Origin of the sequence: Pantoea sp. S62 (assembly GCF_016658625.1) — a bacterium.
Taxonomy (GTDB): Bacteria; Pseudomonadota; Gammaproteobacteria; order Enterobacterales; family Enterobacteriaceae; genus Pantoea; species Pantoea vagans.
Genome location: NZ_JACVVI010000014.1, coordinates 113,657 through 159,398, shown reverse-complemented (window position 1 = coordinate 159,398; position 45,742 = coordinate 113,657). Strand labels below are relative to the sequence as shown.

Here is a 45,742-nt window from a genome sequence, read left to right as displayed (position 1 = left end):
CAGCAGTCAGCAGTCAGCAGTCAGCAGTCAGCAGTCAGCAGTCAGCAGTCAGATGCCATCGTCCCTGAATCACAGGTTTCAGGCAAAGGGGCAGGCACACAGACAAACAGGGAATCTTAAAAGTTTACGCCGAAGCGGGCATAGGCAGGCTGTCAGCTAGCTGAAACTCTCTCACGCAGAGGCATTAAAGAGTCAAATAGCGGCGTTCAAAATCGCTGGCTAATTCTGCCAGGGTGACGCTTTCGAGTCGTCTTAACAGCAGCGCCTGCGCCGCGTCGAACGCCTCGGTTAACGCTGCGTTCACCGCCTGCTCTACCAGGCATTCCGGGTGGTCGGTAGACAAGCCGATCGCGAACAGTGAAGAGGAGCCCAGCGCCTTATGAATGTCCAGCAAGGTGATATCCGCCAGCGGTTTCGCTAACGACCAGCCACCCCGATGGCCTTTTTCTGAACGCACATAGCCCTTTTCTTTTAGCAGGGCCATGGTGCGCCGCACCACCACTGGATTGGTGTTAAGCATCTCTGCGATGGTATCCGACGTGGCGGGCCGGTCATGCCGGGACATGTGGATCAATACGTGCAGCATGCGGGAGAGACGGGTGTCATTTCTCATGTCGATCGCTTCCTGAAGAACTAATGATGAGCATAACTCGAAACAGCATAAGTTACGATAATATTGACTCTTCATTATCAAGTAACTTATGTTGTATCGAAACCTATTCAGCCGTTATAGATGTCAGGAGAACAAGATGATTTATGACACGATTATTGTTGGCGGGAGCTACGCCGGTATTTCCGCAGGCCTGCAGCTAGCACGGGCGCGCCGGCAGATTTTGATCATAGATGCAGGGCAACGCCGTAATCGCTTTGCTGACCATTCGCACGGTTTTCTGGGACATGATGGATATCATCCTGGCGCGATAGCCAGCAAGGCGCGCGAGCAGCTGATGGCCTATCCCACGGTAGAGTGGATTACGAACACTGCAATCCATGCAAAGGCGGAAAAAATTGGATACAGGATCACTGCCGGGTCCGGGCAATCATTCACGGCGCGCCGCTTAATCCTGGCAACGGGAATTAAGGATGAACTGCCAGACCTCCCCGGGCTGTCAGCGCTGTGGGGAAAGAAGGTTTTTCACTGTCCCTATTGCCACGGGTATGAACTGAATGGCGGAATGACTGGCGTGCTGGCGACATCGCCGCTGGCTATTCATCAGACGTTAATGCTACCGGACTGGGGACCAACCACGCTGTTTCTCAATGAGGTATTCGAACCTGATGCCGCGCAACTCGCCCAGCTGGCCCGGCGTGGCGTGACGGTAGAAGCTGAGCCGGTTTCGTCTGTCGGGAAAGAACAGGCCGATATCACCCTCGCCAGCGGCCGTATAATTAGACTTGCCGGGCTGTTTATTCAGCCCCGGACACGCCTGAGTTCTCCTTTGGCCGCTCAGCTCGGATGTGAGCTGGAAGCCGGGCCGACTGGAGAGTTTATTAAGATTGATACGATGCGCGAAACCTCCGTCCCCGGAGTATACGCCTGCGGAGATGCAGCAGTTGCCGCAGGCAGCGTGGCCATTGCCGTTGGCGACGGCGCGCGCGCAGGCACCGCCGCTCATCAGTCTCTGATATTTCGCTGAAAATGAAGGCGGCTACTCTTTAAGCAGACAGGGATAGGACATCCCGATTTGATCCTTTCCCGGCGTCTGGCTCCACATAAGGAGATATTCAACGTCGATACCGGCTTTGCCGGTCAGCGAATTGAGGCTCAACGATCCGGTAACGCCAGGGAGCCGGAGGGGCCATCAGGATACAGATATCAATGTACGCTATGTGCTATAAACTGACATGTAAAAATTGACACATGTTTGCCAGTAAAGAACAGGATAATGATTTTCAAATTATAGCCAAAGACGGTATGACCTCTAGATCATGAATCAACAGAAAACCAATTTGATTTCTGAACATGACATTTTTCATGCTTAACCATCAAGAATAATAAAAAATTAGTCAAATTGAAGTAAAGGGAAAATCAATAAGACTCAATAGATCAAGAATGCGCATTAACCGAGCAACCCGATCTTAAATTAATTTTTAAACATAGTCATTAAAAAATTTGACGCTTTACCTTCAAAGTAAAAAACCTTACTAAAGATACTTATTACTCATTAACTTATTGATATTTTTGTTAAATAATTTCTGAATCCAGCTTTTTTCTGACCAAGCTCAAAAATATAAAAAATTAATCAAACCTCAGCTTAAAGAATGGTTATTCTATTTGATTACGAGATGAAGTTATTTATTTCAAAACTACACATACCCTCCAGACATGTTTTTATGAAACTTATTCACAGGTGATTCAATGAAAGCCAGAAGTAAGCATAACACGTCGTATATTTTACTCATTTGCGGAATTGCAGCACTCGGAGGAATACTTTTTGGTTATGATACGGCAGTCATATCAGGTGCCATTGAGCCGCTACAGAAACATTTTAACCTCAGCGCAGCGGAAACCGGCTGGGCCGTGTCAAACGTCGTTATTGGCTGCGTTGCTGGCGCGTTCAGTGCAGGTGTGATTGCAGGAAAATACGGGCGTAAAAAAGCCCTCATCCTGGCGGCTTTGCTGTTTACCGTTTCGGCCATCGGTACCGCCGTAGCGACAACATTTTCCCTGTTTGTTGTTTTCCGGCTTATCGGCGGCCTGGCAGTCGGACTGGCAGCGACTGTTTCCCCGATGTATATGTCTGAAGTAGCACCTAAAGATATGCGCGGCCGCGCGCTGAGTATGCAGCAGTTCGCCATTGTGTCGGGTCAGATTGTCATTTTTCTGGTGAATTATCTTATTGCAAGGGATGCTTCTGACGCCTGGCTGACAGAGACCGGCTGGCGCTGGATGTTTGGTTCTGGCGTGCTCCCCTGTACCCTGTTCTGCGCGCTGGTCTTTATTATTCCTGAATCGCCGCGCTGGAGCGTTATGGCCGGACGTGATGATGACGCGCTTGCCATGCTGACAAAAGTTTCCAACCCGCAGCACGCACAGAATGTTCTCGCTGAAATCAAGAGTTCACTCAGAAATGAGCAGGCGCAAAACAGCAGTAAAATCCGGTTCGGAAACAGCACAACGCGATTCATTCTTTTACTGGGCTGTACTCTGGCGGTAATGCAGCTGATTACCGGTGTTAACGTCATGATGTATTACGCGCCTGTTGTGCTCCAGACGGTGACCGGCAGTGCACAGGAAGCTCTGTTTCAGACCATCTGGATCGGTGTGTTCCAGCTTATCGGTGTCATTACCGGCGCAATGTTACTTGATCGTACAGGCCGTCTTCCGCTGATGCGCTTCGGCACACTCGGCGTTATTATCGGGCTTTTGCTTCTTTCTTATGCGCTATTCAGCGGGACAACCGGCTATATGGCTCTCTTCGGCATGCTGGTTTTTATGTTTTTTTATGCCCTTTCATGGGGTGTGGTCGGCTGGACGCTGGTGTCTGAAATTTTTCCTAACCGGATGCGTGCATCAGGTATGAGCATCGCTATTGGATGTCAGTGGGCGGCAAATTTTGTCGTTTCCCAGCTCTTTCCGATAATAAATGATAACGCATGGCTTTCAGCCACCTTTAACGGTGCTTTTCCAATGCTGTTTTTTGCTGTCTGCGCTGTATGGTGTTACTGGTTCATTGGCCGTTACGTCCCTGAAACGCGGGGCGTGGCGCTTGAATCAATGGAAGAAGTCATACTGGCCAGGCGCGAAGGCAACCCGGTGCCGGAAACAGCCTACAGAGAGCCGGAAATGCGCCAGGAATGACAAAGGATGTATGTGAAAAAATAAAAACGGACGCCAGGCGTCCGTGTTTGCTGTGTCAGGGGCTGCTTTTGCCTCAGCGGACATTACGTTTGGCAAAGTCCTGATAGTTGTCTTTGGTAATCATCTGATAGGGAATTAACACGTTTTGTTCTACTTTCTGCCCTTTAACCAGCGCGATAGCAGACTGCACGGCACCGTCACCCTGCCCTTTGGCATCCTGGAATATCGTAACGTTCAGCTCTCCCTGCTTAACAAACTGCAGCGCATCTGGAGTGCCGTCTATGCCGGCAACCAGAATATCTTTCTGACCTGCCTGCTTCAGTGCAAGGATGGCCCCGATCGCCATTTCGTCATTATTTGCTACTATTGCATTAATATCCTGACCAGAAAGAAGCCAGTTGGTTGTCACATCATTTGCTTCTTTACGAAAAAATAATGCTGTCTGCTTATCAAGAATTTTAATCCCGGGATGAGCAGCTGCCACTTCTTCCACGCCTTTAGTGCGCTCACGCGTATCTTCGCCGGACAGATTACCCATCAGAATCATAATGTTGCCTTTATTGTTCATCAGCTTCGCCATAGCTTCCATCTGCATTTTTCCGGCCAGTCTGGGGTCAGAGCCAACATAAGCCATACGCTCGGCAAGCGCTGCTTCCGGACGCCGGTTAACAAAGACCAGAGGAATTTTCGCGTTTTCAGCCAGCCTGATGATGGGTTTCATGGCCTGCGTATCGGTTGGCGTCACGATGATGGCATCGGCACCCTGACCAATAAAAGATTCAACCTGCTGCAACTGCTGGGCTGAATCACCTTTGGCATCTTCAAACTGGCCATTCACATCACCCAGCGCTTTCATTTTTTTTTGCATCGCCTGACGCAAAATAGTCTGAAAGTTATCGTCAAAGTGATCCATGCTCACACCAATTGTGATGTCGCGGGCGAGAACGCTGGCCGGTAACATGCACAACAGAGCGAGAGTGGTAAGATGTTTTGTCATTTTCATGTTCTGAACCTTTTATGATTGTGTAGGGTAAATCCGGGTACAGAATCGGGCTGCCGGTTTATTCCGGGTAGGCTCCGGCTACATTCTGGTCATAGTCGATCAGGGCGCCGGTCATTACGCCGGCTTCGTCACTGAGCAGATAGCTTGCCAGCGCCGCAAGCTGATGTGGCTTACAGAGTTGCCCCATCGGCTGTGTCGCTTCCGCACGCGCCAGCCAGCCGTCTGTGGCACCGTGATAGCGTCGCTGCGTGGCATCTTCTCCCGGCGTGTCCATCCAGCCCGGCAGAATGGCGTTACAGCGGATGCGGTCAAAGCGGTAGGCATTCGCCACGTTTTTAGTGAGTGTGGCCAGTGCCCCTTTTGACGCTGAATAGGGAGACAGGTAGGACTGCCCGCAGTGAGCACACTGAGAGAGAATATTGACAATCGACCCCTGCCCGCCCTGCGACAGTCGGTACTTAACAAAGCCCTGCATAAGAAAAAACGGCGCGCGGGCATTGGTATTGAACATGGCATCCCAGAGTTCTTCAGACGTGTCTGTTAATGTTCCACGCGCACCGAGTGCGGCTGCGTTCACGAGTGTGTTTACCGTGCAGAACTGTGAAACCGCCTGCTCCGTTAATGCCAGACAGGCAGCCACATCCTGTAAATCCAGAGAAATGAATTTTGCCGTCGCGCCCAGACTGCCCAGTTCATCGACCGCACGCGCACCTTTCTCCGTATCGCGCCCGGCCAGTAGCAGACGCGTGCAGCCCTCCATCACCAGCTGCCGGGCAATAGCAAAACCCACGCCCTGAGCACCACCTGTGACAATGGCAACGGTATTTTCATGTTTTTTTGCTGATTCACGCATCTTCAAACTCCTGATCGGGGCTGGTCAGATAAATAGTTTTTCCCTGCTTGAGGGACCAGGTTGCAGCTTCGGCCAGCCAGGCGGCCTTGAGGCCATCCAGCGCGTTTACCGGCATCTCTCTACCTTCGCGGGCGCAGTCCAGGAAAAGACGCATCTCTTCCGTATAACTCGGCCCGTAACGCTCCATAAAAAATTCCAGTATGGGAGCCTGACAGCCGGGAGCTGCGGCTGAATAGCGTGTAAAACCGGACTGACGTGGATTATCAGACATCACCATGCCGTCTGAGCCAAACGCTTCAATACGCTGATCGAAGCCAAAACTGCAGCGGCGGGAGTTGAGAATGGTAATAAGGGTGCCGTCTTCGGCTACCATTGTTACGCTTGCCGTGTCCACATCACCGAGACGGCCGATTTCAGGATCGATAATGGATGAACCGTGCGCGGTCACGCTGACAATTTCTTTTCCCACAATGCCGCGAGCCATATCAAAATCATGGATCATCATGTCGCGAAACAGGCCACCGGAACGTGGCACATACTCCAGCGGCGGCGGTGAAGGATCACGGCTGGTTATGGTGAGCTGCTCCAGACGGCCGATCTCTCCGGCATGGACCGCCTCACGTACAGAGGCATGCCCCCGGTCAAAACGGCGGTTAAATCCGAGAAAAACTTTTTTTGCCGCCTCCTCGCCAATAAGTGCAATGCAGCGCCGGGCCTCAGCAAGGCTGCTGGCAATGGGTTTTTCACACAGTACGGGTTTGCCGGCCTGCACAGCAGCCAGGATCAGTTCAACATGAGTATCGGATGAGGTGGCAATCACCACCGCGCCCACTTCCGGATGTGTCATGGCGGCTTCCGCCGTTGAGGCAACAGCCGCACCGGTTTGTGTGGCGAGCGCATCAGCGGCCTGGGTAACCGGGTCAAAAACCGTCACGATCCGTCCGCCAGCGGCTGCAATGGCCGCCGCGTGAACTTTCGCCATCCGTCCTGCCCCGAGTAAAGCAATGCCTGTCATTGTTTTCATACTTCCTGGCTCCTGATATCTACGCGCGTGCCGCTGGATGAAGAACGCACCATGGCGTCAATAATTTCCTGATTTTCCAGACCAAAACGGAAATCAGGGAAGCAGCCCGTCTCACCACTCAGGCCTTTTATCAGATCGTAAATTTCAATAACCTTTACATCGAAATAACCGAGGCCGCCGCCAGCAAAGTCAAAACCGAAGAAGCCCCCGAACTGTTCGACCTGTGAACCTGCATAGATCGTTTTGAAGCCGCGGTCGTGTTTTGCATCGCTGTAACGGGCAATTTTCAGTTCGTTAAATCGCTCGCCGTCCATCATGATGGTGCCTTCCGTGCCTGAGACTTCCCAGGCGATACCAAAGACTTTGCCGGCAGAAATACGGGATGATTCGATGACGCCACCCGCCCGATTTTCGAAAGTGACCAGCGACTGAAACTGATCGTCATTCTCAACCCCGATTCGGTCAGCCTTTTTGTCAGCACTTGCACCGTAACCGGAGCCAGCACCGGGAGCCGGGCGGGATTCAATAAAAATCTGCTCCTGACCCATGACGCTTTTTACCGGGCCCATCAGATACTGCGCGACGCTGACAACGTGTGAACCGAGGTCACCCAGTGAGCCGGAACCGGCCTGTTCGCGTGAGCATCGCCAGCTCCATGGCAGGTCAGGATCGTTGAAAAAGCCCTGATCAAACCAGCCGCGAAAGCGCGTTGGCGTGCCGATATCACCGCGATCAATCAGCTGCTTTGCCAGCTGTGCGGCAGGTGTTTTGATGTTGTTAAACGCCACCATGGTTTTTACCCCGGCGCGTTCGGCTTCCTGAACCAGCATCTGTGCATCTGACAGGGTAACGGTAAGCGGCTTTTCACAGTAAACGTGTTTCCCGGCGCGGATGGCGGCAAGCGCCATCTCCACATGCATGCTGTTAGGCGTAGTGATGTCCACTACATCAATATCCGGATTGTCAATCATGGCGCGCCAGTCCGCGGTGCCCTGATGAAAGCCAAAGCGACGTGCTGCTTCTGCCGCCAGTTCAGGGGTGGCGTCGGCCAGCGTGTGCAATACGGGCTCCATCGGCAGGTTACGGTAGAGCAGCCCGGCGCGCCGCCACGCATCAGCATGCGCCTGCCCCATAAAACCGGAGCCAATCAGGCCAACGTTAAGCTTTTTACGTGTCATACAGAGGCTTCCTTTTGCGCAATATTCAGAATGTTTGCTGAGACAAACTGCCGGGCACGGCTGACGGTTTCAGCCGGCAGCGCGACGGCGGGATCCTGCTCGGCTTCAACCACCAGCCAGCCGCAGTAACCTGCTGAAGCAATAAAATCTGCCAGCGGCGCATAGTCCGTCATGCCGTCACCCGGTACGGTGAACAGCCCGGCGCGAACGGCATTATTGAAGCTGATCCCTTCAGCACGTACCCGCTGAAGCATTTCAGCCCGGACATCTTTGAGATGGATGTGGCCGATACGGGAGCCAAACTCATTAAGAAGAACTGAATAGTCAAAGCCTGCTGCCGTGGCGTGGCCGGTATCCAGCAGTAATCCCACAGATGCTCCGCAGGACGTTATGAGTGAACGAACCTCATCAAGGGTTTCCGCGACCATCATCAGGTGATGGTGATAGGCGAGCCGCAGCCCGTATTCGCTGTAAAGCGCATCGGCAAAGCGGGTCAGACGATCGGCATAAGCCTTCATCTGTTCAGGTGGAAAAATTTTACGCGCGGAAAGGGGTACATCCAGTGCGTTTTCTGTCATCCAGCCGCATTCGCCGTACACCATAACTTTTGCGCCACAGTCACGTAACAGCGAAGCATGTGCATGAACTGCCTCAAGCTCCGCTTCAACGTCGCGCTCAGTCAGGAAGCCATCATGCCAGCCAGAAATCAGCTGCAGATGGTGCTTTCCAAGCAGTGCTTTTAGATCAGTGGCATTGCGCGGAAAAATACGGCTCAGCTCCACGCCGGTAAAGCCTGCTTTTGCGGCTTCTGAAAGACATTGCTCAGCGGTTGTTCCTTCACCGAGATCGTGTAATACCTCATTGATCCATGAAAGCGGACTAACGCCCAACTGAGGCGTTCCTCCTGTACGGTAAAATTCATTTCCAATCATTTCCTGCTCCATAAGTAGTATGAAAACAGGAAAAAAATAAATGATGCTATTTTGTTAATCTAACGGTAATTTGACGTTAAAACGTCACTTTATGAATGGTTCCCTTCAACAGGAAAATACCGTGATGAAGAACAAAAAAACAACGCTCGATCAGATAGCTGAAGCTGCCGGAGTAAGTCTGAGCACAGTTGATCGGGTCATGAACCGGCGTGGTAGCGTCTCGCCGGCAAAGGAAGCGAAAGTTCTGGAATGGGCCAGCCGGCTGAACGTTGATCGTGTTCTTTACCGGGGGTATATGCGTGTCTTACGCATTGCTGTGCTGATGCAGTCACCCAAAAATCCGTTTTATAAAGGCCTGCGCAACGCCTTTGCGGAAACAGGAGCAGCAATGTCAGAAATGCGTATTAACTGTTTTGTACATTATCTGAATCTGGCGAATATCAGGGCAACGGTAAAGCAGCTCCATGAGATTGCTGATTCTTACGATGCCCTGATCGTGGTGTGCCCTGATGACCCCGATTTGTCCGATGCATTGCGGCAGATTTCGGGCAAAAAACCGGTTGTGACGCTGGTAACAGACATTCCGGCAAGTGGACGTCTTACTTATGTCGGTCCAGATAACCGGCAGATGGGCCGTGCAGCCGGAGAGCTGATGGGCCGTTTTACCGGGCCGGAAGGCGGGGACATACTGATTGTGCTGGGTATGCAGAATATGACCGGACATGAAGAGCGTGAAATGGGATTCCGGTCCGTCATCCGGGAACATTTTTCGCACTGCCATATCAGCGCATCACTTGAAAGCGGAGAAGACCAGGCGCGTGCAGGCGAAGTCGTCAGACGAGCCCTGCAGGAAAACAAGAATGTTCGCGGTATTTATAATGTTTCGGCTGGAAATTCCAATATTGCACAGACCATCATGGCTATGGGGCTTGAAAAACATGTTGTTTTAATCACCCATGAACTGACACCCGAAAGGAGACGCATGCTGAGGGACGGCATTATTGACGCCATCATTGACCAAAACCCACAAGAGGAAGCCAGGAGAGCCCTGGAAGTACTGGCCAGGCACTTCAATCGCATTCAGGATGCCGTGCCTTATGGCAGCCATACACCCTTCAATATTTATATCCGGGAGAACTGCCCTAAAGAAATCGATATGTTATGAGCTTAAAAAAGCTTTCAGAAGGATAAGGCCCGCTATATGCCAACAGCAGACGTTGCTAATACATTACTATGATTATTTTTAGGGAGCAGTTCATATGCATTACGAAGCTCAACCCTGTAGATACATTGAAAAACCTAAATGTATTACGAGCAACCAGGGTTGATCTCTTTTTCTGGTTTGTCTCTCGTACCCAGCCCTCTGTTCACATCTGGATGATAATTCAACCCGCCGGGAAGTAATACTAAAGCAGGCTTCACATAGATCAGCCTACAATAAAACAGCGTCGCTTCGTCTGCGGCACCTGAGATATATCGTTTTAACCACGACCTGCCGTATAAAACTCCGCGCAATTATGGCTGAGGCCTTATCGTTTTCTGCATGTGTGTGCGGATGGTTCGCATGTCCCAATCCAGCTGGATACGCAGCGCGCGCATAAATTCCCTGGCATTTTCTGACAATGGCTTGCCAGGCCGGAATATCATCAGTCCGGCAAAATTAATCGCGCTGCTGAAAGGTCGGATCACTAGATCGGTGTCCATAAAGTCATAGGCCACAATCGGATTCACGAGGCCAACACCGAGCCCCAGGCGCGCCATTTCGCAGATGGTCAGTGAATAAGGTGTTTCAACCCGGACCTGTAGCGAAAGTCCATGGTGTTCCATCAACCGATTGAGCTGCTGCTGACTGCTGTCCTCCGGGCTGAGCGCCAGAAACTCTGTGCGGGCAAGATCGCCTGGATGGATAATGTCCCTGCCCGCCAAAGGATGATGCTTCGCCATCACCACGACCCCCTCTGCCTGAAGGAAGGGGGAATGTTCCAGACCGCCGGGCGGGATTTCATCAGCCATCAGGCCAAAATCAACCTGCCCCGCCATCACCTGCTGATAGACCTCTCGTGAACTGAGCACCTTGAGCGAGATCTGGATGTTTCTCTTTTCCACATCAAAGCTGGCGATGGCACGGGGCAAAAAAAGATTTCCGACCGCCGGATAGGCGGCCACGGTCAGTCTGCCGAGCCCCAGCTCACTTAACGAGCGCAGGCGATGGGCGATAGCCTCCATGCCGGTAAAGTGCTGATCAACATCGACCATCAGCGCCGTCGCTTCCTGAGTGGGCAGCAGTCGTCCCCGCATGCGCGCAAATAATTTAAGTCCGGCATTTTCCTCCAGCTTACGGATCGCCTGACTCACTGCAGGCTGAGAGATATCGAGTTTCTCAGCGGCACGGCTAGTGCTGCCCGTCAGCATCACCGCACGGAAGATTTCAATTTCACGATACATGGCAACCTATAACCTGTGCTTATAAGGTAAATAAATTCTGCTATTGCTGTAATCATACCCATCACACAGAATCGATGTCAGCACTAACACCAGTGGAAATTAAAAATATGCAATTTATCGACCCAGCTAACCAGAAATTCGCCAGCCTTTCTCCCGCCATATGGCGCGCCTCAACCGTGGTGTTTGACACCTTTGAAGAGTTTGCTGCCCGTAAAGAACGCCAGCCTGATGGCTATAGCTACGGCATTACCGGCACACCCACCGCGCGTGAACTTGAAAGGCGCGTGGCGGCGCTGGAAAATGCACAGCACTGCGTGGTGGTTCCCTCGGGACAGGCCGCGCTGATGGTTTCTGTAATGGCCTTTGTACGTGGCGGCGATCACCTGCTGATCTCTGACTCCTGCTACGGCGCGCTGAAGACCTTTGCTCGCAACTGGCTCAGTCAGATGGCTGTTGAGGTGGAATTTTATCCTCCCACCATTGATGGCGGCATTGAAGCCCTCATCCGGCCTAACACCCGTATGATCTGCATGGAAGCGCCCGGTACTGTGACGATGGAGATGCAGGATGTGGCGGCAGTCGTCAGTGTGGCCAAAAAGTATGGTGTGAAAACGATGCTGGATAACACCTGGGCCAGCCCACTCTATTTCCGTCCGCTCGATCACGGCGTGGATCTGTCTGTTGAAGCTGCCACCAAAATGTTTGGGGGGCATTCCGATTTGCTGATGGGCACCATCAGTCTCAATAACGCGGATGACTATGCCGTACTGCGTGAAACGCAGAGCATCATGGGGCTCAATACCAGCCCGGAAGACTGCTTCCTGGTCATGCGCGGGCTGGAAACTTTTGCCCTGCGACTGCAACACCAGAGTGCATCAACTCGAAAAGTCGCCGCCTGGCTTGCCGGGCAGCCGCAGATTCACAGCGTTTTGTTCCCGGTGCTTGAAAACGATCCTGGCCATGACGTATGGAAAAAGCAGTTTACCGGCAGCGGTTGCCTGTTCTCCTTTATTTTCCGTCCGGGTAAAGACGAAGCAATCAGTGCGTTCTTTAATGCACTCAATCACTTCCCGATCGGAGCCAGCTGGGGGGGCACACACAGCCTGATTGCTTATTACCCGGCCAGCCAGCAGCAGGCCAGAGCCTTCTCGCCCACCCAGGAAGCCATCATTCGTATCTCAATCGGGCTTGAAGACCCAGACTTACTCATTGCGGACCTTGAGCAGGCACTCCTTGCCTGGGAAAAGGCAGCCGGTTAGTTCTCTCACACAAGACGACAGACAAGGGTATAACAATGAAAACGCAACTCCGTTTGATGGTATTTGCGCTGGGTGCCGTACTTTCACTGAGCAATTTTTCCGCTTCTGCAGCTGACAACACGCTGGCTGAGCTACGTGCAAAAGGTGACATTCGCATTGCCAATACCCAGGCAAGCCCGCCCTGGAGCTTTATCAACGATCAGAACCAGCCTGATGGTTATGACGTGGCAATGGCAAAGGAGATTGCGAAGCGTATTGGTGTTCCACACATTACCTTTGTAGCGGACACCTTCAAGAACTTCGTCGAAGGACTAAAGACCGGAAAGTATGACCTTGTCATGAACGATCTGACGCCCACGCCGGAACGCGAGAAGCAGGTCGATTTCTCTGAACCCTACGGTGTAGAGGAGTTCCGTATCTTTGTTCTGGACAGCAACAAAGATATTCATGAGCAGGCTGATCTGGCCGGGAAAAAGGTAGGCGCCACAACGGGCACGACCAATGAATCCTGGTCACGCGAACATCTGACGAAATCAGATATTCTTGGCTATGAAAATGGCGGGCTGGTATTCAACGATCTCGTGACGGGCCGCATTGATGTTGTTATTTCCTCCTTCTTCGGCGGAGAAAAGTACCGCAAGGCTAATAACCTGCCGATTAAGGCAGTCGGCCAGCCACTGACCTTCCAGCTGTCTGCCGCTGCTATGCCCAAAGGCCACAGCAGCCTGAAAGAAGCCGTTGATAAAGCCATAAAAGATATGATTGCTGACGGCACCGTAATGAAATTGTCGCAAAAGTACATTGGCCCAGATTACCCGATGACGGCGGACATTGTAAAAGCTAAAGCAGAGGTTAAGTGATGTATGAGCTTTTCCTGCGTTCGTTGCCTCTGCTAAAACAGGCGATCCTCATGACGCTGGGGCTGGGCATTAGCGCCTTTGTACTTGGCAGCCTGCTGGGAATGGGCGTTGCGCTGATGCGCAACTCCGCACTCAGGGTGCTGAGAATTCTGGCATTTACCTACGTTTCGATTTTTCGCGGCACCCCGCTGCTGGTCCAGATTCTCCTGGTTTATTTTGGCCTGCCACGACTCGGTATCACGCTAGATCCGGTTCCTGCCGCGCTGACATCACTGACACTGTTCTCAGCGTCATATCTGAGCGAAAACTTTCGTTCAGGTATTAACAGCGTGGACAAAGGCCAGTGGGAAGCATGCAACTCTATGGGCATGGGGTACTGGACCAGCCTCCGACGTATTATCCTGCCTCAGGCATTTCGTATCGCCCTACCGCCATTAGGCAGTCGGTTGATAGCGCTGATGAAGGACACGTCACTGGCTTCAACCGTCACGGTCATGGAACTGACACGCGTGGCAGAACAGGTGGGGGCAACGACCTTCCGCTATATGGAAATGTTCCTGATGGTTGGATTTATTTACTGGGTCATCAACCAGATCCTGACCATTCTGCAAACCTGGCTTGAAGGCCGTCTGACGAGGCATATGCGATGAGTACATCTACGGTAAAAGTTTCCGTCAGAGCGCTGGCAAAGTCCTTCGACAAGCTTGAAGTGCTGCGCGATGTCAATCTGGAAGTCAGCAGTGGTGAGGTAGTGGTGATCCTGGGCCCTTCAGGTTCAGGCAAGACTACATTGCTTCGCTCGCTTAATTTTCTCGAGCAGCCTGACAGCGGCTCGATCAGGGTCTGCGATCAGCAAATTAATGTCAGAAGAGGCGTGGCACTGTCACGCCAGGATAAAACGGCTATTACCCAGCTGCGGCAGAAAACAGCGATGGTGTTTCAGTCATTTAATTTGTTCCCGCATAAAACGGCGCTGGAAAATGTGATTGAGGGTTTGATCAGCGTAAGAAAGATTGCCAAAGCAAAAGCGGAGGAACGCGGCATAGCGTTACTTAAACAAGTAGGGCTGCAGGAAAAAGCCGGAAGTTATCCGACGAAGCTTTCGGGCGGTCAGAAACAACGTGTCGCCATTGCACGGGGTCTTGCTATGGATCCCGAGGTGATCTTTTTTGACGAACCGACCTCAGCTCTCGACCCAGAACTCAGAGACGAGGTGTTGACCGTGATGCGGGATCTGGCTAAAGCCGGTATGACGATGATCGTCGTCACTCATGAACTGAGATTCGCACGCGAAGTCGCTGACCGGGTTGTTTTCATGGAAGGCGGTGTCGTGGTGGCAAATGAGACGCCGGCCGTTTTTTTCAGTGCAACATCAAATCCAAGAGTTCAGCAGTTTCTTTGTAAATACTAATAAAATTTATGTTGTTATTTTGGCCAGTTCATCTGGCCTCATTATTTTATAGCCAATGTGACACAAAGCTCCTTCACCCATTTCACTACGCACTTTTGTACACATCCACATCTTAAAAATTTAATTTAAAAAAGCCTTAATTCTTCTTTAGATTCTATTCTACATAAACCACTCAATAAGCATGCGGGTAATGTCCTGCTTTGAGGAGATAGCGCCCCGCCTTGAGGTATATTACGCGGATGAGGGGTTTTGTGATTACCGATGCATGTAGTTTGCGATCTCCTATGAAGATATTAGCCGCCAGATCCACGCCCACGTTCTCCAGTGTACCGGCCAGACAGTGGGATGTGGCTTGGCGTCTATCAAGACGCTTGTCAAATCAGCCCAGTGGGTCAGCAAAAAGTGGTCGCAGTTTCGTGGTGTGCTTGTACTCACGCCCGATAATCTTGGCCCGGATCCAGGTGATGCTATTCCGCCAGCCGCCAGAAGAAATCTAGGGACAGGCTTTAGGACAGGTAACCGGCTTAATCTGCCGGCATTAAACCACGCTCGATCTCGCGCGCACTTCCTCCAATTTCATTTGCAAAAACTTCAGCGTCGTGATGAAGCGTACCGTGCGTAAGCTTAACGGTGAATTTTACATCCAGATGGAAGATCTCCTCTAAACAGCAGATTATGGCCAGTCTTAGCCTTGTTGAACGGATAACGTCTTATGATGCAATGCGTCAGGCTATCTGTACCTACACAGAACGCGTGGGAAAAAAGCTGCGCAAAGACCGGCATTTCTGCCATCACGTTTCCATGTTTATACACACACTGCCTTTTGTTACCGAGCATTCCGGCTATGGTAATACGGCTTTTGTGCGGCTTCGTGTGGGCACGCAGGACACAAGGGATATTAGTGTTGCAACCGCCAGATCATTCGATACCATCGGGAAGCCCGGGCACCGTTATGCTAAAGCCGGTAATATGCTAAGTAAGTTAAGGCCGAACGATGTCGCGTAGTTAAACCTGTTTGACGAAGAGGCGCCACGTCTTGGCAATGAGGCTCTGATGAGTCTGATGGGTAAGATGAATTCTTCTGGCAGATATAACTTCGATTTTGCAAGAAAAGGCATTCAGCCAGAATGAAGAATGAAACGGGGCATGCTCAGCCAAACATTGAATACAAACTGGAAAGGAATTCCGATAGCAACAGTTTTATAAGTACAGAGTATATCGTAATCGCACATTCCCAGTTAATATTCAAACATCTGGATTAAATCATACCTTTAAGCCTTAATTCTTATTCTGGGACCACGGTTCCATAAGTGAATCTGACCGCAAGCGCATATAGCAATAGAGGCACTTCTGTCTGTGGAATCCTTGTAATGGAATATTGCCTGATCTGAATCTCAGGGATGAAATGGAGTGTATACATCCGCAGCCAAAGTGGCGGGTTATAACCAGGATGATGAGAACGCTGGGACCATGGTCCCAGTTATATAATTTTTCCGATTGTGCCATTAGTACCACAGTTATCTGTGGAATATAGTCTTAGCATCCATTTCGTTGAGAATCGGTACCAAGGTAAGCAGTATTTTTTAACTGGGACCATGGTCCCAGAAGTGAACCTCAATATAAATACATGGCCACCAAATGCATCTCAATCTGTGAATTCATGTACCGGAATGTGACCATACCTGACCCTGTGAGATGTTAAGAGTTGCCAGCGTCTGTAACCATAGTCGGTTATATATCGGCAGAGCTGATGACACTGGGACCAGGATCCCAGATAAGTACCTGAATGCACCTTAGATGCAAATAAGACTATCGCAGTTATGAGAATCATAATTGCAATACGCCTTTAGAAATGGAGTAGGCACCGGTACCTTAGTCCAACGTTAGAGTCTGTCCAGATGCCTAAGGTAACTGGCGTCAGTGAAGGCTGGTTCCGGTATTAAACCATGTGAAATGCTTGAGCCGAGTCCGTGATCCCGAATACAGGCCCAACTGCATACTCAGGAACGCAGAGAATATTGACGTGGAACCGTGGTCCCGCTTTAAACCTGATGAGATAACTTGAGCTGGGACCGCGGTCACAGAGACATAACTGACAGCAAACGCAGGGATGTCAGAGAAACTGGCGTCCGTGGATCCTGGGTCTGGTCACTAACTTACATGAATGTTCAGAACCAACGGAAAACTAAGAACCTGCTATGTAACTGTTGAGGCAATTATGGCTGGGACCACAGTTCCGTTTATGTGGCAGCCCCCGTGTCAGAAAATAACAAAGGCACCGCTTGGCAAGAGGATCAGCTTTTGCAGGAGAGACAGGTAGCTGGCTTATTGTTAAAAAGCACACTCAGATGTAAGCGAGCATCGCAATGTTAGGCAGCAAATAGGGGTGAGTGTAAGCTGGGACCATGGTCCCAGCCTAAGCGAATTAACAGTGATAGTTTGTCAGAAGGGCTTCTAACTGTGCAATAAGAGACTCAGGCACTTTAGTTCGGTCCAGACTGAAGAGCACTTTTTTACCTTTATATCGCGCAGATACACCCGGACCAAACTCTTTTTTTTCTGCGGGTTCGCGGGTAGGAGAGCTGCCTTTTGTCAGCGCCGCAGTGAGTTCCTGAATAATATCATCCGCGTCATAGAACAAACCGCTTTTACGGCTAGCTATCAAAGATTGCGTTTTTTCGGCTAACAACGCATGTTTACCTTCTGAGGCCCTGTATAGCTGTTCTCCTGCGCGGGCTGAAAGCTCACCTGGATGCGAAAAGAGCGAGATCACTTCATGAGGCAGCCTTGCCGTATTGACGCAGCGCGTAATGATTTTACGGGAAATTCCTTCCGCGTCAGCCAGAGCAGAGATGTTGTTTGCGAACTCCTTTTCAAGCCTCTGAGCGTAGCGGCGGCCCCGTTCGTAAGCGCTGGTGGGACGGTAATCGTTCCCGAGCTTACAGAGTGCATCCATCTGCTCATCATCAAGCTCGCCAACCAGTACGCGATAGTCAGACGAGGTCAGGATAGCCGCCATGCGCCGGCGGCTGCCGTCAGCAACTTCAATACTCTCCTTAATCTGGCGGCCGAATGCAGGGGTCTGCTGTCCGTTTAGCAGAAAGGAGGGGATGAGGTCATCGAGTGCGTCTTCAGTTAAAAACTCCTGAACGCGCTCATTGCCTGCCCAGACGCGGGTGGATTTATCAACCTCTTTGGCAGGCACGGTTTCAAGCGTGAATTTCACGTCACGACCGCACACTGGCAAGACGATTGTGTTTCCCTTCGCCATGCCGCCAACGCGTGCTATCAATGAATCCACCATCGGAGCGGCAGGTGCCGCGGCAGGTGCGACGGCAGCAGAAGAGGATGACGACTTTGGAATAATCGGTGCACGTTTCATCAGCGGATCTCCCAGCGAGGCTTGATAAGGCGGTCAAAGATTTCGTTGCAGACGGGCTCCCAGATGGCCAGCGCGTTGCGCCATGCACCGGTTGAGGAGCGCTGATCGATGGCCTGCTCAAATACCGTGCGCATCCTTATTTGCCCTTTACCCACCTCATCCGTTTCCCGCACAACATTTTTCAGCACCATGCCGCCCCAAGCGTCACGGATTTGTTCTTCCATCCACGGCGACTGCGAGCCGTTGTTATTGCTGTACTTAGTGAGAAGGATCCGGACGTCAGGCTCGAAACCCTGCAGGTCGACGTTTTTCAAAAGGTCACGGAGCATATCAAAGAATTGCAGGGCTGAGGTGTAGTCAAACAGCTCCGCCGGCGTCGGCACGATCAAAACGTCTGCCGCGCATACCACATTAATGGTACCTATGCCGAGGTTCGGAGCGCTGTCGATCACTACCACATCATAATCCTGCGCCACAGACTCGATGGCGAGCCTCAGCATCATATGCGGCTCGGTAGGCAGTTTACCCTCGTCGTAGCGGCCCATGAGTTCGGTTTCAATACGGTGCAGTGCCAAGCAGGACGGGATGATGTCCAAGCCGGGCCAGCAGGTAGGCCGAATGGCGTAAAAGGCATCGTCGCGCTCACCGAGGTAAAAAGGGAGCAGGGTATTGTCAGCGTGAATATGCAGGTCAGGTACCCAACCGTGATACATTGACGCTGTGCCCTGAGGATCGTTGCCTTCAACCAGCAGCACGCGCAGCCCTTTGAGCGCCAGATCCTGCGCCAAGTGCACCGAGACGGAAGTTTTGTAGACACCGCCTTTGTGAGCCGCGACGGCAATCACTGGAGGGATACTTTCATCGGGCCGCCGCAGGCGGGTCCCGAAAACATCCCTCATGTGATTGATTTGCTCTATGGTATAACCCACGCGCTGTTCCACGCGGCCGCGCATCTCCAGATCGGGGTAGGGCAGGCGTCCGGCCTTTTCCGCGTCGCGAATAGCCTGCGGTGACACCCCGATGAGATCCGCCGCTTCACCAACGCGCCATCTGCGGGTGATTTTGCGCGCTTCCGGGCTGTCATCATTAAACTGCGCCACGGCAATGGCGCGGGTCATCTCATGTCCGGCGGCAATGCACTGGTCTAGCGTATTCATCAGTCCCACAAACCTTCTCCATATTAACTTTGCACATAATCATTAAATCTTGATATTTAGTGCAAAGCAACACCAAATTTGCAAATCATACTAATTAATGCAAAGTATAAAAAATCATCGCCAATGTATGCTTCATACTTGAGGTACTAGACAACACTTAGGCGTCTGCGTAGCCTCTCCAGCGCGGTGCCGGCAGCCTCACGCGCTTTTGGCGAATCAGCTTGAAAATTGGGTCTTTTACGAGATTTAAAAAGATGGCATCGCACGCGGCAGGCCGCGGAAACGGCTATTGAACCTCAAACGTCGCTACGTGAAAATTAACGTATGAACAGCATTATTGCCCTGTAGAATTTACCAGAGCACGTCTGTGCGCTCACCTTCGTACCGTGTGTCGATTTTGCCACCACGGTGCGCTGCGGCGCATAGAAACTCGGTGGGTCAGATATCGTTTAACCTGCGAAGGTATAGCCACACCTGATTGAGCTTCATTTTCATCTTACTGCCCGGCAACACAATGATGATCTTGCTGACTCTGCTGCTGGCGAAGCATTTTGGCTATCAGTATGTGCAGCCGACTGATGAAAGCTTTGGCAGCTGTTTACGCTTGTGCCCATGCAGGACGCCATATGCAAAATGGAGGCGGGGGGAGGAGAACAAATGGGCACAGGCAAAACAGGATCGAGTGACGTTGTTACGCATACAAGCGGGTCCAGCGCACGGTGTTCCGGCAATGGCCCATCTTTCAATGATATCGTCACCATTTTATGACGGGAAATCATCTTTCCGCCGAACTTCTTTATCAGTCTCGGTCATGCTGGTGCTGATTATCATGCACTGTCCACAGACGCCTGAAATAACCGGTCAGGCCAATCCCCTCCGGTTGCGTCAATGCCACGAATTAACCTGAGAGCTCTGACACCTGCGCCGAGTGAAACTCCCCCGATGTCGTTCAGATGGCGGCTTACCGGCATCCGAAATGTTCCGCCACTGCGGCGGTGCGGAAGACAACCTTCATATCCTGTACGGGCGAACCTGGCATAGTCACCATCAGAAAATGACTGAGGGTATTCAACAGTGGGGTAACCGTTGCCTCCCAGTGCCGTGTGGCCTGTGGACGATGAAAGGTCAGTCGATGTCGGTACTGGCGGATGCGGAGGTGATTAAGTTTTCAGCTGCTGCCCGAAAGCTTAGCAACACGTGTGTTCAACAAGGCGGCGGATAATACCAGTCCAGCCTTCGCCGCATGCGGACCACAATCTTTGCCAACAAGCGTAAACGCCATTCTGATCACGTTCATCAGGGATCCTGCGTGGTTGCGAATGTTGGTAAGCGCATCGCTGCGTTTGTCAGCCATTTTCTCAAAACTGGCGGTGCGGATCTCCAAAGCTTTTTTGCTTGTCTCATTGTGCAGGGTAAATCGCGCCGCCAGCCATACACCACATCGGTAAGGTCGCCATCGGTGTGATGAAATCCTTAAGGTCCAGGACGTCTACAAATCCTCACTTTTGTTGATGGGGATCGCCGGCGTGACCACCGTGCCCCGTGCAATATGTTTTTCAAGCCGCGAGATTCTGATACTGAACCCGTCGTGGTAGTTCAGGTGCGTTTCTAGAAATTGTTCGCGCCGGAGATGGCTCCCCGAGGGTCCGCAGTTACCGACTTAGCATGACTGCGCGATATCTAAACTACCGCTGGCGTTCGTCATAATGGATATCCCCTGACATCGTTATTCGAGCTTCCCGAAGCCTGTCTGGTATGTCGTGCAGTAGCCTTTCTGTGGCGCGCAGAGTTTTCGTCAGGTAGACGGAGGATTATCCTGTTCCGAATCGATCGGGAGAACAAGCAGGGGCGTTGCAGGCCATAACTCAGCTATCCAAGAAGCTTCCTAACCGGGAGGCTGTGGTCACACTACGATGCTGCTGCCGTGGTGTGATGGACAATCCGACCAGTGCTGCGCTGAACATTTGTGAGAAACTCTTGAGCTTGTGAATCCATTTAGGGGAGAGCCTTCTTTATGTGGATGCCTAAGCTTAGATCCAGCACAGTGCGCGTTGCAGATATATTAATTTACATCTCGCTGTAACCTGTGCATTGTCCGCAAAGTATTGGCGCAAAGGAAGCAGCCTATTGGTGAGTACGAACTGTCAGCGGAGTGTTCGAACACGTACGTAAGAAGGTGCTGATCGTTACTGCGCAGCTGTGGATCCTGTATCAACGTAGCAGGTATATGTCCCTAAAGGCTTGGCAGTGTGCCCAGAATTATCGTTCTCTGGCTATTTATTTAGAATGAACGACTGAGGTCTGATTCCACAATATGCCCGGTCTAAGGACGCTATAATTGCAGGGAATTCCGTCCATTAAGGTCTGAAGCTGCTCAGGCGGCTGTGATGCAATTGTAAAGGAATCTGCAGGCTAAGCAGGTTGTTCTCGATTTAACAATGATGATGGCAACGCGGAGCCTTAATACCGGCCTGCCAGAAAGAAAAGATCACTTTTCGGCGTTTGTGAAAACGGGATCGTTTATCCGAATGTGATCAGGTAGTGGGAGCTGAATAATTCTAAGGATCGCAGTCGAGTGGCTGTTCGGCCTAAGAGAATGCTAGGCCGTGAAGTGTAAGGCGGAGCGTAATGCCGTAAGCCAAGAACACAGCTGGCTGGAAAGCGTTAGAAATCGATAATGCATCATCGGCTAAGATCGGTTTTCCACATATCCACCAGGTAGATCCAAATAATTATCCTAATTAGATCCTTATTAGATCCAAACAGATCCCTGTCGCTCGTAGGCCAGAGCTGGCGCGGCTTCCAGAGGTTTTGCATGTGTCGTAACATGCAAATTATGTGTCGCAGTATGCAAAACATGTGTGACAGCATGCCAAACATGTGTCATAACATGCAGTAACATGTGTCGCAGCATGTAAATTCCGAACGTTATTCACTGTAACGCGCCTGCTGTGTATAAAGAGGATAAATAATTGGCTGATAACAACTTTTTTCATGTTTCTTTACTGGCTTCTGCAGAAGATGAACAGAAAGTACTCACAGTCACCAGCGCTTCCTCAGTTCAGCCCGCGATCCTGCTGAGGCTCGGGGTTTTTGTCCCTAATTCACGCGCCTTGAAGAAAGGATCGGAACACATTATCGACGTTTCGGAACCTTTTTCCTCACTCGAATTTGCCCGAAAAGAGGGCTACAACGACATCCAGATTCGTGGCGAACGCCTTAATATTACATCAGATTTTAGCGTATGGATGGGGGTTATTGGCGCGTTCAGCAAGTATGGACGGGACAGCAACAACATTAAGTTGCCTTTTAAAGAGTTTGCACAGCTTTGTCAGTATGACTCCCGCCAGATCAATCACCGTCTGCGCGATCAAATCTTTAACTCGTTAGCCAAACTTGGTACCAAGGTGGTGCAGTTCAAACGTAGGGAAGGCAATGGTAAAATGTTTTTTACTCAGTTGCTTAAAACCGCACTGCTCGATCGAGATAAGGATACGGTCACGCTCGAGGCCGATGAAAGGCTCTGGGAGCTTTATGAAATCGATTACACTATACTTCTTCGTAAAAAACCTTATAACTATTTGAAAGGTAAAGAAGTTGCGCAAACGCTTTACACTTATATTGCAAGCTTACCTGATAATCCCGCCCCGATATCCTTCTCCCGTATTCGGGAGCGCCTACTGCTGACTTCCCCTGTACCTGAACAAAACCGCCTGATCAAGAATGCTCTCTTGGCAATGGAAAAGATCGGTTATATCGAATACAGCATCATCAAGAAGGGGAGGGAGTCCTTCCTGTTCATCAATAAAAGAAACAAAAAACTCAAAGAGTTATACGAAAATGATGTGTCGTAGCATGTAATCATATGTCGCGACATGATAACTACGAAAAGACTGATATAAGATGGGTCACAGCATGCGAGATCTATGTCACAGCATGCATACAGGCCGCATTTAACATGCTATGGCCCATGATTTGATCCTATTAGCATGCTGCGGCACATACTCAGTGAGTTCACATGCTGTGTCCCATCATTTAGCCACAGATGCATGTGGCCACACATGTTTTGCTTTCGCATACATGCTGTAACACACATTACTTAACTGTATATCATGTTACGACACATGTTGTTCCTGCTCTGCATACATCGACTACTTCACTAACAGCTCTTTTGCTTGCATGTTGTGACACATATTTTTTAAATGATCATGCTCTGACACATGCTCAGTCATTTTTTGCATGTTGCCACACATTTTTCGCTGAGCTTGTATGCCATCACAAATGCTATGCCCTGTGAATGCATGTTGTGGCACAGGATCTTGTTAATCAGGCAATATGCTCTGACACATGTTTAGTCTTCGAAGCTACATGCTGTGACACATATTTTTTGGCTACGTAATCTGCATGCTATGACACATGTCTATAAGATTAGGAGTTTTAAGTGTGCGCTTTTGCTCAAGGTTACTGGGTATGGCAGTAACTGAAAAAGCGACACATCAAAAGTCGTCGAAGTATCGAGCAGAATATCCATACCCGTTGATACATTTCCCTGTGTAAGGCGCGTAAAGCGCCTTTTTCAGAATTGTTTGATAGAAAAAAGCTACTGAGTTATATCTTTATCATCCAGCTCAAACCGCACGCTAATATCTCCCGTGTGTTTGAATATTCCCACGCCGGAATGGATGCGTCCGACCTTTTGCAGGTTGCTGATACGCTCGCCGTTTTGCTCGTACATGATCACAAAGCTGTGGCGAGGAGCCCAGTATACGATGTCGCCTACCTCATATCCGCTTGTCTGCGTTTCCGTAGCCGGCAGCGCGTCGGGGAAGCGATAACACATCTCACGGTGATATAAATCTTCCATGGGCAGGGTCAGCGGGAACCGGGAAATCAGCGCACGGGTTGTGGCGTTATCATAAAAAGTGGCGGTCATTGTATGATCGCCAGCGGTAATTTTTACTTTAATGCCCGCTGAGTCAGCCGCCACTGCAGCAAATGATGCAGCAGTAATGGAAGCCAGAACGAGCAGAGTGGGTTTAAACATAAAACCTCCGGTTTTATCTTCTGTATCTGTGAAAAACGACACCTGCGCAATGAGGTGTCGTCCCGGGTAGCACGCGATCGCTTAGCGGGTGCTGTTCAGATTTTTATCAAAGAATGAAATCAGCTTGTCCCAGGGGATCAGCTCGGTACGGTCATAAAGGTCGATGCGGTTGGCACCTTTGATTTCCACAAGTTCTTTAGGCTCAGCCGCCATCTTCCAGGCGGTCTCGGTATAAGTGCGGGACGGTGCCGCGTCGCCGACCACAAACAATACAGGCCGGGGAGAAATCGTCTCGATATCAATAAACGGATGGAAATTCATGAATCTGGCATAGGTGGCCGGCACGGTCCGGCGATCGTTTGAAGCGACTTTACCGCGCTCAGTCTGGTAAAAATCGTTCGACTCTTTACCTTCGATAAAGACAGGGTCATTCTGGCCGGGACCGTAAACAGGCTTACCGGTCGTAAAGGCCTGGTAACGCTGCTCAGCTGCTATGGCCAGATCTTTATTTCGCATTTCAGGCGTGCGCTCATGGTTCAGCCCGGTACGGAAATATTCACCCATATCGTACATAGCAACCGTCGCCAGCGCCTTGATGCGTGGATCAACCTTGGTTGCCGCAATGGCAAACCCGCCGCTGCCGCAAATGCCAATGACGCCAATTTTTTCCCGATCAACAAAGGTCCGGGTGCCCAGATAATCGACGGCTGCGCTGAAATTTTCCGCATAGACGTCCGGTAAAACTGCACCACGCGGCGTGCCTGCGCTTTCACCCCAGTAAGACTGGTCAAAGGAAAGGGTGACGAAGCCCGCTTCCGCCATTCTGGTCGCATACAGGTTGGCGGCCTGCTGCCTGACGGCGGCAAAAGGGTGCCCGACAATCAGCGCATCGTATTTTTTACCTTTCTCCATCTCTTTAGGCGTAAACAGCGTGCCGGTGACTTCCATACCGTAGGCATTTTTAAATTTCACGACCTCAGAATTAACCCTGTCGCTTTTATAAAAATTGTTCGCGCCATGGGACATATCTGCCGCCGAGGCCACGCTGATATTCATGCCCAGCGCGGCGCCCAGCAGCACAACGGCCGCGATTTTACTCACTGATGACACAAGCTTCATGTTAACTCCTTAACGCTCCAGAGGATGAATAAACGTGCAGTGCTCACTCCGGAGAGGGGCATGCCCCCGCCGGAAAATTTTTCAGGAAGCGTGCGCTTTCCTTAACGCCGAACGCCTGAGCAGCAGGACAGCCACAATGGCGGTGCTCAGCACGGCCAGCGCACCGGCCAGAAAGATATTGTCCAGCCCCAGATGGCCGCCCACCCAGCCAAATGCAGGGCTGCCGACGGCCATGGCCACATCAAGAAAGGCCGTGTAGATACCCATCACCATGCCCCGGCTTTGCGGCGTTGCGCCGCTGATGGCTTCAATACCCAGTCCCGGGTAAACCAGCGAATAGCCAAAGCCGGCAAACGCGGCCCCGGCGGAGGCCGTCAGCGGGGTTCTGGCGAACCACATCAGAAACAGGCCTGCTGCCTGAACCAGTACGAAGATGAGCGCGACGCGCGCCCCGCCGAAGCGGTCCGGCAGGTGACCGGCAAAGGTGCGGGCCACAATCAGGGCAATACCGAACGCAGTGAAGGCCATCCACACCGGCTGCCAGTGCATGGCGCTGTAGTAGAGCGAGCTGAACGCCAGGATGGTGCAGTAGCCCGTGCTGGCAAGCGCGGCGCCCAGGCCGGGTAACCATACCGCCTTCATGACCGCGCCAAACGAGGCGTGAGCGGCATGCGGGTGCGGGGCCACGGCGGGCATGCGTGACAGGTAAACCAGCACGAGCAGGGGCAGCAGCAGGGTTATCAGCGCAATGGCTTTGAAGCCAAATGCGCCGTAAAGCACTGTTCCTACCGGACCGCCAAGCGCCATGGCGGCAAACATAGCCGTCCCGACCCAGGCAATCACCTTTCCGGCATGTGCTTTGTCAACCAGCGCCAGCCCCCAGGCTACCCCACCGGTGATGATGAAACTTTCAGCTCCGCCCAGAATGGCCCGGCCCGCCAGCAGGATGCCGGCCGACAGGGCAGGTAAGCTGATCACCCAGAGTGACAACAGATAAAGCAGTCCGGCCGCCGCCGCGGCAATCAGCCCGGCAACGACGCCTTTTTTTGCCCCGCGTCGGTCAGAATAAGAGCCTGACCAGATGCGTGAGATGAGTGAGGCAGCAAACTGCGCGCCTGCCACTAATCCCACGATGAAGGTTCCATATCCCAGACCGTTTTCTACATGCAGGGGCAGAACGGGAAGCGCCACGCCAATAATAATAAAGCCGGCCAGCACGGCGGTGATGACCGGCATCAGGGTCATCAGTACCGAAGAACCGGCAGTGTCAGAAGAGTGGTTTACCGGCATATCAGTCTGCCTCCTTCATTCTGTCGTAACTGAAAACAAAATCATTGCCGGACTGCGAGGTATGGCAGGCGCGACACCGGTCGAGGTTTTCGCCTGACCTGACCGTGCGATCCGGATTGAACCACTGAAATTCCCAGTCGCCCGTGCGCAACTCTGCCGGATGCGCCTGCCCCCATCCCTTGCGTTTCTCCATGACCACGTACCGGTAAAGCTGATTGTTCCGGTAATCTTCCATGGTGATCACCGTACCTTCAGGCAGCGGTTCACCGCGACTGGCCGCCGTAATGGCATCCGGGGTAATGTACAGCTCCTCGCGCGTGTCGCCGCGTACGATGCTGGCGTAGTGCTTCCCCTGCGCGTATTCCGCCGGAAAATCTACTTTCTGCTCTGCAGCAGACGCGTTCGTTAACAGCAGTGCCGGGACAACGGCCGTCAGCGCTGCCACCTGTACAAGCCGCCGGCATATGCCGCCCTGCAGCCGCTCAGCATGGCCTTCCAGAGGAATATTCAGGCGTAAAGAAGCCCACAGGCTGCCGCAGCGGCCTGTTAATATTTTTGTCATGATATTTAGTCTCTGAACTTCCCGTCCGGGAAAATATGTCCGGCTGACGGGAGCTGTCTGACGCGCAGGCGCGCGCCAGACGGGATGATTAATAGAGCTGAACTGTCGGGCGGAACAGAATTTCGTTAACGTCCACCTCATCAGGCTGGCTGATGGCAAAGGCCACTACGCGGGCGAACGAGCTGGCAGGGATCGCATTCTCGTAGGTTTTTGCCATACCTTTCGCAATATCCTCATCCGTAATGGTGCCGGTCAGCTCGGTGTCTACCGCGCCAGGCGATACGATGGTCGTGCGGATATTCCAGGGCTTCACTTCCTGACGCAGGCCTTCCGAAATAGCCCGGACGGCCCATTTAGTGCCGGCATAGACCGCACCACCTGGACCTACCTTATGTCCGGCGACGGAAGAGACGTTGATTATCTGACCTGACTTCTGCTCCTTCATCTTCGGCAGCGCCGCCGCGATACCGTAAAGCACGCCCTTGATGTTGACGTCGATCATGCGATCCCATTCGTCAATTTTTAGCTTATCAAGCATAGAGCTCGGCATCAGGCCGGCATTGTTGATGAGTACGTCAATGCGGCCGTGCAGCTCGACCGCCCGGTCAACCAGCGCCTGAACCTGTGCGCGGTCCGTCACGTCGGTGCTCAGAACGGCACGGGCATCCAGCCCCAGCTCGGTGGCCAGACTTTCGAGCCGGTCCAGCCGGCGGGCCCCCAGCACTACTTTCGCGCCCTGGCCTGTCAGATGACGCGCCGTTTCGGCCCCAAGGCCACTGCTGGCACCGGTTATAACGACAATTTTATTTTCAATATTCTGAGACATAATGTTCTCCGGTACGGCAGCCTTCAGCTGGCCGCTACTTTGATTCACGTTGTTCAAAAACCGTTTTAAAGACCGGGGCGGCTGAAAAGGCATTTGGCCAGCCGGCATAGTAGGCAAGGTGACTGAGTGCCCCTGACGCCTGCGCCCGGGTCAGCCCGTTGTCCATCGCCCGGTTGAGATGCGGAGGGATCTGTTGATCCTGACCGTTCGCTATCAGCGCTGAAACGGTGATCAGGCTTCTGTCCCGTGGCGTCAGCCCCGGGCGCAGCCACAAATCCCGGAACAGCACGTCAGTGGTGTCTCTGACCAGGCCCGGTGCCGCCGTTCCGATGCTTTTATCCACCCGGGCCGCGCGCGCCGCTTCAGCCTTTTCATCGAGCGGCAAAAGCGGCGCTTCGGCACCGGGAAGCTGATCGGCCCTTATGCCTCTGGCGGCAAAGACCTCTTTTGCCACTGCCGTGGCGGCCACGGCATTGCCCCAGCCTGCATAGAACGCCAGATGTGTAATGGTCTCCGACAGCTCCGCCGGCGTGACGCCGTTATCCAGCGCCAGCTCAAGCTGCTCCGGCAAAAGAATGGTCTGGTTGCGGGCGATGACGGCGGCCACGGTGATCAGGCTCCGGTCTCTTGGCGACAGGTCAGAGCCCTTCCAGAGTTTGCTGACAAGCCGGGTGTCGGCATAGCGCTCCAGGGCGGGCGAAACCGCCTGCATATCCGCTGCTGACAGCGGTCCTCTCTGGGTGCCCGCATCAGCAATGGCTCCGCCGGAACCGAGCGTCAGCGCCAGCGCAGCAGCCGTTGATTTTTTCATCATTCCCTCCGGCTCACTTGTACTGCTCGTCAGTAACGGGCTCCTGCCACTCCACGTTGCTGCCGTCCACCATATACGTCATGGCCAGATGGCTCATCGGCGACGTGGCCGTCGCGCCGTGCCAGTGGCGTACCGTTGCCGGTATCCACACCACATCGCCCGGGCTGATTTCCTGGCGCGCCTTGCCTTCTTCCTGTACCCAGCCCTTTCCCGCAGTCACAATCAGCAGCTGTCCGGCCGGATGCGTGTGCCAGACGGTACGCGCGCCGGGCGCAAAATCCACCTGACCCAGGTTTGCCCGGGTGCTGTCGTTCGGCGGCAGCAGAGAGCTGATGACCGCCTGCCCCGTAAAGTTTTCCGCTTTGCCCGATACGGAAGGCGTCTGACCGTTGCGGCGAATTTCAATTTCATCGGCCGACACCTGCGCCGTGCCCAGTACAGCCATGGCGGCCGCAGCGATAATCGCTTTCATATTTCACCTCACTTTTTATTAGGTGTTAACAGACGGCTCCGGCGGGGGCCGGAGCCGGTCATCAGGTAAAGTCCACAACGAAACGGTAACGGGCGTCCTTTGTCTTGATGCGCTCAAATGCCCGATCAATCTGGTGCGGTTTAATCAGTTCAATATCTGCCACGATGTCGCGGCGTGCGCAGTAGTCGATAAATTCCTACGTTTTGGCCAAATTCATACCCGACGGGGTGCGAACAGTGGAACGCTCTGGCACCACTACGTGCTGGAAAAAACCGCCGTAGTTGGAGTAGACCACATATTAATCTGATGTATTGAACTTGAGCGTCCACCTCTTTACGCAGTACTGCTCAAGGTCATTCACGTAATTTTCGCATTCGTTTCAGGAGTTGATCATTCCTCGGTCCCGGCATTGTCCCCGGGCGGAAGGGGATAATCGTATTACCGGGCTATTAGCCGACAGATGCTAAACGGCTAATCTTATGCACCAGCTTGGTATCTGTTTATTTAATAAACACAGAGAGTATATCGGAGGACTTATTCAGTGATTAGAGGCTAAGATGAGATTGAAATTATAAGGAGAGCTTTTAAATGGCAGGTGATAACCTTAACGATCTCGCTGCATTCATGGTGGTAGCGAAAGAGCAGAACTTTACGCGTGCCGCCAAGCGTTTGGGCGTCTCTCAGTCGGCCCTGAGTCAGACGGTACGGGCACTGGAGGCGCAGCTCGGACTCAGGTTGTTGAATCGTACCACCCGGCGGGTCGTTCCAACCGAAGCCGGTGAACGACTGTTGTCCTCCGTGGGACCACGAATAGAAGAAATACAGCAGCAGCTGATAGTGTTGAGTGAGCTGCGCGACAAACCTGCTGGTACGATTCGCCTGACGTCCACGGAATATGCGGCGGAATCTGTGTTGTGGCCAGCCGTTGAACGACTTGTGAAAGAGTACCCGGATATCAAGGTCGAAATTATCACCGACTACGGCCTGATCGATATCGTAAAAGAGCGCTTTGACGCCGGCGTACGCCCGGGTGAAACCATTGCCAAGGACATGATTGCGGTCAGGGTAGGTCCTCCCATGCGCATGGCCGTAGCGGGGTCACCTGCTTATTTCAGCAGGAAGCCTGTGCCGGGAACGCCCCAACAGCTGACGGATCACTGCTGTATTAACCTGCGCTTGTCTGGGCATGGCGGACTCTACGCTTGGGAGTTTGAAAAGGATGGGCGGGAGTTGAGCGTGCGGGTTGATGGTCAACTGGTTTTTAATACCGGCAATATGATCCTTAGAGCCGCGCTGGCCGGGCGCGGACTCGCCTATCTACCGGAAGGACAACTTGAGCCTTATATTGACTCAGGGCAACTGATCCGGGTGCTTGAGGAGTGGTGTGAACCTTTTTCCGGATACCACCTTTATTATCCCAGTCACCGACAGCCTACGCCGGCATTTGCCCTGCTGGTTGACACCCTTCGCTATTCAAATCGTAAAATACCTACCTGAAAGGCCTGGTTTATTTTCGTCAGCATTGAGATATGCCGGCTGCTTTTCCTGATAACGCCCCTTGCTTGTGTTCACTCCAGGGGAGCTTAGGCATAGCTAGCGTCTGAGCATATGATAAAGCCCCCAGAGGACGAGGAAAGATGGATGTGCTAACGTTCATACAAAGCAATTGTGGTAATAGTGGCGCAGCGGTGTACGAAAAAGATGTACATAAACTCCACGATCGCACTGATCCTGCCAGCAGTAACGTGATTATTTTATAGATGCCGTAAAATAATCTCTGCCAGCCCCTGGCGGAGATTATTTATGGATAAATAATTTTCTTGCTGATTTTTTCAGGCTTATCTGCTTGGATTAATCAAGAAATAATCTTCAGGCGTACAGGAAGCGCTCGCTCAATCTCTTTACGATGATAAGGAGAAAGCTTACGCCATTCCCTTGCCTCTTTTAGCGTGCGCCCACACCCTTTACACCAGCCCTTTGAATTATCAAAGATACAAACATCAGTACAAGGGGATTTAACAGCCATAGTAGTTCCTCAAAAGTTCATTACAGACGGTCAATACACTGTCACGGATAAGCAGTGAGAAGAGAAAGAAGTCGAACCGAAAGAAGACGATTAAACATATTGTATGTTCATGGCACCATTACTCGGGTGGTTAACCAACGCATTTACTTTCCATGTGGAATGAATAAGCGCTGGCGTCAGGACTGCCTGTGGTGAACCTGTTGCAACGACTTTGCCTTGCTGAAGAACGACCAGATGCTGACAGTATCTGGCGGCCAGATTCAGGTCATGCAGCGCAATAACCACCGTCACAGGCAACGCAGTAATAAGCCGCATCAGTTCAAGCTGAAACTGAATATCAAGGTGATTTACAGGTTCATCCAGCAGAAGAACATCAGGTTTTTGCGCCAGCGCGCGTGCAATCTGACAGCGCTGCCGCTCACCGCCTGATAAATGTTGCCATGACCGGTTTGCCAGGTCGTTCAGTTGCATCAGCATCAGCGCTTCCTGTACGGCATGATTGTCTGTTTCCCGCCATCGACTGAATGCGCTGCGGTGCGGCGTGCGCCCCAGGCGCACAATATCAATGACGCTCAGTTCATTGTCAGCTTCTGCATGCTGCGGCACAAAGGCCAGTTTCCGGGCAAGGTGGCGGCGCGGAAACTGACAGAGCGCTGTACCGGTGATTTGAATACGATCGCTGGAAGCAGGAAACAAACCCGCCAGCGATCTGATCAAGGTTGACTTTCCGGAGCCGTTCGGCCCAAGTAGCCCAACAGTTTGCGCCTGCCCAACGCTAAAACAGATGTCTGACAGAATAGTCGTGTTTTGCAATGCAACATCCAGATGAGTAACCACAACACTCATATCGATTTCCCCCTGTTGCTGTAGAGGATAACGGCAAAAATCGGCGCGCCAACCAGAGCGGTAACCACGCCGACAGGCAATACCTGGTGTGTAATCAGTGTCCGGGACAGAAGATCGGCCAGGATCATGAAATGGCTACCGGCGATGAACGCTACGGGAATGCTAACCAGATGCCGGTGGCCCACCAGCATTCGCGTTATATGCGGAATGACCAGGCCAATAAAACCGACAGCGCCAATCGAGCTGACGATAACGGCGGTGACCAGTGCGGTGACCAGCAGCAGCACAATGCGAACAAAAAGCACGCGCGTGCCCAGGGTGGCCGATATCTCTACGCCAAAAGTAAAGGTATCCAGCGATCGGGCATGGCCGATGACCAGTAACAAACCCGCGAGGGAGACAAGGGAACACAATATGGCATCAGGCCAGCGTACGCCGCTGAGGCTACCCAGTAGCCAGAACATCACGCCGCGTGACTGTTCTGCATTCGCCGCTGTACTGACAATGTAAGACGTCAGTGCGTTAAACAACTGGGTGCCAGCAACGCCTGCGAGGATAATTCTCCCGGTATGATTCTGTATCCCGCCTGACAGCAGCAGGATCAGCCCAAATGCCAGGCAGGCGCCGGTAAACGCGCCGACGCCGACAGTAACAATGCCGCCGCCGACACCTAACAGCATGATACAGACGGCACCCGTCGACGCGCCGGCCGAAATACCAAGCAAATAAGGTTCAGCAAGCGGGTTACGCAAAACGGACTGCAGCACCAGTCCGCACAGCGCCAGCCCGCCACCGCTGCTGGCCGCCATCAATGCTCTGCTCATTCGATACTGCCAGACGACCCCCGACTCAACAGGAGAGAGGTCATAATGTGTCAGGCCCAACCCGTTTGCGATTGCCTGAGCGGTGACGGCGAAAGAAACGGGCATGTCGCCTGTTGAAGACGCTAAAACCATCATGACAGGCAGACTGAGCAATCCCACCAAAACCACCACTGTTGTCTGCGCAGGTGAAGGTGCCTTATTTGCCATGTTCGTTTTTGTATGCTGAAAGTTGTTTGCCAATCAGCTCTACTGCATCAACGTTACGCAGTGAAGGATTGAGAGACATTGCCGGAACGACGATGATGTGACCTTGTCTGACCGCATTAATTTCACGCGTAACGGGATCATTCTGGAGAAAGGCTTTTTTTACTGATGCGTCATCAGCAGGATAAAGTCGTCTGTCCATACTCGCTATGACGATAACGTCGGGCTGAGACTGGGCAATATGCTCCCACGTTACCGCAGGCCATTCTTCTGAAGAGTTAATAATATTCTTCAGCCCGAGCGTTTTGCTTATCCAGCCAGGTGCCCCATCATTGCCCGCTACCCAGGGGTCACCTTTCAGTCGGGTGCTGGAAAACCAGTAAACGACTTTCAGGGGATGTGATGTCTGCGCATTTGCCTGCTGCCGGGCGTGGGCAATACGATCCGCCAGGCTTTTTTTGAGCGCTTCTCCACGGTCGGCGACATCGAAAATTTGTGACAGCTGCGTAATCTCATCCATGATGGAGTCCAGCGTATAAGGCGTGGTACGGGCGCCATCGCTGTTAGATGTCGTGGTAACGGCCTTGCCTGTGCAATCAGCAGGCGATATCCACGTTCTGATGCCCAGTTGCTCGAATTGTTCACGAGTGGCCACTTCGCCTTGTGGACCGACATGCCAGCTGTACTGAGCCAGCACCAGTTCTGGCTTTTGGGCAGCAACCGCTTCAAATCCCGGAGAGTTGTCCGCCAGACGTTTCAGGCCAGCGCCTTTGTTTTCAAGTTCAGGTGGAAGCTTACCGAACCAGACCGAGGTACCGGCAATCGTTTTTTCCAGCCCCAGCGCCAGTAAAAGTTCAGTTTCATGTTGCCCTATCGTGACGACGCGAGCAGGCGGCTGCCTGAATGTTTCAGAAGCGCCGCAGTTCTCAACGGTCAATGGATAAGTAGTCGCAATAGCTGTTGTGCACGAGAGGGCCATGATTGCCGAGGCAAGCATTTTAACGGTAAAGTTCATCTTTTTCTGCCATGGTAACGTTATAACATAACATTTTCCGGTATTCGTCTGGCTTTTGTCAATCCCAGGATTTACTCATCTAAGACGTTCTTACACAGGAATTTCTGTCTGTTGTGCAAGCAGGGCCGGTTTCAGAGGGTTCCTGTTACTGCTTTGACTAATGACCATTTTGGCAGAGAGTCAGGGTCTGATAGTCTTTAGTTATGTTATAACGTAATAATGAAAAGGCTGGTGTGCTTGAGTTTTAGCAAACCGGTGGCTTCTCAGACTTAAGTTTCAAAGCGGTAGTTACTATTTCGGAGCACTTATGAGTCAAGATAATCGTATCCCGGTCACGGTCCTGACCGGCTTTTTAGGATCAGGAAAAACCACGCTGCTTAATCACATACTCAGTAAACAGCATGGACTTCGCATCGCCGTCATTGAAAATGAGTTTGGTGAAATCGGCATTGATGATGCGCTAGTTATCAACGCTGATGAAGAAGTCTTTGAGATGAACAATGGCTGCATATGCTGCACGGTGCGTGGCGATCTGATCCGCATCCTCGGGAGCCTTATGCGCCGACGCGATAAGTTTGACCGTATTCTGATCGAAACAACGGGCATGGCCGATCCTGGCCCGGTATCACAAACGTTTTTTGTAGACGATGAGATCAACGCGGCAATGCGGCTTGATGGCATCATTACGGTCGTCGATGCTCATCATGTAGAGAAGCACATCGACAGCAGTGAAGAGGTGCGAGAGCAAATCGCCTTTGCCGATGTCATTTTGCTTAATAAAACCGATCTGACGGATACCGAAAAGCTGAACGCACTTGAGAGCAGATTACGCGGCATGAATGCGCTGGCCAGAATAGACCGTACCGTCAACGCAGAAATCGATATTCCAGCGGTTCTGAACATTGGCGGGTTTGATTTGAACCGCATCCTTGAAGAGCGTCCGCGCTTTCTGGAACCTGAATATCCCTTTGAATGGGCAGGCATTTATTCTCTTGATGCCGGTTTGTACGAACTGCATTATTCAGAAGGGCCAGATCCTCATATTGATGTTTTATTTATGCGTGTCCCTGACAGCAGCGCTGCAACACTGGCTGATTTCACAGCAAAGGCAGATTTGACGTTTCACGCAGAAGAGCGTTCTGCTCTTACGGCTGGTCCTCTCCAGGCTTCAAAACAGCTTCTGAGCTTACCGGTTCCAGAGCAGAGGTCTTTTTCCTTTACCGTTGAGATAGAAGAAGCGGGATTTTATGCGCTGGCAACTGAGCATATGCCTGACGAGTTTGATCTTTCCCTTCGGCGCAACGGGACCATTTTGTCGCCCAGTATCTGCCGCGCCTATAGTGCCGCGCACAGCCATGATGATGAGATTACCTCCGTAGGTATTACGCTGGAAGGAGAGCTGTCCGAGGCAAAATTCAGCCAGTGGCTGCGCATGCTGTTATCAATACAGGGCGAAAATATATTTCGCTCCAAGGGCATTCTCAACATTGCCGGCCAGCAGAACCGAGTGGTATTCCAGGGCGTTCATATGCTGATGGATTTCCATATGGATCGCGCATGGCAGGTGAATGAGCCACGTCAAAGTGAAATTGTGTTTATCGGCCGCGGGCTTGATCGACAGGCGCTCACTGAAGGTGTGAATGCATGTCGTATTTAACGCAGGCAGGATCGGGCTATGTGCCGGTGTGGTCTGTCACTGAAGGCGAGTATGTTAATCAGCTGGTGTTCTCCCCTGACGGCAGGCACCTGGCCACTGCCTGTGCAGACGGTAGCGTTGCGGTATACAGCTGGCCTGAAGGCAAACGTCTGTGGCGGGAAGAGGTGCACGGACTGGGTGCCAGCGCGCTTGCCTGGTCGCATGACAATGTCATGCTGGCAAGCGGCGGGCAGGACAGCCGCATCATCATCTGGTCAGGGACGACTGGCGACAAAATGCATACGCTGACGGGTGGAAAAGGATGGGTAGAAAAGCTTGTCTGGTCTTCCCGACATGTTCTTGCAGGCATCACGGGCAAAGAGCTCAAACTCTGGGACAATGAGGGCAATCTCGTCAGTGATTTTGCGGCCGCTGAAAGCACGCTGACCGGGGTTGAATGGCAGGATGATGGCAGTCTGCTGACAAGCGCCTATGGACAGGTAGCGAGGTGGTATCCTACCAAAAGCAAGCCGGTAAAAACCTATGAGTGGAAAGGTTCGCTCTTAAGTCTTGCTGTCCGCCCCGATGGCTCCATCATCGCTGCAGGCAGTCAGGAGGGTGCCATTCATCTCTGGCGGCTCAAAAAAGGCAACGAGTTTCAGATGGGAGGTTACGACGGTAAAGTCCGGCTGATAGACTGGAGCCGTAATGGGCGCTATTTCTATACGGCGGGTGGCGCAGCGCTCGTTATCTGGGACTGTAAGGGAAAAGGCCCTGAGGGAACCCGGCCTGATTACCAGCTTTGCCATGACGGAAACATCACCGCGCTTGCCGCGCATCCACAACAGCCGGTGGTGGCCTCCGGGGCAGAGGATGGGAGCCTGTTTATCTATGACGCTTCCCGGCAGAACGCGCTGGCAGCCGTGCAAGGCGACGCTGCGATAAGCAGTATTGCGTGGCATCCCGTTGAGCCAGTGATCGCCGCAGGCACAGTTGATGGAGGAGTACATTTGTTGAAGATAACCATGTAAATTTCTCTGTCTGTATAACGGCAGGTGTTTTAAACCTGATGAATTGAACACCCGTCAAAGGGTAAAAGCAGGGCAGAGATAAGCACATATCACCGCCCGCTTTACCATTTTAGATGTGGGCAAAATATTATTACCTGAGTGTTATGTGACTGCATGACACTTTGCGTGGAGGGGAAAGATGAGCAATGTGCTGCATCAGAAAGCACAGAGAAGGATCACCACTGGCGTGGTGGGCACTTTCCTTACCGTCATTCTCTGTATGCTGGCTTATCACTGGCAAGATTTTGTTCAGTTCTGTTTTAGCCTCCAGGTCACCCTGCACCGGTATCTGGTGCTTTATCTGTTACAGCAAAACAGCCACCAGCTAAAAGGCGGCCTGATGCTGATCGCAGGGAGCTTCATCTATGGCGTGCTGCATGCCGTTGGGCCGGGTCACGGTAAGTTCGTGATCACCACCTTTCTTGCCACCCACCGGGAAAAACTCAAAGCAAGCAGGCTGATTACCTTATCCGGCAGCCTGATGCAGGGTGTGGTCGCGGTTCTGTTTGTTGTGTTGTTGGCGATCATGCTGAATCTTTCAACCGGCGATCTTAGCCAGAGCCGATACTGGATAGAAAAAATTAACGCATTGCTGATTGCCGCCTTCGGCATGGTGCTAATCTGTCGTGCTGTAGGGGGGAGAACAAGGCTTTTCAAACAGGCCCGGCAGACAGAGTGCGGATGCGGACATCAGCATTACCCCGCTGAAAGTGCGCTTTCTCCCGGCTGGCGTAATGCGCTCTGGCTTACGTTGACCATCGGGGTACGGCCATGTAGTGGTGCACTGATGATCCTGATTTTTTCCAATGCAATTGGGATGTTCAGCTGGGGCATAGCGGCAGTTATGGCCATGTCTTTCGGAACTGCGCTGTCGATTATCATCCTGGCGACGATAGTGCACCATGCCCGGGAGTGGATAATAGCGGCTAACAGTCGCTGGATGACGCATTCGGCTGCTTCAGCAGCACGGCTTTCACTACTGGCCGGAGGAATCGTGCTGATGTTGTTTGCCCTGGTGCTTTTCAATACGGTTATTCCCGTTAGTGCTAATGGTGATTTTATTACTGCCGGCTGTTAAAGCCTGATCACTCTCTACTGGCTCCGTCTTCTCTTAGTATTGTTATGCGCATGCATTATTTTTTAAGCGGTAGCTCATTACCTGCCGCAATTTTCACATTGCGCCACGATTTCAAGAATATTTTCATCTCCTGCATAATGGTTTAACTTGAGCAGCCTGTGTAAATCCTGCATAAGGCCCTAATCCTCGACCAGCGTCTGCTTGTTACAAAGGGGACAGACAAATAATGCCCCAGCGACAATACGCGCACTCAACTGGTTGATTTTGAAGATCTGACAACTGTTTACTTTATAAATCAGGCTGGTATGCATCAAAAAATGGAGGGAGCGATAAACTACCGCTGGCGCTGCATTTGGCAGCATTTGACGAATTTCTCTCAATATATCATAGGCTTTAACGCCATCCGCTGCACGATAAATAAGTAACAAGACAACCTGCCGGGGAGTGGTAAGCCGCACCCCTTTTTTCTCACATATCCCTGTGGCCTGCTGCAGGATCTGTTTCTCCCGACGAGTGCAGCTGGTAATAAATTCTTCAAAATTCATAGAAGCAACCTAATGTGCATTTCAGTCGATGACAAGCTTGTTTGTTATGTTATAACATATCCCAAGTGGAGTCTAACATCCGTCTTGCCTGCCTAAGCAATGACGAAAATGAACTCAGCAGTCCATTTGGGAGAGCATGCAATGTCTGATATGACGCCACACGCTGAACAGTTTAAAAAACTGCCTGTTACTGTCCTGTCCGGGTTTTTGGGCGCAGGAAAAACAACGCTACTGAATCATATTCTGAACAACCGGGAAGGTCGCCGCGTCGCCGTTATCGTCAATGACATGTCGGAGGTCAATATTGACGCGGCACTGGTCAGAGAGGGTGGCGCAGAGCTGTCGCGAACGGATGAGAAGCTGGTCGAGATGAGTAACGGCTGCATCTGCTGCACGCTGCGTGAAGATCTGCTGCTTGAAGTTAACCGGCTGGCTAAAGAAGGGCGCTTCGATAATCTGGTTATTGAGTCAACCGGCATTTCTGAGCCGCTGCCGGTCGCGGAAACCTTCACATTCGCCGACGACAGCGGTCAGAGCCTGTCCGAGGTGGCATTGCTTGACACCATGGTGACGGTTGTCGATGGCTACAATTTTCTGCGCGACTATGAGTCCGATGAAAGCATCCAGGCTCGCGGCGAGTCGCTGGGTGAAGAAGATGAACGCACGGTTGTGGATCTGCTTGTCGACCAGATCGAATTTTGCGATGTGTTAATCCTGAACAAGATGGATTTGATCTCCGAAGCAGATAAAACCCGCCTGATGGCGATTCTGCATTCTCTCAATCCCCGAGCCAAAATCGTTAACGCTGAATTTGGCAAGGTATCGCTGGATGACGTTTTAAACACCGGCTTATTTGATTTCAACGCGGCGGCTCAGGCGCCGGGCTGGCTGAAAGAGCTGCGCGGCGAACATACGCCTGAAACAGAAGAATATGGCATTCGAAGCTTTGTCTTTCGCGCCCGTCGTCCGTTTCATCCGGACCGTTTTCTGAACGTTATTGAAAATGACCTGAAAGGCATTGTGCGCTCGAAGGGTTTTTTCTGGCTTGCCAGCCGACCTGAACATGCGGGTTCCTGGTCACAGGCGGGAGGCGTCAGTCGTCAGGGGCTGGCGGGCATGTGGTGGGCAAGCGTCCCGCAGCAGCACTGGCCAGAAGATCAAGAGTCACGCGATTTCATCATGCAAAACTGGGCGGACGACACCGGTGATGCGCGACAGGAGCTGGTCTTCATTGGTATTGGCATGGATGAACCACTGCTTCGACTCAAACTTAACAGCGCGCTGTTAACCGACGAAGAGATGCAGGCCGGGTCTGACAGCTGGAAAAAGCTTCACGATCCTTTTCAACCCTGGTTCAACTAAGTTAAACAAAGCTGGCCCTGCGCCAGCTTTTCTTTTTTGCTGCTGTATTCAGGTGATAGAATTTTATGGTTTTGTTTGTCTGCAATTTGACTACTATTGATTTTTCCTGGCTTGACCCGATACGTGGGCTAGTTGGGGAAAGTTTGATTGTTGATGTATCACTGACCGGTGAACTTGACGAGCAATCAATGGTGATGGATTTTTCTCTGGTAAAAAAAGAGATAAAAAAATATCTTGATGCGAGTGTAGACCATGCGCTGGTCATCCCCCTCCGCAATCAACGTGTAACCTATACTCACAGTGCCGAACGCGCAGACGTGATGCTTTTTTCAGATGCGGGAAAGATAAACTGTTTTGTTTCGGCGCCGGCTGCCAGTTTTTTACCGATCGACGCAGCCAGTATTGATACAACCGAACTGGAAAAATGGCTGAATAAAAGAATTAAAGAGATTTTGCCTGATAATATCGCCGACGCGGCCGTCACATTACGTCATGAAGAAAATACAGGTCATTATTATCATTATGCCCATGGTCTAAAAAAACATGGCGGTAATTGTCAGCGTATAGCGCATGGCCATCGTTCAATTATCCAGATTTTTATCAATAATAAGCGAGACGCTTTCTGGGAAAAATACTGGGCTGAGAGGTGGAAGGACAGCTATCTGATGTCTGAAAACGATGTGGTGGCAGCATCACAGTTATCAGCCCGGGCGCAAGCGCTCTATCATGACACGCTGTTAGCCTCAGCGTATACCAGCAGCCAGGGCTATTTTGAGATAATGCTTTCCCATGAGCAGGTCGAAATTCTGCCTGGTGATACGACGGTTGAGCGTATTGGTTGCTTTATCAAACAGGAAATCGGCCGTCTTGATCCAAAATTTGGTAATGTTACAGTCCATGCTTTCGAAGGGATAGGCAAAGGCGTACGGATATAGTTTTGCCCAGCGGAAAATATCCGCTGGGAGCCAGAAATCAATGAAGACCTGTAGCGGATTCGCCTGGAGTACTGGTCTGAACCTCATGTGTTGCAACATTAAACCAGTTAATAATTCTTTCCAGGTGATTCTTTCCATACAGAAAAGTGAGGCGTTTCGTCTCCTGATGACCATTATCATTAAGCACCTCCAGCCGTTGCTGGATATATAACGGTGTCAGTTCGATACGACATTCGTTAACGATACAGTGACGCCATTGCTGGTAATTCTGCGGGATCATATTTACTCCATTATTTAATGAAAATCAGGGTCATCGCCATTGCAGTAACTAACGAACTAACAGCCTGCTTTGCTGCCAGTCTGGCAGCAAAGCGCCAGGATATCTCTCGCGCAATCGTGAGAATGGTGACCAGACAAGCCATTAAGGTTGATGCGATCCAGACAAGCAAAATAAGCTGCGGCAGCGTTAATGCCTGAATAAGTGCGCCAGAATCCTGGTTAAGTACCATCAGCCCATCTTTGCGAATCAGCGAAAAAATAATGCCGGGTAACACCTCTGCTGGCAGATGAAAAAACGCAGCGACAGGCGCAAGCGCATGGCTGAGTGCGTCAATAATGGTCAGATAATCCAGCAAACCCCCTGTAACGCAAATAATCAAAAAAAGGGGCATGGCCTGAAGGAGGAACTGAGAAAGACTGTTTTTCACGGACCAGCGTAACGCACGCCAGCGCGGCCATTGCAGCCAGCCAGGCGCTATCTCCAGCCGTTCTGTCATTTCCACGGGGTGATTTCTCCAGAGGCGGGTATGTACGCATCCGGTAATAAAAAGTAATAACAGATAAGGTGCAAACAGCGCGGGATGTCCAGCGGCGCTGAACAGCGAAAGCGTGGCTCCCATCTGATAGCTGCAAGCCAATCCGAAGGCTATCGTCGAGATACAATTCTGCCGCGAGCAGCGCGAACAGCTTCGGGTCTGAAAGACGGCGACTACGTTACAACCGAAACCGCTTAAAAGAGGGATCATGTCTGTACCGTTCAGGCCTATCCTACATAGCCACGGATCGAGAGCAAAAATGATGCGCTCTTTTATTCCGCTGTCTTCTGCTATCGCCACTGAAAACGCCATAAAAAGAACGACCGGAAAGGCCCAGATGAATGAATAGATGCCGAGCGAAATCAGCCCATAACTACCAGTAAGCAGAGCCTGTAGCAGTGTAGGTGACTGGGATAAAACATTTTCGATTGGGTTAATGACAGTTACTTCAACCAGCGGCTGAAGCAAACTGGAAAAATACCAGGCAGCCCAAACTGGCACAGCAAATAATAACCCAACGGCGATGAGTGCAAGCAGTGGGCCCGCCTGAGGATGTTCAAACCAGGTTTGCTGTGGGGAATGAGTGGAAATATTGAGAACCGGAACAGAGCCACTGCTGACATAAGCCAGCGAACCCGGCTGGCCAGCTTGCTCAATCAGGCGGAGCAGTTGCTGAAGGCCTTCTTCACTGGCACGCCGTACGTCCAGCGCCATAACCGGCACCTGCGCTGATTCACGCAGAACGCGTATAATCTGTTCCAGACCCACTATCACTTTATCCGCAAAAGTTAATACGATGGACAACTTCTGATGGCTGCGCTGCAGTAACGGGGTGAGCTTCTCCCATTCGGAAAAGGCATCGGTCGCGCGCATAACGACAACCACCGTGTCGCTGCGCTGCAGTGCTGAAAGCGCCAGCTCGGTGGTGGCGTTGTCGCTTTTATAGCGTATGCCCGGCGTATCAATCAGCTTTACCTGCCCATTTTCCAGCGACTTTTCGCGACAGATGATACTGGAGCCGCGAAAATTACGTTCATCACTGACTGAACTGCGCGTCAGCAGGTTAAACAAACTCGACTTACCAGTACTTTCGAAACCAATCAAGGCCACATTTTTCATCGCGCGCTCCCTTCAACAATGGCAGCTGGCATCCTGACAGCAGATGTCTTCGGTCAACACTTTCAGGTCATCATCCCTTAAAGGCAGATTCAACTGTTGCGCTACGGCTTTCGCTACTACAGCGAAGCGTTCTCGGAATTTATAGATAAAACAGTAAATGTGCTGTTCGTGGCGGACCTGAGGACCGACCAAATACAAACCTGGGAAGCGTGTCGAAGCGTCTTCTGACGTCAGTAAAGGAAAGCCGGCCGCGTTCCAGTCAAAGAAGGGCGCCAGCTGGCGCGCGCCGCCTCCGCAAAGAAATCCCGTTCCCAGAATCGGTCGCTGATGCGAGCACCATGCGCGCCCGTTAGCCGTGTGGATGCGATAGCCACCATCTGGACTCGACGTTTTCAGAACGGAAGTGACGTCAGCATCTTCATAAATTTCAAAGTAACGATTATCCATGACCTGTTGCAGGCGCTGACGCGTCCAGGGAGAGAGGCTTATGCTGGGGTCCGCAATATGGTTGTTTGCCCATGGCGCGGAGCGAGTCAGGAGCTTGACGCGACAACCTTGCTCAAGCAGATTGATTGCCGCATCCACTGCACTTTCATAGCCGCCGATAATGACGTAGTCGTCCTGTCTAAAATCCCTCCAGCTGTTCACCTGACTGTAGTGAAGGCAATGTTCGGCACCCTCAAACACGTTTTTATCAGGGAACTGGTATTCTCCGGTTGCCCAGATGAGCACAGGGGTTACCCATTTTTGACCGGATGAAGAAAAGAGACGGAAGCGGCCTTTCTGCGTCAGAGAGACTTCAACAATATGCGTGCTGGTCAGCGCCTCTGCGCCGCTGTCGCGTAAAACCTCCTGGAGATATTTTGCATAAGCGGCGCCGTCAAGATGCTCCACTCCGGCGGAGAGGGCAGGTGACGACGCGGGATTTACCGCATTCAGATCGATTTGACCAAAGGGATTGGAATAAAACGAGGGGGTGATAAACCGGGTTTCCTGCGGCCAGCGCACAAAAGAAGCGCCCACTTCATAGCGATCAATCACCAGCATATTTTCAACGCCGATGCGGCGTAAGAGTGATGCCATGCCGACCCCAGCGGGGCCGGCACCGACAATAATGACATCTTTATGTTCGGTCATAACGCTATCCTGCCTGAGTAGATATGTTATAACATAACATAAATCAATCGAGGATTCTTCTTTGCGGCGAGGGTTTATCTGACTTTCCAGTGCGTTTTGCCACCTTTATCCTCAAGTTCCACGCCCTGTTCTTCAAGCCAGAGACGAAGCGCATCTGCGCGCGCCCACTCGTGATTTTGTCGCGCCTCTTCGCGCTCCTTTACGCGGGCGGCGATAGTATTAAGCTGCGACTGATCCCATAAAGGATTGCTTTGTAACCACTCTCCAGGTTCCCGGCATAACAGACCCAGCACATTGCCAAGTTGTTTCAGCGTAGCGGCGAGCGCGGCGGCTTCATCAGGATCGCTGATGAGCGTTTGATTAATGAGACGCGCGAGATCAAACAGCACGGCCAGCGCCTTCGGCGTATTGAAATCGTCATTCATCGCCTGCTGGAAGCGCGCCTGCCACTGCTCATGCTGCGTAGAAGGGGAGTCGCTCGCCAGTCGGCAAACAGAATAGAGCCGGGTCAGCGAAGAGCGCGCGGCGTCTACATTACCCCGGCTGAAATTAAGTGGCTTGCGATAGTGGCCTGTCATATAGAACAGGCGTAACACTTCACCATCGTACTGCTGAAGCATCTCGCGCAACGTCAGAAAGTTGTTCAGCGACTTAGACATTTTCTCCTGTTCGACGGTAACCATACCCGTATGCATCCAGTAATTCACATAGGGACCGTCATGTGCGCTGGTGGACTGGGCTATCTCATTTTCATGATGAGGAAAGATAAGGTCAGACCCGCCGCCATGAATATCGAAATGCGTACCAAGGTGATAGCTGTTCATCGCTGAGCACTCAATATGCCAGCCTGGTCTGCCTGCACCCCAGGGGGAATCCCAGCATGGCTCGCCCGCTTTGGCCACCTTCCAGAGCACAAAATCAAGCGGATTATTTTTCTCTGCGTTAACTGACACCCGCGCGCCAGACCTCAGGTTGTCAATATTCTGCCCGGACAGCTTGCCGTAATCTCTGGCAGTTTCCGTCGAAAACATCACGTCATGTTTGCGGGTTATGTAGGCGTGACCGCGCTGAATCAGCCGCTCGATCATCGCAATGATTTGCTGGATATGCTCGGTTGGTTTGGGTTCAACGTCTGGCGGCAGGATATTTAGCGCTGCAAAATCCTGATGCATTTCATGCGTCATTCGCGCCACCAGCCTTTGCCATGTTTCTCCAGTCTCGCGGGCGCGTGAGATAATTTTGTCATCAATATCGGTAATGTTGCGCACATATCTTACGTTGTAGCCGGAAAAGCGCAGATAACGCACAATCGTATCGAACGCCACGAAGGTGCGCCCATGGCCCAGATGACACAGGTCGTAGACAGTTACGCCGCAAACGTACATCCCGATATGGCCCGGACGAATCGGAACGAGCGTTTGTTTCTGCCCGCCCCAGGTGTTAGTTAGTTTAATCAAGCGCTAATCCTTTTAGCCGTGAAGGAAAATCACGTGCAAAGACACGTGAAGAATCAGAGAGGAAGTAAATCAGGACTGGGGAGGCTGGTTACAGTCGGAGCAGATACCGTAGCTGGCAAGCGTCACCTCACGTTCAGCCATTCCCTGTTCGGTCAGGCGCGCTTTAACTAACTGCATTGCTGCGGCCAGAACAGGATCATTCTCGATAGGAATAACGTGATGACACCGATCGCACTCAAAGCT

43 protein-coding genes (1 of these 43 only partly in view) are annotated in these 45,742 nt (G+C 51.8%); 16 read left to right on the top strand and 27 right to left on the bottom strand.

The features are described from left to right. Nucleotides 1–184: 184 nt before the first annotated feature. Nucleotides 185–613 (bottom strand): Rrf2 family transcriptional regulator, encoded by a 429-nt coding sequence (locus IBT54_RS18775; RefSeq protein ID WP_201252731.1) that lies wholly within the window; start codon nucleotides 611–613, stop codon nucleotides 185–187. A 136-nt stretch (nucleotides 614–749) separates the two neighbouring features. Between IBT54_RS18775 and IBT54_RS18770 the strand changes: the two genes are divergently transcribed. After that, nucleotides 750–1,637: an NAD(P)/FAD-dependent oxidoreductase gene (locus tag IBT54_RS18770; RefSeq protein ID WP_201252730.1), complete on the top strand. Its 888-nt coding sequence runs from the start codon at nucleotides 750–752 to the stop codon at nucleotides 1,635–1,637. A 722-nt stretch (nucleotides 1,638–2,359) separates the two neighbouring features. After that, a complete protein-coding gene (locus tag IBT54_RS18765; RefSeq protein WP_201252729.1) occupies nucleotides 2,360–3,802 on the top strand; it encodes a sugar porter family MFS transporter in 1,443 nt (480 codons plus the stop codon). Between the two features lie 73 nt (nucleotides 3,803–3,875). Here IBT54_RS18765 and IBT54_RS18760 read toward each other — a convergent pair whose 3' ends face one another. The 5 genes from IBT54_RS18760 to iolE are packed head-to-tail and all read right to left on the bottom strand — an operon-like array spanning nucleotide 3,876 to nucleotide 8,792. Then, the gene (locus IBT54_RS18760; RefSeq protein WP_201252728.1) at nucleotides 3,876–4,805 is read right to left on the bottom strand and encodes a sugar ABC transporter substrate-binding protein; all 930 of its coding nucleotides are present in this window, start codon (nucleotides 4,803–4,805) and stop codon (nucleotides 3,876–3,878) included. Nucleotides 4,806–4,863: 58 nt separating this feature from the next. Beyond that, nucleotides 4,864–5,658: an SDR family oxidoreductase gene (locus IBT54_RS18755; RefSeq protein WP_201252727.1), complete on the bottom strand. Its 795-nt coding sequence runs from the start codon at nucleotides 5,656–5,658 to the stop codon at nucleotides 4,864–4,866. After that, on the bottom strand, nucleotides 5,651–6,682 hold the full coding sequence (iolG, locus tag IBT54_RS18750) for an inositol 2-dehydrogenase (RefSeq protein ID WP_201252726.1): 1,032 nt from the start codon (nucleotides 6,680–6,682) through the stop codon (nucleotides 5,651–5,653). Before iolG ends, IBT54_RS18755 begins: the two co-directional genes overlap by 8 nt. Continuing rightward, nucleotides 6,679–7,860, bottom strand: a complete 1,182-nt coding sequence (locus IBT54_RS18745; RefSeq protein WP_201252725.1) for a Gfo/Idh/MocA family protein — start codon at nucleotides 7,858–7,860, stop codon at nucleotides 6,679–6,681. Before IBT54_RS18745 ends, iolG begins: the two co-directional genes overlap by 4 nt. Beyond that, on the bottom strand, nucleotides 7,857–8,792 hold the full coding sequence (gene iolE, locus IBT54_RS18740) for a myo-inosose-2 dehydratase (protein ID WP_201252724.1): 936 nt from the start codon (nucleotides 8,790–8,792) through the stop codon (nucleotides 7,857–7,859). The genes IBT54_RS18745 and iolE overlap by 4 nt, the downstream gene beginning before the upstream one ends. A 124-nt stretch (nucleotides 8,793–8,916) precedes the next feature. Between iolE and IBT54_RS18735 the strand changes: the two genes are divergently transcribed. Further along, nucleotides 8,917–9,957, top strand: coding sequence for a LacI family DNA-binding transcriptional regulator (locus IBT54_RS18735; protein WP_236263507.1), 1,041 nt, complete (start codon nucleotides 8,917–8,919; stop codon nucleotides 9,955–9,957). A gap of 350 nt (nucleotides 9,958–10,307) precedes the next feature. Here the strand turns inward: IBT54_RS18735 and IBT54_RS18730 are convergent, their stop codons facing one another. Continuing rightward, complete coding sequence (locus tag IBT54_RS18730; RefSeq protein ID WP_201252722.1) at nucleotides 10,308–11,237, bottom strand: LysR substrate-binding domain-containing protein; 930 nt, start codon at nucleotides 11,235–11,237, stop codon at nucleotides 10,308–10,310. Between the two features lie 107 nt (nucleotides 11,238–11,344). Between IBT54_RS18730 and metC the strand changes: the two genes are divergently transcribed. The 5 genes from metC (at nucleotide 11,345) to IBT54_RS25505 (ending at nucleotide 15,772) form a co-directional block, all read left to right on the top strand. Beyond that, nucleotides 11,345–12,496 (top strand): cystathionine beta-lyase, encoded by a 1,152-nt coding sequence (gene metC / locus IBT54_RS18725; RefSeq protein ID WP_201252721.1) that lies wholly within the window; start codon nucleotides 11,345–11,347, stop codon nucleotides 12,494–12,496. A gap of 35 nt (nucleotides 12,497–12,531) precedes the next feature. Beyond that, the gene (locus IBT54_RS18720; protein ID WP_201252720.1) at nucleotides 12,532–13,356 is read left to right on the top strand and encodes a transporter substrate-binding domain-containing protein; all 825 of its coding nucleotides are present in this window, start codon (nucleotides 12,532–12,534) and stop codon (nucleotides 13,354–13,356) included. Next, complete coding sequence (locus tag IBT54_RS18715; protein ID WP_201252719.1) at nucleotides 13,356–14,006, top strand: amino acid ABC transporter permease; 651 nt, start codon at nucleotides 13,356–13,358, stop codon at nucleotides 14,004–14,006. Before IBT54_RS18720 ends, IBT54_RS18715 begins: the two co-directional genes overlap by 1 nt. Next, on the top strand, nucleotides 14,003–14,767 hold the full coding sequence (locus tag IBT54_RS18710; protein WP_201252718.1) for an amino acid ABC transporter ATP-binding protein: 765 nt from the start codon (nucleotides 14,003–14,005) through the stop codon (nucleotides 14,765–14,767). Before IBT54_RS18715 ends, IBT54_RS18710 begins: the two co-directional genes overlap by 4 nt. 675 nt (nucleotides 14,768–15,442) lie before the next feature. Beyond that, nucleotides 15,443–15,772 carry a hypothetical protein gene (locus IBT54_RS25505; RefSeq protein ID WP_201252717.1) on the top strand — a complete coding sequence of 110 codons (330 nt, stop codon included), beginning with the start codon at nucleotides 15,443–15,445 and terminating at the stop codon, nucleotides 15,770–15,772. A gap of 1,420 nt (nucleotides 15,773–17,192) precedes the next feature. Here the strand turns inward: IBT54_RS25505 and IBT54_RS18700 are convergent. After that, nucleotides 17,193–18,149, bottom strand: a complete 957-nt coding sequence (locus IBT54_RS18700; RefSeq protein ID WP_201252716.1) for a ParB/RepB/Spo0J family plasmid partition protein — start codon at nucleotides 18,147–18,149, stop codon at nucleotides 17,193–17,195. After that, nucleotides 18,149–19,315 (bottom strand): plasmid-partitioning protein SopA, encoded by a 1,167-nt coding sequence (gene sopA / locus IBT54_RS18695; protein WP_201252715.1) that lies wholly within the window; start codon nucleotides 19,313–19,315, stop codon nucleotides 18,149–18,151. Before sopA ends, IBT54_RS18700 begins: the two co-directional genes overlap by 1 nt. A 505-nt stretch (nucleotides 19,316–19,820) precedes the next feature. Between sopA and IBT54_RS18690 the strand changes: the two genes are divergently transcribed. Then, complete coding sequence (locus tag IBT54_RS18690) at nucleotides 19,821–20,213, top strand: hypothetical protein (RefSeq protein ID WP_201252714.1); 393 nt, start codon at nucleotides 19,821–19,823, stop codon at nucleotides 20,211–20,213. 261 nt (nucleotides 20,214–20,474) lie between these two features. Here the strand turns inward: IBT54_RS18690 and IBT54_RS18685 are convergent, their stop codons facing one another. Beyond that, nucleotides 20,475–20,690, bottom strand: a complete 216-nt coding sequence (locus tag IBT54_RS18685; RefSeq protein WP_201252713.1) for a hypothetical protein — start codon at nucleotides 20,688–20,690, stop codon at nucleotides 20,475–20,477. Between the two features lie 1,588 nt (nucleotides 20,691–22,278). Between IBT54_RS18685 and IBT54_RS18680 the strand changes: the two genes are divergently transcribed. Next, nucleotides 22,279–23,160, top strand: coding sequence for a RepB family plasmid replication initiator protein (locus IBT54_RS18680; protein WP_236263495.1), 882 nt, complete (start codon nucleotides 22,279–22,281; stop codon nucleotides 23,158–23,160). A 746-nt stretch (nucleotides 23,161–23,906) separates the two neighbouring features. Here IBT54_RS18680 and IBT54_RS18675 read toward each other — a convergent pair. The 7 genes from IBT54_RS18675 to IBT54_RS18645 all read right to left on the bottom strand — a co-directional run bounded on the left by IBT54_RS18675 (nucleotide 23,907) and on the right by IBT54_RS18645 (nucleotide 29,430). Next, nucleotides 23,907–24,350, bottom strand: a complete 444-nt coding sequence (locus IBT54_RS18675) for a cyclophilin-like fold protein (protein ID WP_201252712.1) — start codon at nucleotides 24,348–24,350, stop codon at nucleotides 23,907–23,909. Nucleotides 24,351–24,431: 81 nt separating this feature from the next. Beyond that, nucleotides 24,432–25,469 (bottom strand): alpha/beta hydrolase, encoded by a 1,038-nt coding sequence (locus IBT54_RS18670; protein WP_201252711.1) that lies wholly within the window; start codon nucleotides 25,467–25,469, stop codon nucleotides 24,432–24,434. 81 nt (nucleotides 25,470–25,550) lie between these two features. Further along, a complete protein-coding gene (locus IBT54_RS18665) occupies nucleotides 25,551–26,759 on the bottom strand; it encodes an arabinose transporter (RefSeq protein WP_201252710.1) in 1,209 nt (402 codons plus the stop codon). Nucleotide 26,760: 1 nt separating this feature from the next. Next, nucleotides 26,761–27,321 (bottom strand): cytochrome P460 family protein, encoded by a 561-nt coding sequence (locus IBT54_RS18660; protein WP_201252709.1) that lies wholly within the window; start codon nucleotides 27,319–27,321, stop codon nucleotides 26,761–26,763. Nucleotides 27,322–27,409: 88 nt separating this feature from the next. Next, nucleotides 27,410–28,147: an SDR family oxidoreductase gene (locus IBT54_RS18655; RefSeq protein WP_201252708.1), complete on the bottom strand. Its 738-nt coding sequence runs from the start codon at nucleotides 28,145–28,147 to the stop codon at nucleotides 27,410–27,412. A gap of 34 nt (nucleotides 28,148–28,181) precedes the next feature. Next, entirely contained in the window at nucleotides 28,182–28,961 is a 780-nt protein-coding gene (locus IBT54_RS18650; protein WP_370585152.1) for a carboxymuconolactone decarboxylase family protein, read from the bottom strand. A gap of 10 nt (nucleotides 28,962–28,971) precedes the next feature. Beyond that, a complete protein-coding gene (locus IBT54_RS18645; protein WP_201252706.1) occupies nucleotides 28,972–29,430 on the bottom strand; it encodes a cupin domain-containing protein in 459 nt (152 codons plus the stop codon). A gap of 588 nt (nucleotides 29,431–30,018) precedes the next feature. Here IBT54_RS18645 and IBT54_RS18640 point away from each other — a divergent pair. Next, nucleotides 30,019–30,927: a LysR family transcriptional regulator gene (locus IBT54_RS18640; RefSeq protein ID WP_201252705.1), complete on the top strand. Its 909-nt coding sequence runs from the start codon at nucleotides 30,019–30,021 to the stop codon at nucleotides 30,925–30,927. 358 nt (nucleotides 30,928–31,285) lie between these two features. Here IBT54_RS18640 and IBT54_RS18635 read toward each other — a convergent pair whose 3' ends face one another. The 4 genes from IBT54_RS18635 to IBT54_RS18620 all read right to left on the bottom strand — a co-directional run bounded on the left by IBT54_RS18635 (nucleotide 31,286) and on the right by IBT54_RS18620 (nucleotide 34,345). Then, nucleotides 31,286–31,456, bottom strand: a complete 171-nt coding sequence (locus tag IBT54_RS18635) for a DUF1289 domain-containing protein (protein ID WP_201252704.1) — start codon at nucleotides 31,454–31,456, stop codon at nucleotides 31,286–31,288. A gap of 90 nt (nucleotides 31,457–31,546) precedes the next feature. Further along, nucleotides 31,547–32,302, bottom strand: coding sequence for an ABC transporter ATP-binding protein (locus IBT54_RS18630; protein WP_201252703.1), 756 nt, complete (start codon nucleotides 32,300–32,302; stop codon nucleotides 31,547–31,549). Further along, nucleotides 32,299–33,333, bottom strand: coding sequence for an iron ABC transporter permease (locus IBT54_RS18625; protein WP_201252702.1), 1,035 nt, complete (start codon nucleotides 33,331–33,333; stop codon nucleotides 32,299–32,301). Before IBT54_RS18625 ends, IBT54_RS18630 begins: the two co-directional genes overlap by 4 nt. Next, a complete protein-coding gene (locus IBT54_RS18620) occupies nucleotides 33,323–34,345 on the bottom strand; it encodes an ABC transporter substrate-binding protein (RefSeq protein ID WP_201252701.1) in 1,023 nt (340 codons plus the stop codon). Before IBT54_RS18620 ends, IBT54_RS18625 begins: the two co-directional genes overlap by 11 nt. 307 nt (nucleotides 34,346–34,652) lie before the next feature. On the opposite strand from IBT54_RS18620, the gene IBT54_RS18615 reads away from it, so the two are divergent. The 3 genes from IBT54_RS18615 to IBT54_RS18605 all read left to right on the top strand — a co-directional run bounded on the left by IBT54_RS18615 (nucleotide 34,653) and on the right by IBT54_RS18605 (nucleotide 38,129). Continuing rightward, nucleotides 34,653–36,002, top strand: a complete 1,350-nt coding sequence (locus IBT54_RS18615) for a GTP-binding protein (RefSeq protein ID WP_201252700.1) — start codon at nucleotides 34,653–34,655, stop codon at nucleotides 36,000–36,002. Continuing rightward, on the top strand, nucleotides 35,990–37,012 hold the full coding sequence (locus IBT54_RS18610) for a hypothetical protein (protein WP_201252699.1): 1,023 nt from the start codon (nucleotides 35,990–35,992) through the stop codon (nucleotides 37,010–37,012). The genes IBT54_RS18615 and IBT54_RS18610 overlap by 13 nt, the downstream gene beginning before the upstream one ends. A 178-nt stretch (nucleotides 37,013–37,190) precedes the next feature. After that, nucleotides 37,191–38,129: a nickel/cobalt transporter gene (locus IBT54_RS18605; protein WP_201252698.1), complete on the top strand. Its 939-nt coding sequence runs from the start codon at nucleotides 37,191–37,193 to the stop codon at nucleotides 38,127–38,129. A 179-nt stretch (nucleotides 38,130–38,308) separates the two neighbouring features. On the opposite strand, the gene IBT54_RS18600 is transcribed toward IBT54_RS18605, so the two are convergent. After that, complete coding sequence (locus tag IBT54_RS18600) at nucleotides 38,309–38,674, bottom strand: transcriptional repressor (RefSeq protein WP_201252697.1); 366 nt, start codon at nucleotides 38,672–38,674, stop codon at nucleotides 38,309–38,311. 141 nt (nucleotides 38,675–38,815) lie between these two features. Between IBT54_RS18600 and zigA the strand changes: the two genes are divergently transcribed. Further along, entirely contained in the window at nucleotides 38,816–40,036 is a 1,221-nt protein-coding gene (zigA, locus tag IBT54_RS18595) for a zinc metallochaperone GTPase ZigA (RefSeq protein WP_201252696.1), read from the top strand. Nucleotides 40,037–40,101: 65 nt separating this feature from the next. Then, nucleotides 40,102–40,971, top strand: a complete 870-nt coding sequence (locus IBT54_RS18590) for a 6-carboxytetrahydropterin synthase (protein ID WP_201252695.1) — start codon at nucleotides 40,102–40,104, stop codon at nucleotides 40,969–40,971. Between the two features lie 37 nt (nucleotides 40,972–41,008). Here the strand turns inward: IBT54_RS18590 and IBT54_RS18585 are convergent, their stop codons facing one another. From IBT54_RS18585 to IBT54_RS18565, 5 genes are all read right to left on the bottom strand, one after another. Beyond that, nucleotides 41,009–41,251, bottom strand: a complete 243-nt coding sequence (locus tag IBT54_RS18585) for a hypothetical protein (RefSeq protein ID WP_201252694.1) — start codon at nucleotides 41,249–41,251, stop codon at nucleotides 41,009–41,011. A gap of 10 nt (nucleotides 41,252–41,261) precedes the next feature. After that, nucleotides 41,262–42,905 carry a nucleoside recognition domain-containing protein gene (locus IBT54_RS18580; protein WP_201252693.1) on the bottom strand — a complete coding sequence of 548 codons (1,644 nt, stop codon included), beginning with the start codon at nucleotides 42,903–42,905 and terminating at the stop codon, nucleotides 41,262–41,264. A gap of 12 nt (nucleotides 42,906–42,917) precedes the next feature. Next, nucleotides 42,918–44,042, bottom strand: coding sequence for an NAD(P)/FAD-dependent oxidoreductase (locus IBT54_RS18575; RefSeq protein ID WP_201252692.1), 1,125 nt, complete (start codon nucleotides 44,040–44,042; stop codon nucleotides 42,918–42,920). 74 nt (nucleotides 44,043–44,116) lie between these two features. Then, nucleotides 44,117–45,499, bottom strand: coding sequence for a cysteine--tRNA ligase (cysS, locus tag IBT54_RS18570; protein ID WP_201252691.1), 1,383 nt, complete (start codon nucleotides 45,497–45,499; stop codon nucleotides 44,117–44,119). Nucleotides 45,500–45,568: 69 nt separating this feature from the next. Then, nucleotides 45,569–45,742: the 3' portion of a transcriptional repressor gene (locus tag IBT54_RS18565; protein ID WP_201252690.1), read on the bottom strand. The gene runs 279 nt beyond the window's last position; the window shows 174 of its 453 coding nt (coding positions 280–453); the start codon falls outside the window, past its right edge; the stop codon is at nucleotides 45,569–45,571.

Bases quoted from the DNA above. Each gene is read 5' to 3' on its own strand.
- IBT54_RS18600 (WP_201252697.1), bottom strand. From the start codon at position 38,674: ATGAATTTTGAAGAATTTATTACCAGCTGCACTCGTCGGGAGAAACAG.
- IBT54_RS18635 (WP_201252704.1), bottom strand. From the start codon at position 31,456: ATGGCTGTTAAATCCCCTTGTACTGATGTTTGTATCTTTGATAATTCA.
- IBT54_RS18715 (WP_201252719.1), top strand. From the start codon at position 13,356: ATGTATGAGCTTTTCCTGCGTTCGTTGCCTCTGCTAAAACAGGCGATC.
- IBT54_RS18620 (WP_201252701.1), bottom strand. From the start codon at position 34,345: ATGAACTTTACCGTTAAAATGCTTGCCTCGGCAATCATGGCCCTCTCG.
- IBT54_RS25505 (WP_201252717.1), top strand. From the start codon at position 15,443: ATGGCCAGTCTTAGCCTTGTTGAACGGATAACGTCTTATGATGCAATG.
- IBT54_RS18765 (WP_201252729.1), top strand. From the start codon at position 2,360: ATGAAAGCCAGAAGTAAGCATAACACGTCGTATATTTTACTCATTTGC.
- metC (WP_201252721.1), top strand. From the start codon at position 11,345: ATGCAATTTATCGACCCAGCTAACCAGAAATTCGCCAGCCTTTCTCCC.
- IBT54_RS18760 (WP_201252728.1), bottom strand. From the start codon at position 4,805: ATGAAAATGACAAAACATCTTACCACTCTCGCTCTGTTGTGCATGTTA.
- IBT54_RS18745 (WP_201252725.1), bottom strand. From the start codon at position 7,860: ATGACACGTAAAAAGCTTAACGTTGGCCTGATTGGCTCCGGTTTTATG.
- IBT54_RS18690 (WP_201252714.1), top strand. From the start codon at position 19,821: ATGATGATCTTGCTGACTCTGCTGCTGGCGAAGCATTTTGGCTATCAG.
- IBT54_RS18590 (WP_201252695.1), top strand. From the start codon at position 40,102: ATGGTTTTGTTTGTCTGCAATTTGACTACTATTGATTTTTCCTGGCTT.
- IBT54_RS18660 (WP_201252709.1), bottom strand. From the start codon at position 27,321: ATGACAAAAATATTAACAGGCCGCTGCGGCAGCCTGTGGGCTTCTTTA.
- IBT54_RS18755 (WP_201252727.1), bottom strand. From the start codon at position 5,658: ATGCGTGAATCAGCAAAAAAACATGAAAATACCGTTGCCATTGTCACA.
- IBT54_RS18610 (WP_201252699.1), top strand. From the start codon at position 35,990: ATGTCGTATTTAACGCAGGCAGGATCGGGCTATGTGCCGGTGTGGTCT.
- IBT54_RS18580 (WP_201252693.1), bottom strand. From the start codon at position 42,905: ATGAAAAATGTGGCCTTGATTGGTTTCGAAAGTACTGGTAAGTCGAGT.
- IBT54_RS18575 (WP_201252692.1), bottom strand. From the start codon at position 44,042: ATGACCGAACATAAAGATGTCATTATTGTCGGTGCCGGCCCCGCTGGG.
- iolE (WP_201252724.1), bottom strand. From the start codon at position 8,792: ATGATTGGAAATGAATTTTACCGTACAGGAGGAACGCCTCAGTTGGGC.
- IBT54_RS18585 (WP_201252694.1), bottom strand. From the start codon at position 41,251: ATGATCCCGCAGAATTACCAGCAATGGCGTCACTGTATCGTTAACGAA.
- IBT54_RS18645 (WP_201252706.1), bottom strand. From the start codon at position 29,430: ATGAAAGCGATTATCGCTGCGGCCGCCATGGCTGTACTGGGCACGGCG.
- IBT54_RS18630 (WP_201252703.1), bottom strand. From the start codon at position 32,302: ATGAGTGTTGTGGTTACTCATCTGGATGTTGCATTGCAAAACACGACT.
- IBT54_RS18605 (WP_201252698.1), top strand. From the start codon at position 37,191: ATGAGCAATGTGCTGCATCAGAAAGCACAGAGAAGGATCACCACTGGC.
- IBT54_RS18735 (WP_236263507.1), top strand. From the start codon at position 8,917: ATGAAGAACAAAAAAACAACGCTCGATCAGATAGCTGAAGCTGCCGGA.
- IBT54_RS18720 (WP_201252720.1), top strand. From the start codon at position 12,532: ATGAAAACGCAACTCCGTTTGATGGTATTTGCGCTGGGTGCCGTACTT.
- IBT54_RS18700 (WP_201252716.1), bottom strand. From the start codon at position 18,149: ATGAAACGTGCACCGATTATTCCAAAGTCGTCATCCTCTTCTGCTGCC.
- iolG (WP_201252726.1), bottom strand. From the start codon at position 6,682: ATGAAAACAATGACAGGCATTGCTTTACTCGGGGCAGGACGGATGGCG.
- IBT54_RS18615 (WP_201252700.1), top strand. From the start codon at position 34,653: ATGAGTCAAGATAATCGTATCCCGGTCACGGTCCTGACCGGCTTTTTA.
- IBT54_RS18730 (WP_201252722.1), bottom strand. From the start codon at position 11,237: ATGTATCGTGAAATTGAAATCTTCCGTGCGGTGATGCTGACGGGCAGC.
- IBT54_RS18770 (WP_201252730.1), top strand. From the start codon at position 750: ATGATTTATGACACGATTATTGTTGGCGGGAGCTACGCCGGTATTTCC.
- IBT54_RS18655 (WP_201252708.1), bottom strand. From the start codon at position 28,147: ATGTCTCAGAATATTGAAAATAAAATTGTCGTTATAACCGGTGCCAGC.
- IBT54_RS18665 (WP_201252710.1), bottom strand. From the start codon at position 26,759: ATGCCGGTAAACCACTCTTCTGACACTGCCGGTTCTTCGGTACTGATG.
- IBT54_RS18625 (WP_201252702.1), bottom strand. From the start codon at position 33,333: ATGGCAAATAAGGCACCTTCACCTGCGCAGACAACAGTGGTGGTTTTG.
- IBT54_RS18650 (WP_370585152.1), bottom strand. From the start codon at position 28,961: ATGATGAAAAAATCAACGGCTGCTGCGCTGGCGCTGACGCTCGGTTCC.
- IBT54_RS18710 (WP_201252718.1), top strand. From the start codon at position 14,003: ATGAGTACATCTACGGTAAAAGTTTCCGTCAGAGCGCTGGCAAAGTCC.
- IBT54_RS18775 (WP_201252731.1), bottom strand. From the start codon at position 613: ATGAGAAATGACACCCGTCTCTCCCGCATGCTGCACGTATTGATCCAC.
- IBT54_RS18670 (WP_201252711.1), bottom strand. From the start codon at position 25,469: ATGAAGCTTGTGTCATCAGTGAGTAAAATCGCGGCCGTTGTGCTGCTG.
- zigA (WP_201252696.1), top strand. From the start codon at position 38,816: ATGTCTGATATGACGCCACACGCTGAACAGTTTAAAAAACTGCCTGTT.
- IBT54_RS18640 (WP_201252705.1), top strand. From the start codon at position 30,019: ATGGCAGGTGATAACCTTAACGATCTCGCTGCATTCATGGTGGTAGCG.
- IBT54_RS18675 (WP_201252712.1), bottom strand. From the start codon at position 24,350: ATGTTTAAACCCACTCTGCTCGTTCTGGCTTCCATTACTGCTGCATCA.